Raw genomic sequence first — 53,287 nt, 5'->3', positions numbered from 1 at the left:
TGGCGTCGTGCACCGGGCCGCCCGGCATGCCGTACAGGTCCATGTCGTGCTTTATATAGGCGTTGAGAATATCCACCACCTGCCGGCTGGCGCGGTTGTTGACCGCGGCCAGCTGTTTCAGGCGCGCGTCGCTGGTGAGTAGCTTGTGGGTGACGTCGAGCGGCAGGTAGGTGAGCTTGACGCCGCTGGCCAGCACCACTGCGGCGGCGTGCGGGTCGGCGTAGAGGTTGAACTCGGCGGCCGGGGTGATATTGCCGCCGTTGAAGTGCGCGCCACCCATGACCACCACTTCTTTAATGCCATTGGCGATGTCCGGCTGCTGGATCAGCGCCAGAGCCAGATTGGTCTGTGGGCCGAGCATGGCGACGGTGATGCTGTGCGGCTCGGCCTTGGCCAGGGTGTCGACCAGGTACTGCACGGCGTTGCCTGGGGCCAGGGGTTGCTTGGGTTCGTGGACGGGGACGCCGGTGAGGCCTTCTTCGCCGTGTACTTCGGCGGCGTAGATCGGCGGGCGGACCAACGGGCGGCCGGCACCGGCGTACACCGGGATGTCTTCGCGGCCGGCCCATTCGCGGGCCAGGCGGGCGTTGCGCGAGGTCTTGTCGAGCCGCACGTTGCCGGCGACGGTGGTGATGGCGCGGATGTTCAGTTCGTTGGGCGAGGCCATGGCCAGGAACAGCGCCACCAGGTCATCGGCGCCGGGGTCGGTGTCGATGATCAGCTCGCGCGGGGCGGCCTGGAGGGTGGCGGCGCTGAGGGTGGACATGAGGATGACTCCTTGCAGCAGACGTTTGAGCATCGGGGCACTCCTGTGCCTTGGGTGGAGGATTCGGGGGCCGCTTTGCGGCCCTTTCGCGACACAAGGCCGCTCCCACAGGGGGATCGCGCATGGCTCGGAGACGGCGCCGGACCTGTAGGAGCGGCCTTGTGTCGCGATCGAGGGCGCAGCCCTCGCCTACGGTCTTCAGTCAGAAGGTAACGCCCGCGATCAGCGCGATATTGCTGTAGGGCTTGCACTCCCCCGTACGCACGATCACTTTCGCCCGCCCGCTCAGCGCTTTGAATTCGTTGTGCGGCATGCGCTCGCGCCCACCCAGCAAGCCCTGGCCAAACAAGGCCTCGACCTCGGCCAATCCCGGCGGCGCGACCTGGAATATCTCTTCAGCCAGCACATGCCGCTCGACCTGCATCTCGCTGACCACCACCCGCAGCACACTGGCAAAATCAGGCAGCCCCGGCGTCACCGCCAGATCGATCAGCTCGACACCAGCCGGCACCGGCAAACCGGCATCGCCAATCACCAGGATGTCGCCATGCCCTAGCCCGGCAATCGTGCGCGACAGGGCAATATTCAGCAGCGCGGTCTTCTTCACGGCTGCACCTCCGCCAGATAAGGAATCGAAGGCTGCGCCCCGGCACGGGTCACCGACAACGCCGCCGCCCGCTGGCCAAAGGCGATGGCCTCGCCCTCCCCCATCCCACGCGACAATGCCGCAGCAAAGCCACCAATGAACGTGTCACCTGCTGCGGTAGTGTCCAGCGCTTTGACCTGCGGCGCCGGGAAGTGCTGGCTGCCTTGCGCGGTAACGAACAACGCGCCCTGCGCACCCAAGGTCACGATCACCTTGCCCGCCCCAAGCGCGAGCAACCGTTCGGCAGCGCGCTCTGCACTGGCCTTATCAGTCACCGGCAGCCCGGTCAGCGCCTCGGCCTCGCTTTCATTAGGCGCGAGGTAGTCGATATGCGCAAACCACTCCGCCGGCAGCGGCCCCGTGGCCGGCGCCGGGTTGAGAATCACGGTCTTGCCCAGCTCACGGGCACGGGCCAAAGTCCAGGCCACCGTCGGCAGCGGCACTTCCAGTTGGCAGATGACGATGTCGGCCGCTTGCAGCAACGCATCGAAGCGCTCCACCGACTCAGGCGTCAGCAAGCCGTTGCCACCCGGGATAATCACGATGGCGTTCTGACTGGCCGCATCCACCACGATCAGCGCCACGCCACTGGACACCCCGTCACACACACTCACCGCCTGGCAATCGATACCCTCGACGTGCAACGCCTGACGCAGCTGCTGGCCATAGGCGTCATCGCCGACGTTACCGATCATCGCCACGCTACCGCCCAACCGCGCCACCGCGACCGCCTGGTTGGCGCCCTTGCCGCCCGGTACGGTGAAAAAGCTGTCGCCGGCCAGCGTCTCGCCGCCGCGCGGCAGGCGCTCGGCGCGGGCGACGAGATCCATGTTGAGGCTGCCGACCACTACTACCTTGGCATGCATGGGAGTTCCTTAACGGTAATCATTGAACAGATCAGGGCGCGGCCCGGTGGATTCACGCATGACGATGCGCGGTGCGACGATGCGTTGCTCGGCCTGGGTCGCCTCCTGGCGCGGCTTGGCGATGCGCGACAGCAGCAGCTCGGCAGCGCTTTCACCCAGTTCGCGGATCGACTGGCCGACCGTGGTCAGCGGCGGGTACACGTAGCGGCTCAGCTCGATGTCGTCGAAGCCGATCACCGACAGCTCGCCCGGCACGCTGATATTGCGCTCCGCAGCGGCGCGCAGAACGCCAAAGCCGATCATGTCATTGCCGGCAAAAATCGCCGTCGGCCGTGGGCCGTCGAGCAGGCGCACCGCCGCGGCGTGGCCGCCAGGGCTGGTGAAGTCGCAGTGCAGCACGCGGTTGTCGGCAACCTGCGCGCCGGCCTCGGCCAGCGCGCGGCGATAGCCCGCCAGGCGCAGCTGGGTGACGCCGGTCTCGGCCGGGCCGCCGATGTAGGCGATGTCGCGATGGCCGAGTTCGAGCAGGTGCTGGGTGGCTAGGTAAGCCCCCTGCTCGTGATCGATGCGCACGATGTCGGCGTTCACACCCTCGAGCGCGCGGTCGACGATGACCATCGGCGTGCGCACGCAGGCCAGGCTTTGCAGCAGGTCGCTGTCCTCGCCCACCGACGCGACCACCAGGCCGTCGATGCGTTTTTCGAGCAGCACACGCAGGTAGCTGCGCTGCTTTTGCGGGTTATCGTCGGAGTTGCAGAGGATCACGCAATAGCCGTTGCGCTCGCAGCTGTCCTCGATGCCCCGCGCCAGTTCGGCGAAGTACGGGTTGACGCTGTTGGGCACCAGCAGGCCAATGGTGGCGGTGCTGCGCGCCTTGAGCGAGCGGGCGACGGCGCTGGGCACGTAGTCGAGCTCGACGATCGCGGCCTCGACCTTGAGCCGCACCTGCTCGCTGACCGGGCGGGTCTTGTTCAGTACATGCGACACCGTGGTGTAGGAAATACCCGCGAGTGCCGCGACATCTTTGATGGTTGCCATAGCTTCAGTTCCGCCGGCTTGCGCGTCGGCTGCGGTAAGTGTCGAGCACCACGGCGATGACGATGACCGCCCCGGTGATGATGCGTTTGGTCGGTTCCGACGCGCCGATCTGCGCCAGGCCTGCAGCCAGCACGGAGATGATCAGCACGCCAAAGAAGGTACTGATGACCGAGCCGCGCCCGCCCATCAGGCTGGTGCCGCCGATCACCACGGCGGCGATCACCTGCAGCTCCAGGCCGGCGCCGGCATTGGGGTCGGCCGCCTCCAGGCGGGAAATCTGGAACAGCGCGGCCAGCCCGGCGAGCAGGCCCATCAGGGTGAACACCAGGATCTTGTACGGGCGCGGGTCGATGCCAGCGAGGCGCACGGCCTCTTCATTGGTGCCGATGCCGATCAGATACCGGCCGAACACCGTGCGGGTCAGCACCAGCTGGGCGACGATGATCACCAGCAAGGCAATGATGAAGGCCGGCGAAATGCCAAAGGCGATCGGGTTGGAGAACCAGGCAAAGGCGTCGCCAATATAGGCGGTGCGCGAGTCGGTGAACTGGTAGGCCAGGCCGCGGGCCATCTCCAGCACGCCGAGCGAGACGATGAACGACGGGATGCGCCAGGCCACCGTGATGCTGCCGGTGATACTGCCCGCCAGCGCGGCCACGGCCATGCCGAGCAAGGCGGCCGGCACCACGCTCCAGCCCCAGCCGAGAATCGCCACGCTGACCGCCGAGGCCGCCAAGGCCAGCACCGAGCCGACCGACAGGTCGATGCCACCGATGATCAGGATGAAGGTCATGCCGACCGCCAGCACCATCAGGTCGGGGATCTGGTTGGCCAGGGTGCTGAAGGTCGCGTAGGAGAGGAAGTGGCTGCTGAGGAACGAGAACAGCACGATCATCGCCAGCAACGCGCCGGCCAGGCCCAGGTAGGTGCCGAGGCCAAGGTAGCTGCCGCTGCGGCGCGCGGGAGTGGCGCCGGGGGTTTCTAGGGGGGTGGTCTTCATGCATCCATCCTGGGAGCTGCGTCATGCAGCAAGGCGTCACGTTTCTGGTAACCGGCAAAGGCGGCGGCAAGCAGCTGGTCCTGGCTCCAGGCGTCTCGGTCGAAGGTCTCGATCAGGCGGCCGGCGGACAGCACGGCGATGCGGTCGCAGATCAGCATCAGCTCGCGCAGGTCACTCGACACCACCACTAACGCCTTGCCCTGGCGCGCCAGCTCGGCGAGCAGGCCATAGATGTCGAACTTGGCGCCGACGTCGATGCCGCGGGTGGGCTCGTCGAACAGCAGCACCTTGCAGTCGCGCTCCAGCCAGCGGCCAATCACCACCTTCTGCTGGTTGCCACCCGACAGCTCGCCGACCGCCTGGGCGGGGCTGGCACTGCGGATGCGCATGGCGTTGATCTGGCGCTCGGCCAAGGCGTTTTCGGCCGCAGCATCGAGCACCCCGGCGCGCGAAACGGCGCCCAGATTGCCCAGGGCGATATTGGCGCTGATCGACTGCGTCAGCAGCAGGCCTTCGCCCTTGCGGTCTTCGGTGATCAGGGCGATGCCGGCGCGCACGGCGGCCTTGGGCGAGTCGATGGTCACCGGCACGGGCGGCTGGCCGAGGGCGACACTGCCGCTGTCGGCGCGGTCGGCGCCGTAGATCAGCCGCAGCAGCTCGGTGCGGCCGGCGCCGATCAGGCCGGAGATACCAAAGATCTCCCCTGCCCTGACCTCGAACGACACCTCGCGCACCTTGTCACCGCGGCTGAGTTTGTCGACCTTGAGCAGCGGCGCGCCGATTGCGCGACGGCCAAGGTCGATGTGCTCGCCCAGCTCCCGACCAACCATCAGGTTGACCAGCTCGGCACTGCTGTAACGCTGGATCGGCTCGGCGCAGACCAGCTTGCCATCGCGCAGCACGGCAATCCGCTGGGCCACGCGCTGCAGCTCTTCGAGGCGATGGGAGATATACACGATGGCCACGCCGCGCTGGCGCAGCCGCTCGATCTGGGTGAACAGCAGCTCCACCTCGCGCGCGGTGAGCATCGCCGTCGGTTCGTCGAAGATCAGCACATTGCAGTCGCCGATCAGGTTGCGGGCGATCTCGACCATCTGTTGATGGCCGATACCCAGCTCGCCGACCGGGGTGTCCGGGTCGATCGCGTCGAGGCCGACCTGGGCCATCGCCGCCGTCGCCAGTTGGCGCAGGCGCTTCTGGCTGATCCAGCCAAAGCGGCTGGGCAGGTTATCGAGAAACAGGTTCTCGGCCACGGTCAGGGTCGGCAGCAGGTTCAGCTCCTGCATCACCATGCGCACGCCCAGGCGCTCGGCCTCGCTGCGGTTGCCTGGGTCGTACGGCTGGCCGCGGTAGGTCATCTGCCCGGTGGTGGGGGTTTCCAGGCCACTGATCAGCTTGGACAAGGTGCTTTTGCCGGCACCGTTCTCGCCGGTCAGGGCCAGCACTTCGCCGGCGTACAGGCTCAGGTCGACGTCACCCAGCACAGGCTGGGCGTAAGTCTTGCCCAGCCCGCTGACAGTGAGCACGGTGCTATTGGCCGATGCGGACATGGCCGGGTCTCCTGCTCAGGGTCAAGGCTGGGTGATCAGTTCGACCGGGGTCTGGATGACGTTGTCGGCATCGACCTCAGGCTTTTCGCCCTTGATCATCTGCAGCGCCGCCTGAATGCCGTACACCGCTTGCTTCTTGGCGTCCTGGTCGAGGCTGGCGAGCACGCGGCCATCCTTGAGCATCGGCTTGATGGCATTGATGTTGTCGTAACCCACCACTTGCACCTGGCCGGTCTTGCCGGCGGCGCGCACGGCAGACACCGCGCCGAGGGCCATGCTGTCGTTGCCGGCCAGCAGCGCCTTGAGCTCGGGGTATTCGTTGAGCATGGCGGCGGCTACGGCGTTGCCTTTGTCGATCTCCCAGTTGCCCGACTGCACCGAGACCACCTTTATCTGCGCGGCGTCCATGGCGTCTTTGAAGCCGGCGGTGCGCTGCTGGGCGTTGGTGGTGGTCGGCACGCCTTCGATGATGCCGACCTGGTCACCGGCCTTGAGCTTCTGCTTGACCAGGTAATCACCGACCAGGCGTGCGCCCTTGCGGTTGTCGGGGCCGACGAAGGGCACGCTGAGGTTCTTGCTCTTGAGCACGTCGGGGTCGAGGCGGTTGTCGATGTTGACCACGGTGATACCAGCGTCCATGGCCCGCTTGATCACCGGGACCAGGGCCTTGGAGTCGGCCGGGGCGATGACCAGGGCGTTGGCGCCAGTGGCGATCATCTGCTCGACGATGCGGATCTGGTTGCTGGTGTCGGACTCGTCCTTGATGCCGTTGGCGACCAGGTCGAAGTCATTGGGGTGGGCTTTCTGGTAGTCCTTGGCGCCGTCTTCCATGGTGCGGAAGAACTCATTGGCGAGCGACTTCATCACCAAGGCGACCTTGGGTTTGTCTTCGGAGTGAGCGGCGAGCGGCAGTGCGAGGGACAGGGTGGAGACGACAGCGAGGGTCAGAAGACGACCGGGGAACGGCAGTTTCATGGATTTACTCCGAATCTTGTGTTTTTTATCGGATAGCAAACGTTTGCGGTGACCTACTATGGAAACAAGACCCGGTTTTGTCAAATCCCTTGCGAGGTGATGCCACCCGGCCATGCCTGGGGCGATTATCCAGAAAAAATGTCGGAAAACCGAACATCTTTTCCTAGGCTTGTTCGGGAAGCCGAATAAAGCGTCGCGGCTGTGCTGCCAATCTTGGGGCGCCTTTACTCCCACAGCACCCAGATAAAGCCCCCCATCCCCCTGTAGGAGCGGGCTTGCCCGCGAATGGCCCCCACCCGCACAACCGAGTGCAGGCCAGGACTGGTACGAAACCTGCCTGTGCAGTTGAGCGACTTATAAAAATCTCACCAGGAAGATCGAGAGCACAATAATGATGAATACCGCACTGAAGTCCTTCGCCCCGGGCGCCCTCGCCCTGCTGCTGATCCTGCCTACCGCTGTCTCGGCCAAGGAAGCCGAACAGCAACAGAAACTGGCCAACGTGGTCATCCTCGCCACCGGTGGCACCATCGCCGGCGCCGGTGCCAGCGCTGCCAACAGCGCCACTTACCAGGCCGCTAAGGTTGGCGTCGACAAACTCATCGCCGGCGTGCCGGAGCTGGCCCAGCTGGCCAATGTGCGCGGCGAGCAGGTGATGCAGATCGCCTCCGAGAGCATCTCCAACGAAGACCTGCTCAAGCTCGGCAAGCGCGTCGCCGAGCTGGCCGAGAGCAACGACGTCGATGGCATCGTGATCACCCACGGCACCGACACCCTCGAAGAAACCGCCTACTTCCTCAACCTGGTCGAGAAGACCGACAAGCCGATCGTCGTGGTCGGTTCGATGCGCCCGGGCACCGCGATGTCTGCCGACGGCATGCTCAACCTGTACAACGCGGTGGCCGTGGCCAGCGACAAGCAGTCACGCGGCAAGGGCGTGCTGGTGACCATGAACGACGAGATCCAGTCGGGCCGCGACGTCAGCAAGTCGGTCAACATCAAGACCGAAGCCTTCAAGAGCGCCTGGGGCCCGATGGGCATGGTCGTCGAAGGCAAATCCTACTGGTTCCGCCTGCCGGCCAAGCGCCACACCAGCAACTCCGAGTTCGACATCAAGCAGATCAGCAGCCTGCCGCAAGTGGACATCGCCTATGGCTATGGCAACGTGACCGACACGGCGTACAAGGCGCTGGCCCAGAACGGCGCCAAGGCGCTGATCCATGCCGGCACCGGCAATGGCTCGGTGTCGTCGCGGGTGGTCCCGGCGCTGCAGGAGCTGCGCAAGAACGGCGTGCAGATCATTCGTTCTTCCCACGTCAACCAGGGTGGCTTCGTGCTGCGCAATGCCGAGCAGCCGGATGACAAGAACGACTGGGTCGTGGCGCATGACCTGAACCCGCAGAAGGCACGCATCCTGGCCATGGTTGCGATGACCAAGACCCAGGACAGCAAAGAGCTGCAGCGGATCTTCTGGGAATATTGATTGGTTGTAGGGCCGGGGCGGGTGCGTTGCATGCACCGGCCCTTTTCACGGGGCAAGCCAGTTAAAAATGGATCATCTGATTTGGGGCTGCTTTGCAGCCCTTCGCGGGTAAACCCGCTCCCACAGGGATGGCGCTGTACTGAGATTTGCGCGCCCCCCTGTAGGAGCGGGTTTACCCGCGAAGGGCCGCAAAGCGGCCCCGGCACCCTAACTGACTGGCATTAAACCTTGCTGCCCACGCCCCCCTGCCAACACGCTCTCTGTTTTTCGACTGACTTGCAGTTGCGAAATGCCCTACATTGAAATACTGTATGCGCATACAGCAAAAACAAGGAGAAGCCCCATGGCCGGTACCTCTCAAGCCGCCCCCAGCCCTTACCAGCAACTGGGCGAGCGCATTCAGAAAATCATCAACAACCCGCTTGCCCAGCGCAGCCGCGCCGCACTGATCTTCCGCCTCGAGCACGAGTCGCCAGACGACTGGGCCACCCTGCTCGAAGAGATCGCCGAAAACGACAATGTCACCCTCGCCTACCGCGACGACGGTGGCGTGCAGATCTTCTGGACGGTACCGAAGGAAGATTGACCCCAACTCCGTATTAGTCCAACTTCAGGCGCCGCAGAACTTAGTTTGAAAGTGCCTGTCCCAAGCGCTGCCATCGCCGCAGCGCCATGGCCGTTAGTACCTCCCTCCCGCTTCTGAAAATGCTCACCTCATGAAAAAATTGTTGTCTGCAGTAGTGCTCGCCTTTTCATTTATTCACCCCGCACTCGCCAACCCTCCCGCCACGTTTACCGAAGCCAAGGTAGTCGCCAAACAAAAGATCTATCTCGACCAGGCCAACAGCGCCATGGGCGATCTGTATTGCGGCTGCAAGTGGACCTGGGTCGGCAAGTCGGGCGGCCGCATCGACCCCGCCTCCTGTGGCTACGAGACCCGTAAACAGCAGAGCCGCGCTGAACGCACCGAGTGGGAACATATCGTCCCGGCCTGGACATTCGGCCATCAGCGTCAGTGCTGGCAGAACGGCGGACGTGAACATTGTGCCGATGACGATCCGGTGTTCAAGGCCATGGAAGCCGACCTGTTCAACCTTTACCCGGCCGTGGGTGAAGTGAATGGCGACCGTAGCAACTTCAACTATGGCATGGCCTCTGGCGTCAGCCCGCAGTATGGCCAGTGCAAGACGCGCGTGGACTTCAACCAACGCGCCGCTGAACCGCGTGATGAAGTTAAAGGCCTGGTGGCGCGCACCACGTTCTACATGTTCGATCGTTATCAGCTGAGCATGTCTCGCCAACAACAACAGTTGCTGATGGCCTGGGACAAACAGCACCCGGTGAGCAAGTGGGAAAAGGAACGTGACCGTCGGATCGCCGCAGTGATGGGCCACTCCAACCCGTTCGTCACCGGCGAGCGCAGCTGGACCCCAGGCTACAAGCCAGTGGGTGACGGCGTAGTGAGCGCACTGCCAGGCAAAGCCGCACGGCCCGCCGCTCAACCCTCGTTGGCGAGCGCCAGCAGCGGCGGCGGTGAGGGCGTGATCGTCGGCAACCAGAACAGCCACCTCTATCACCTGCCAAGCGGCTGCCCTGGCTACAGCCAGGTGTCGGCGAAAAATCGGGTGGCGTTTACCTCCGAGCCTGAAGCCCAGGCGGCGGGATACAAAAAGGCCGGCAACTGCCGGTAACGGGCTGTAGACGCCTCAGGCCAGCGCTTGCAGGTAGGCGCTGGCTTGCTGGTAACGGCTCAGCCGGGCCAAGTCGGCCGGGCCGGGACTGGGGATTCGTGTGAGATCGCTGTTGTCGGCCAGGTCGGCCAGTTTGACCTCGCGCGCCAACGGGTCATCACCCAGACGCACGACGAAGGCTTCGTAGCTTTCGCCGTCGCGTCGGCTGAGCGACAGCAGCGCGGCGAGGATCTTCAGCGGGAAGCCTTCGCGCGCCAGATCGGCAACGGTCAGTGGGGTGTCCTCGAGCACGTCGTGGAGCACCGCGACAATCCGTTGTTCTGGGGTGCACACCCGCATCATCACCCGCAAGGGGTGAAGGATATACGCCGACCCACCCTTGTCGTACTGCCCTTCATGTGCCCTGGCGGCCACCACGATGGCCCGTTCCAGTGTAGACATGAGGCTCTCCCTGCTCTGCGCCGTCCTGAACAAGCATAGCTGGCACGGGGGTTTCGGGACAGCCTGGCGGTTTCAGATAGCGATCAGCGCTGCACGCCGTGCTGGATCACCACCGAGTCGGTCCCCTGGCGCGCCATGACGTCCGCCTTGCGTGCTTCGGCCTCGGCCTTGGTCGGGAACGGGCCCATCAGCACCACCGGCTTGCCATCGCGGTACTCGACCGACGACGGAATGCCCTTCTCGATCAAACGCGCGGTCATGTCGCTCAAGGCGCCCATGTTCGGCCCCTGCACCACTTCGACATCCCACCCCTCAGGCGCCGGCTGGTCGGCCACGGCTTCGGCGCGACGCTGCAGGTCGGCACCGCCACACACCTCACGGATGCGCAGGTCGTTGCCGCTGTCGTCGATGATGATGTCGTACTGGCCGTCGTGCTTGATCGCCACGTAGCTGCGGTAGGCCTCGAACACGCCAGCGTCGTCCTTGCCGCGGAACTGGCCGCAGATCGAGCCCTGGTTATCGAAACGCACGTTGGCGAACTTGGCGGTCTTGGGATTGCTCAGGTGCTCGGCCACGCGCTTGTGCACGCCGTCGACCTCGTTGTTACATCCCGCCAGGGCCAGCACCGCCATTACCACCGCCAGTTTGCGCACGCGTGTATCTCCAATTTCGAAGGGGCGCAGTCTAACATGGCGACTAGCGGGCGCCGATGGGCAGGCTGCCGCAGGGTGTTTCCGCGCCGGAACGGCAAATGCAAAAAGGGCGATCCTTGCGGATCGCCCTTCTTAGGTTTGGTAGGCACAATTGGACTCGAACCAACGACCCCCACCATGTCAAGGTGGTGCTCTAACCAACTGAGCTATGTGCCTGTCGTGTGGGGCGCATATTACGAGTGAATCAGCATGCTGTAAAGCTTTTTTTCGAGAAAAATCAAAAACTTTGCGCAGCTCTCTATAGAAGCAGACTCGCCTGGCGTGACGCTGCGCAAGCGCCGCAAATTAAACCGCCAGAATGCAAGAAGGGCGATCCTTGCGGATCGCCCTTCTCAGGTTTGGTAGGCACAATTGGACTCGAACCAACGACCCCCACCATGTCAAGGTGGTGCTCTAACCAACTGAGCTATGTGCCTGTCGTGTGGGGCGCATTCTACCCAATCCAGAAACAGTGTCAACTCTTTTTTTCACGCTAACCCACTGAATCTTAAAAATATTTGCTCAGAGCCCGGACGCGATGCCTGGTAAAGGATTTTCACCATACGACTAGCGGGTGTTTATTATTATTGATAGCATCGGTACATTCGTTAAAAATATAACACACGAGGTTTCTCGAGCATGGCCAATACCCCCTACCCCCAGTCCTACTACGCCGCCTCGGCTAACCCGGTGCCGCCACGTCCGGCGCTGCAGGGTGAGGTGGAAACCGACATCTGTGTGATTGGCGCCGGCTATACCGGCCTGTCCAGCGCACTGTTCCTGCTGGAAAACGGCTTCAAGGTGACCATCGTCGAAGCCGCCAAGGTCGGCTTTGGCGCCTCGGGCCGCAACGGCGGCCAGATCGTCAACAGCTATAGCCGCGACATCGATATCATCGAACGCACCGTCGGCCCGCGCGAAGCGCAACTGCTGGGCGAGATGGCCTTCGAAGGCGGCCGCATCATCCGCGAGCGCGTGGCCAAGTACAACATCCAGTGCGACCTTAAAGACGGTGGCGTGTTCGCTGCCCTGACGCCTAAACAGATGGGCCACCTGGAGTCGCAGAAGCGCCTGTGGGAACGCTACGGCCACACCCAGCTGGAGCTGATGGACCAGAAGCGCATCCGCGAAGTGGTTGCCTGCGACAGCTACCTGGGCGGCATGCTGGACATGAGCGGTGGCCACATCCACCCGCTCAACCTGGCCCTGGGCGAAGCCGCTGCGGTCGAGTCGCTGGGTGGCGTCATCTATGAGCAGACCCCAGCGGTGCGCATCGAGCGCGGCGCCAACCCGGTGGTGCACACCCCGCAAGGTAAAGTGCGCGCCAAGTACATCATCGTGGCCGGTAACGCCTACCTGGGTAACCTGGTGCCGGAGCTGGCCTCCAAGTCGATGCCGTGCGGCACCCAGGTGATCACCACCGAGCCGCTGAGCGACGAGCTGGCACGCACCCTGCTGCCGCAGGACTACTGCGTCGAAGACTGCAACTACCTGCTCGACTACTACCGCCTGACCGGCGACAAGCGCCTGATCTTCGGTGGCGGCGTGGTCTACGGCGCGCGCGACCCGGCGAACATCGAGGCGATCATCCGGCCGAAGATGCTCAAGGCGTTCCCGCAGCTCAAGGACGTGAAGATCGACTTCGCCTGGACCGGCAACTTCCTGCTGACCCTGTCGCGCCTGCCGCAGGTTGGCCGTATCGGCGACAACATCTATTACTCGCAGGGCTGCTCGGGCCACGGCGTGACCTACACCCACCTGGCCGGCAAGGTGCTGGCCGAGGCACTGCGTGGCCAGGCCGAGCGCTTCGATGCGTTTGCCGGGCTGCCGCACTACCCGTTCCCGGGTGGCCAGATGCTGCGTGTGCCGTTCAGCGCCATGGGCGCCTGGTACTACAGCCTGCGCGATCGTCTGGGCTTCTGATAGACCTGTAGCGGGCAACGCGGCCCCATCGCGGGCAAGCCCGCTCCTACATTGTGTAGGAGCGGGCTTGCCCGCGATGGGGCCGACGGATTTATTGCCCGAGGCTGTTGACCGACTGCCGCGCGGCCATCTCCTGGCCTGCGCGGGCCAGGTCATCAGCGGCCTTGAGCCAGCGCTGCCGGTCCACCTGGGCCGGCAGTTGCCGCGGTTGCTGGACCAGCACCGCCCAACTCCCCTGCGCCTTCCACGCATCCTCGAAGCTGTCGAACGCCATCAGTTGGCGCCGATGCATGCCCGAACGCAGCAGCACCCGCTGCTTGTAGCTGTCGTAACCGACCAATACGGCGTAGCGCGGCTCGCTCCACCAGGCCGAGCCTTCCTGATACCGCAGCAACACCGGATTGCCCGCCGCCACCTGCGCGAGCAAGGCGTCCAGGCGCTTGTCCAGCGGGTACACGAGCATGCCGTAGTCGCGCGCAACCGCCGGCATCGAGGTTTCCAGCGCGTCGGCGCCCTCGGGCAGTTTCAGCGGTTTGTCGAGCAGGCCTGGGGTGATGCGGATGCCTTGCTGCGACAGGAGCGCGGCCAGGGCCATGGCGCCACTGTGGTTGGCGTTGCCCCGGAAGAACGGCACGCTGCTGATCTCGACCCGCTGCGGCAGGCCTTTGGCGACCGGCGGCGGGCCGCTGGCACAACCGGCCAGGCTGGCCGCCGCCAGGCACGCCAGCAACACGCGCCGCGGGGGGTTGAGCAACGACTTGAAGGGAGCTTGGAGCATGGACACTCGCTTGTCTGGACGCCCGGCAGGCAGCGCCCGGCAATGGACACTGATCATAGGGCCGACGCGCGCAGGGGTATAGCCCGAGGCGCGCTTGTAACGAATCGGACCAAGGCTTAGACCTAAGGTCAATGGAACGTCACAGGCGGCAGGCTAGACTAAAGCAGTGTCTGGAAGGCGAGCCTGGGGCAAGCCGGAGAGAAGGAGGCACACATGAGCCTGACAATGGCGATTCTTATGTTGGTGGGGATGTGGCTCAGCGTCGCAGCCGCCATGCTCTGGGGGGTAATGCGCATCGTGCGCAGGCATTCGCAGCATCACCTGCCGCCGCAGGTCCAGCCTAAACCAGCGCCCGTGCGGCGCATCCGCCGGCACGCTGGGGCGCATTGATCGGTGAATCCGGGGGCAGCTGCGCTGCCCTTTCGCGACACAAGGCCGCTCCCACATGAAACCGCGCGCACTCTGAATGTGCGCGGTTTCATGTGGGAGCGGCCTTGTGTCGCGAATGGGGCGCGAAGCGCCCCCGCTTTTACGTCAACCCTGCGCTGCCTCACGCTTCAAGCGCGCCCGGCGGGCAAAGATGTTGAGCATCTCGATCGCTGTCGAGAAGGCCATCGCGGCATACACATAACCCTTCGGTACATGCGCCCCGAACCCTTCGGCGATCAGCGTCATGCCGATCATGATCAGGAAGCCCAGCGCCAGCATCACCACGGTCGGGTTGTCGTTGATGAAGTTGGCCAGCGGGTCGGCCGCCACCATCATCACGATCACGGCAGCCACTACGGCGATGATCATGATCGGCAGGTGCTCGGTCATGCCCACGGCGGTGATGATGCTGTCGACCGAGAAGACGATGTCCAGCAGCAGGATCTGGAAGATCGCCGCGGCAAAGCCCAGGGTGACCGTGGTCGAGACCTTGGCTTCTTCCTTGGCACCGTGCGGGTCGACGCTTTCGTGGATCTCCTTGGTCGCCTTCCACAACAGGAACAGGCCACCGGCGATCAGGATCATGTCCTTCCAGGAGAAGGCATTACCCAGGATCTCGATCACCGGATCGGTCAGCTGGACGATCCAGGCCACGGTGCTGAGCAGCGCCAGGCGCATGATCAAGGCCATGCTGATACCGATCTTGCGGGCCTTGGAGCGGAATTCCACCGGCAGCTTGTTGGTCAGGATCGAGATGAAGATCAGGTTGTCGATACCCAGCACGATTTCCATCGCCACCAGGGTGGCCAGGGCAATCCAGGCGGTCGGGCTTGCGGCGAGTTCCAGCAGATATTCCATGAATCAATCCTGTTTCGGGTCTTGGGGGTCAGATGTCCTGGGTCTTGTCTTCGCCATCGGCCGGCTTCGACGATTTCTCGCCGTCGCCGCCAATGGCCTCGTTCAAGGCTTGCTGGGCCGCATCGTTGGTCTTGTCGATCGCCTGCTTGGCGGTTTCGGCCGCCTGGTCGAGCATCTGCTGGGCGGATTTCTCGGCCTGGTCGCAACCGGCCAGGGTGAACAGGGCCAAAGCCAGCACCAACGGGGTGCCAATGGATTTCAGTTGTAGCATGGGTTCCTCACTTGTCATGTCCGCTCGGCGCGCACGGCGCCTGATGGGGAGCATTCTAGTGAAGCTGAAACATCCGGAAAATTCGTTTTTTTAGCGGTTATACTTCGGTTTTTACGAATCCGGATGATCGCCTCATGCTCAACTACCGGCAGTTGCATTACTTTTGGGTGGTCGCCCGGACCGGCAGCATCGTGCGCGCCAGCGAGCAATTGAACCTCACCCCACAGACCATCAGCGGGCAGATCAGCCTGTTCGAGCAGACCTACGGGCTGGAGTTGTTCCAGCGGGTCGGGCGGCAACTCGAGCTGACCGAGACCGGCCGCCAGACCCTGGTCTACGCCGAGCAGATGTTCCAGATCGGCAGCGAGCTCGAGGCGATGCTGCGCGCCGGGCCGCAGGAGCAGATCCTGTTTCGCGTCGGCGTGGCCGATGTGGTGCCCAAGTCCATCGTCTATCGCCTGCTGGCGCCGACCATGGAGCTCGACGGCGTGCTGCGCATCAACTGCCGGGAGGACAAGTTCGAGCGTTTGCTCGCGGACCTGGCCATCCAGCGCCTGGACCTGGTGATCTCCGACAGCCCGATGCCCAGCCACCTGGACATCAAGGGCTACAGCCAGAAGCTGGGCGAGTGCGGGCTGAGCTTCTTTGCCACCCCGGCCCTGGCCGAGCGCCATGGCCAGCCGTTTCCCGGCTGCCTGGATGACGCGCCGCTGCTGATCCCCGGGCAGGAGACCGTGGTGCGCAGCCGGCTGTTGCGCTGGTTGTCGGAGCAGCAGGTGCAGCCGCGGATCATTGGCGAGTTCGATGACAGCGCATTGATGCAGGCGTTTGGGCAGTCGGGGAGCGGCATCTTCGTGGCGCCGAGCGTGATTGCCGAGGAGGTGTGCCGGCAGTACGGGGTGGTGCTGATCGGGCAGACCGAGGCGGTCAACGAGTCGTTTTATGCGATTTCGGTGGAGCGCAAGGTCAAGCATCCAGGGATCGTGGCGATCACCGAGGGGGCGCGGCGCGAGTTGTTTCATTGGTGATCAGGCCCGGACAGGCTGATGAAGGTCTATGTTAAAGTCGCGCCCGTCCAAGTCCCTGAGATTGTGCTGCACATGTCCCCTGTCCTCCATCTGCTCAACCGCACCAGCCTGGTGACCCAGATCGTCATCGGCCTGGTCGCCGGCATCGCCCTGGCCCTCCTCGCTCCGGCCGTCGCCCGCGATGTGGCGTTTCTCGGCAAGGTCTTCGTCAGCGCCCTGAAGGCGGTGGCCCCGGTACTGGTGTTCGTGCTGGTCATGGCCTCGATCGCCAACCACCGTCAAGGCCAGCAAACCCATATCCGGCCGATCCTCTGGCTGTACATCCTCGGCACCTTCGCCGCGGCGGTGGTGGCCGTGGTCGCCAGCATGCTGTTCCCCTCGCACCTGGTGCTCAACGCCAGCGACGCCGCCCTGAGCGCCCCGGGCGGGATCACCGAGGTGCTGCAGAACCTGCTGCTCAGCGCCGTCGACAACCCGGTGGCGGCACTGATCAACGCCAACTTCATCGGTGTGCTGACCTGGTCGATCGGCCTCGGCATCGCCCTGCGCCACGCCAGCGAAGGCACCCGGACGATGGTCGAGGACCTGTCCAACGCGGTCACGCAGATCGTGCGCGTGGTCATCCGCTTCGCCCCGCTGGGGATCTTCGGCCTGGTGGCTTCGACCCTGGCGCAATCGGGCCTGGACGCCCTCTTCGGCTACCTGCACCTGCTCGCGGTGCTGATCGGCTGCATGCTGTTCGTGGCGCTGGTGATGAACCCGCTGATCGTGTTCTGGCAGATCCGCCGCAACCCTTACCCGCTGGTCCTGCTGTGCCTGCGCGAAAGCGGCATCACGGCGTTCTTCACGCGCAGCTCGGCGGCCAACATCCCGGTCAACCTGGCGCTGTCGGAAAAGCTCGGGCTGCATGAAGACACCTACTCGGTGTCGATCCCGCTGGGTGCGACGATCAATATGGCCGGCGCGGCGATCACCATCACCGTGCTGACCCTGGCGGCGGTGCACACCTTGGGTATCGCGATCGATCTGCCGACCGCCGTGCTGCTCAGCGTGGTCGCCGCCGTCTGCGCCTGTGGCGCCTCCGGGGTGGCGGGCGGCTCGCTGTTGCTGATCCCGCTGGCGTGCAGCCTGTTCGGCATCCCCAGCGAAATCGCCATGCAGGTGGTGGCGGTCGGCTTCATCATTGGCGTGTTGCAGGACTCTGCAGAGACCGCGCTCAACTCCTCGACCGACGTGATCTTCACCGCGGCGGCGTGCGAGGCTCAGGAGCGGCGTACCGCCTGAGCCTTCGCCCGCTGGGCAGGTGTTCTGGCAATTGCTTATGTGCGCCGGTTTACCTAGGCTAGAGGCCTTTCCTCGCAACGAGACAGGGCCATGTCAGAACACGAAAACGCCAGTGAAGGCCGCTTCAACAGCACCGAGATTCGCATCCTCGGTGCGTTGATCGAAAAGCAGGCCACCAGCCCTGAAAGCTACCCGCTGACCCTCAACGCGCTGGTCCTGGCCTGCAACCAGAAGACCAGCCGCGAGCCGGTGATGAACCTCTCCCCCGGCCAGGTCGGCCAGGCCTTGCGTGCGCTCGAAGGGCAAGGGCTGACCCGCCTGCAGATGGGCAGCCGCGCCGACCGCTGGGAGCAGCGCGCCGACAAGGCCCTGGAACTGGTACCGGCGCAGCTGGTGCTGATGGGGCTGATGTTCTTGCGCGGGCCACAGACCATCAACGAGCTGCTCACGCGCAGCAACCGCCTGCATGAGTTCGAGGATGGCGACCAGGTCCAGCATCAACTGGAGCGGCTGATCTCGCGTGAACTGGCCGTGCACCTGCCACGCCAGGCCGGGCAGCGCGAAGACCGCTATACACATGCCTTGGGCGATCCGGCGGAAATCGAAACGATCCTGGCGGCGCGTCAGCAAGGCGCCAGTGAGCGCAGCAGCGCCGGCAATGTGTCGGAAGACCGCATCGAAGCGCTCGAAGCGCGGATCGCAGCACTGGAAGAGCGCCTGGCGCTGCTCGAAGGCTGAGTCAGTTTTTCTCGGCTTCGGGGAAGTGGCGGCAGCTTTTGCGTTCGGCCAGCTCCTGGTCACTGGGGCGCTGGTCGACGAACACGGTGTGGCCGTCGGCGTAGATTTCCAGGTAGCCCCAGTGCAGGTCCTGCTCCTGCTGCCCGGGCTGGGGTGGCACTAACCACCAGGGTTCGCGGCTGATCAAGGTCATGGCTCAGTTCCGGAGTGAGTCTGTTGTCACTATAGACAGCTCAGCCTGGAGCCATTGCAGGGCTCGGGGTGGTGCGTTGCCGGTACCGGCCTCATCGCGGGCAAGCCCGCGCCTACAAAAGGTTGCGCCTTGTAGGAGCGGGCTTGCCCGCGATGAGGCCCGCGCAACCCCCGCAACAAGCCACAGAACGAAAAACGCCGCCCTGTCAGGCGGCGTTTTTATGTCCAGCGATCAGCCTCAAGCCGGCGCGGAGCTGCGGATCAGGTGATCGAAGGCCGACAGCGAAGCCTTGGCCCCCTCGCCCACCGCGATCACGATCTGCTTGTATGGCACCGTCGTCACGTCACCCGCGGCAAACACCCCAGGGATGTTGGTCTGGCCCTTGGCGTCGACAATGATCTCGCCACGCGGCGACAGCTCTACGGTGCCCTTCAACCAGTCGGTATTGGGCAGCAGGCCGATCTGCACGAAGATCCCTTCCAGCGCCAGGTCATGCAGCTCATCGGTGCCGCGGTCCTTGTAGCGCAGGCCGTTGACCTTCTCGCCATCACCGAGCACTTCAGTGGTCAGCGCGCTGGTGATCACTTTGACGTTCGGCAAGCTGTGCAGCTTGCGCTGCAGCACGGCATCGGCGCGCAGCTGGCTGTCGAACTCGATCAGGGTCACCTGGGCGACGATACCGGCCAGGTCGATGGCCGCTTCCACGCCGGAGTTACCGCCGCCGATCACCGCCACGCGCTTGCCCTTGAACAGCGGGCCATCGCAGTGCGGGCAGTAGGCCACGCCACGTGCACGGTACTGCTGCTCACCCGGCACGTTCATTTCGCGCCAGCGCGCGCCAGTGGCGAGGATCACCGTCTTGGCCTTGAGCGAGGCGCCGCCGGCCAGGCGTACTTCATGCAGGCCGCCCTCGGTGGCGGGGATCAACGCTTCGCCACGCTGCAGGTTCATGATGTCGACGTCGTACTGCTTGACGTGCTCTTCCAGCGCCGAGGCCAGTTTCGGGCCTTCGGTCTCCTGCACCGAGATGAAGTTCTCGATGGCCATGGTGTCGAGCACCTGGCCGCCGAAACGCTCGGCAGCGACACCGGTACGGATGCCTTTGCGTGCGGCATAGATGGCCGCTGCAGCGCCCGCCGGGCCACCGCCGAGCACCAGCACATCGAAGGCGGGCTTGGCCTTGATCTTCTCGGCCTGACGAGCGCCCGAGTTGGTGTCGATCTTGCCGAGGATCTCTTCCAGGCCCATGCGGCCCTGGCCGAACACTTCGCCGTTGAGGTAGATGCTCGGCACCGCCATTACCTTGCGCGCCTCGACTTCGGCCTGGAACAGCGCGCCGTCGATGGCGACATGGCGCACGTTAGGGTTGAGCACGGCCATCAGGTTCAGCGCCTGGACCACGTCCGGGCAGTTCTGGCACGACAGCGAGTAGTAGGTTTCAAAGGTGAATTCGCCCTCAAGCGCCTGGATCTGCTCGATCACTTCGGCACTCGCCCTGGACGGGTGGCCGCCGACTTGCAGCAGCGCCAGTACCAGCGAGGTGAATTCGTGGCCCAGGGGGATGCCGGCAAAGCGCAGGCTGATGTCGGCTCCAGGGCGGTTGAGCGAGAACGACGGGCGACGGGCGTCAGTACCGTCCTTGCTCAGGGTGATCAGGTCCGACAGGCCGGCGATTTCCACCAGCAGGTCGTGCAATTCGCGGGACTTCGCGCCGTCGTCAAGGGAGGCAACGATCTCGATCGGCTGGGTGACCCGCTCCAGGTAGGTTTTCAGTTGCGATTTAAGCGTGGCGTCCAACATACGGGCGATTCCTTTTTTCAATCTTCAGGTACAAAAACGCCCAGGCAACAGTGCCCGGGCGTTTGGCGGGGCGGCTTCAGCTGTGGCGGCTGCTCACCGCCCGCGACTGGCGCACGGTCTTAGATCTTGCCGACCAGGTCCAGCGAAGGGGCCAGGGTGGCCTCGCCTTCTTGCCACTTGGCCGGGCAGACTTCACCTGGGTGGGCAGCGACGTACTGGGCAGCCTTGACCTTGCGCAGCAGCTCGCTGGCGTCACGGCCTACACCACCGTCGTTGAGTTCGACGATCTTGATCTGGCCTTCCGGGTTGATCACGAAGGTACCGCGATCGGCCAGGCCGGCGGCTTCGATCAGCACGTCGAAGTTGCGCGAGATGACGTGGGTCGGGTCACCGATCAGCGGGTACTTGATCTTGCCGATGGTTTCCGAGGTGTCGTGCCAGGCTTTGTGGGTGAAGTGGGTGTCGGTCGACACGCCGTAGATCTCGACGCCCAGCTTCTGGAACTCAGCGTAGTTGTCGGCCAGGTCGCCCAGTTCGGTTGGGCAGACGAAGGTGAAGTCGGCTGGGTAGAAGAACACGACAGACCACTTGCCTTGCAGATCGGCTTCGCTGACCTGAACGAATTCGCCGTTGTGGAAGGCAGTAGCGTTGAACGGTTTGACTTGGCTGTTGATGATCGGCATGAGATGCGCTCCTTCATGGGGTTTGAAATTTCGTTGACGGAGAGAATCCTAACCAATGATCCCGGTGATGGCTCATTGGCAAAGCTCATGCTGGTGATTGGTTTTGGCTATAACTGAGGTTCATTAATAGAAGGGATTGAGCTGAGCAAAGGATTGCGGGGGTGTCAGGGAGGGACAATCGCGGGCAAGCCCGCTCCTACAAGTATCGCGGTGACCTTGTAGGAGCGGGCTTGCCCGCGAAGAACGCGACGCGGGGACCCTGTGTGCGGGCTTGCCCGCGAAAAAGGCAACGCGGGCCCTTGTAGGAGCGGGCTTGCCCGCGAAGCAGGCGACGCGGGACCCTGTGGGAGCGGGTTTACCCGCGAAGCAGACGACGCGGTATCAGCGGGTAACGGTACGCATGGTGACGAACTCTTCCGCAGCCGTCGGGTGCACGCCAATGGTCTCGTCGAACTGCTGCTTGGTCGCCCCCGCCTTGAGCGCAACGCCCAGGCCCTGGATGATCTCGCCGGCATCCGGCCCGACCATGTGGCAACCCAGGACCTTGTCGGTCTCGGCATCCACCACCAGCTTCATCAGGGTCTTCTCCTGAATATCGGTCAAGGTCAGCTTCATCGCGCGGAAGCGGCTTTCGAACACCTGCACCTTGTGCCCCGCCTCCAGCGCCTGCTCTTCGGTCAACCCCACCGTACCGATCGGCGGCTGGCTGAACACCGCCGTGGGGATGTTCTGGTAGTCCACCGGGCGATACTGCTCAGGCTTGAACAGCCGCCGCGCCACCGCCATGCCTTCGGCCAGCGCCACCGGGGTGAGCTGCACGCGGCCGATCACATCGCCAATGGCCAGGATCGACGGCTCGGTGGTCTGGTACTGCTCATCGACGCGCACGAAGCCACGCGGGTCGAGCTCGACGCCGGTGTTCTCCAGGCCGAGGTTGTCCAGCATCGGCCGGCGGCCGGTGGCATAGAACACGCAGTCGGTGATCAGCTCACGACCGTCCTTGAGGGTGGCCTTGAGGCTGCCGTCTTCGAGCTGATCGATACGCTGGATGTCGCTGTTGAACTGCAGGTCGAGGCCGCGTTTTTCCAGCTCTTCCTTGAGGTGCGTGCGCACCGCGCCGTCGAACCCCCGCAGGAACAGGTCACCGCGGTAGAGCAAGGTGGTCGCGCTGCCCAGGCCCTGGAAGATGCCGGCGAATTCGACGGCGATGTAGCCACCGCCCACCACCAGCACGCGACGCGGCAGTTCCTTGAGGTAGAACGCCTCGTTGGAGGTGATCGCCAGCTCCTTGCCCGGGATGTCCGGCACCTGCGGCCAGCCACCCACGGCAACGAGGATGTGCTTGGCGCTGTAACGCTGGCCTTCGACTTCCACTTCGTTGGCGCCGGTCAGGCGCGCGTGGCCTTGCAGCAGGGTGACGCCGCTGTTGACCAGCAGGTTGCGATAGATGCCGTTGAGGCGTTCGATCTCGCGGTTCTTGTTGGCGATCAGCGTGCCCCAGTCGAAATGCCCTTCTTCGAGGGTCCAACCAAAGCCTGCGGCCTGCTCGAGCTCATCGGCGACATGCGCGCCGTAGACCAGCAGTTTTTTCGGCACACAGCCGACGTTGACGCAGGTACCGCCCAGGTAGCGGCTTTCGGCCACGGCGACCTTAGCGCCAAAGCCCGCCGCGAAACGCGCGGCACGCACACCGCCGGAACCGGCGCCAATCACGAACAGATCAAAATCGTAGGCCACAATCCAGACTCCACAAAAAAAGCCACCCGAGGGTGGCTCTTTTTCTGTCTAGCTGCAAGCGTCACGCTGCATCACGCGGCGCTGAGGCTCGATCGGCCGTGGCTCAGTAAGCCTTGCCGGTCTTGTAGAAGTTCTCGAAGCAGAAGTTGGTCGCCTCGATGTAGCCTTCGGCGCCGCCGCAGTCGAAACGCTGACCCTTGAACTTGTAGGCGATCACGCAGCCGTTTTGCGCCTGCTTCATCAGGGCGTCGGTGATCTGGATCTCGCCGCCTTTGCCTGGCTCGGTTTCTTCGATCAGCTTGAAGATGTCCGGGGTCAGGATGTAGCGGCCGATGATCGCCAGGTTGGACGGCGCGTCTTCCGGTGCTGGCTTCTCGACCATGCTGTTGACCCGGTAGATGTCGTCGCGAATCATCTCGCCGGAAATCACACCGTACTTGTTGGTTTCCTGCGGGTCGACTTCCTGGATGGCAACGATCGAGCAGCGGAACTGGTTGTACAGCTTGACCATCTGCTGCAGCACGCCGTCACCTTCGAGGTTGACGCACAGGTCGTCGGCCAGCACGACCGCGAACGGCTCGTCGCCGATCAGCGGGCGACCGGTGAGGATGGCGTGGCCCAGGCCTTTCATTTCGGTCTGGCGGGTGTAGGAGAACGAGCACTCGTTCAGCAGACGACGGATGCCGACCAGGTATTTTTCCTTGTCGGTGCCCTTGATCTGGTTTTCCAGCTCATAGCTGATGTCGAAATGGTCTTCCAGGGCGCGCTTGCCGCGGCCGGTGACGATGGAGATCTCGCTCAGGCCAGCCTCCAGTGCTTCTTCAACGCCATACTGGATCAGTGGCTTGTTGACCACCGGCAGCATTTCCTTGGGCATGGCTTTGGTAGCGGGCAGGAAGCGGGTGCCGTAACCGGCTGCCGGGAACAAGCATTTCTTGATCATATACGTCCTTAACAAGGGCTTTGCGTACGAATTTCGGCGCAGTCTAATCAGGCGGCACGCACCTTACAATGCCCCGCCTGCGGGCGACCGACGCCATGATAGAGATAACCCAGTGTAGTTAGTTCCGATGAATCGTAAATATTGCGCCCGTCGAACACTACCGGCATGCGCATAAGCCCCCGTATTTTCAGGAAATCCGGCTGGCGAAAGTGCTTCCATTCAGTCACCAGGACCAGCGCATCGGCGCCTTCGACGCAGGCGTAAGGGTCTTCGCTGAGCAGCAGTTGGCCGCTGGCCAGCGCCTCGGGGTAGCGCACCGCAACACCGTCGAGGGCGGCCGGGTCGCACGCCTGGACGCGCGCCCCGGCGGCCAGCAAGGCCTCCAGCAGCACCAGCGCCGGCGCCTCGCGCAGGTCGTCGGTGCCCGGCTTGAACGCCAGCCCCCAGATCGCCACCGTGCGGCCACGCACAACGCCACCAAAGTGCTGCTCGAGCGCGGCGAACAACAGCGTCTTCTGCACCTCGTTGCGCGCCTGCACCGCCTGCAGGATGGCCGGCTGGTAGCCCTGCTGCTCGGCGGTGTGGATTAGCGCCCGAACGTCCTTGGGGAAGCACGAGCCGCCATAGCCACAGCCGGCGTAGATGAAGTGGCTGCCGATGCGGCGATCGCTGCCGATGCCGCGGCGCACCTGCTCGATGTCGACCTCCAGGTGCGCGCACAGCCCGGCCAGTTCGTTGATGAAGGAGATGCGCGTCGCAAGAAAGGCATTGGCCGCGTACTTGCTGAATTCCGCCGCGCGCGGGGCCATCAGCAGGATCCGCTCGTGGTTGCGCACAAACGGCGCATAGAGCCGCTGCAGGCAATGCCGGGCCTGCTCGCTGTGGCTGCCGATGATGATCCGGTCGGGGCGCATGAAGTCGTCGACGGCGCTGCCCTCCTTGAGAAACTCAGGGTTGCTCGCCACCTCCACGGTGAAGCCTGCGCCGCGTGCGCGAAGGCCTTGGGCGATGTGCCGGGCGACCTGCTCGGCGGTGCCGACCGGCACGGTCGACTTGTTCACCACCAGGCTGGGGCGAAGCAGGTGCTGGCCGAGGCTGTCGGCGACGGCCAGGACTTGCTGCAGGTCGGCCGAGCCGTCTTCGTGGCTCGGCGTGCCGACGGCGATGAACACCACCTCGGCGCCGGCCAGGGCGCTGTCCCATTGATCGGTGAAGCTCAGCCTGCCGCTGTGCAGGCCCGCCTGGAGCAAGGGCTGCAGGCCGGGCTCGTAGATCGGGCAATGGCCTTGGCGCAGTTGCGCCAGGCGCGCCTGATCACGCTCGAGGCAGACCACCGGGTTGCCCATTTCGGCAAGACAGGCTGCAGTCACCAGCCCTACATAGCCTGCTCCGATCACACACAGTTGCATGGCCGCGCTCCTTGATGAAGGTCGCGACCATTGCACCTCGTGGAGGGTTGCAGGGCAGTGACATGATTACGTCAGGGGTGTGACAGTGACACCCCCTCGCCTGCTACATCCCCTGCCCGATCACGACCCCATCCACCGTCTGCCCATACAGATTGACCCCATCGTTGGCATGAAACTTCACCCGGGTCTTCTCCACCGAGCCTTCGACCAGTCGCGGGTCCTGCGGCCGCTCGTGGCGGTTGACCCAGGCAGCGACATCCCACGCCTGCTGGTCAGTCAAACTGCCAGGCCGGCCCAGCGGCATGTTGTACTTGATGAACGACGCCGCGGTGTTGATGCGGTGCATCCCCGCGCCCCAGTTGTACGAGTCCTTGCCCCACAGCGGCGGCATCACGTACTCGCCGGCCACCTGCTGGCCCTCGCCCTGATCGCCATGGCAGATCGCGCAGTGCTCGCGGTACACCTGCTGGCCACGGGCGAAGTCATAGCCACCCTTGGGCTGCGGCACCTCGGGGTAGCCGCGCCCGGGCGTCTCAACGCCGATGGGCGCCTGGGTCGACAGCCAGTAGGCGTACACGCTCAATGCCGTCATCTGCGGGCTGTCGGCCGCCGGTGGCGTGCCGTTCATGCTGAACTGGAAGCAGCCCTGGATGCGCTCGGCAAAGGTGTTGACCTTGTCGTTTTTCTTGCGGTACGCCGGATACATCGGGTACGCCCCCCACAGCGGCGCGGAGAACGCCAGGCGCCCCTGGTCGAGGTGGCAGTTGCTGCAGTTGAGGCCGTTGCCGACCGCCTCGGGCATCAAGCGCCGGGTATCGACGAACAGCGCATGCCCTTCGCGGACCATTTTGCCGAAGGCATTGTCCGGCAACTGGTCTTCAGCCGGCGGGGTGAACTGCGGGGCGGCCTGCATGGCAGGGACCTTGAGCTGGGACTGGTCTTCCATGGCAATCGGCGCCGCCTGGGCGGGGTTCAGGGCCAACACGGCGAGGGTTGCAATCAGCGACTTCATGGCGTGACCTCCTGGCTCAGCGGATGAGCGAAGAACGCGGCGATCGCCGTGACCTCGGCCTCGGTCATGGCCTTGGCCACGCCGGCCATCATCTGGCTGGGGTCGTTGCTGCGGCTGCCGTCGCGCCAGGCGTTGAGCTGCGCCACCAGGTAGCCCGCCGGTTGCCCGGCCAAGGGCGGAAAGTGCTCACCGACGCCACTGCCGCCAGGGCCATGACACTGCACACAGCCGGGGATCTGTCGGCTCCAGTCGCCGTACAGGGCCAACCGCGCCACCGGGTCGGTAGCGATCTGCTGGCGACGCAGGTCGGGGGCGGGGTCACTCGGCAGCTCGGCCAGATAGGCACTGACCGCCTCGGCTTCCTCGGGGGTCAAGGCCTTGGCCAACGGCTCCATCACCGGCTGCTTGCGGCTGCCGCTGCGAAAGTCGTTCAACTGCTTGTTCAGGTAGCCAGCCGACAGCCCGGCCAGGCGCGGAAACCCTGCCGCGGCAAGGCCTTTGCCATCGGCGCCATGACAGGCCAGGCAGGCCATGGCAGCGGGGTTCTGCCCGCCCTGGGTGAAGATGGCCTGGCCATCGGCGGCCTGCGCGGCAGGCCAGGGCAGCATCAGCGCGGCGCTGATGGCGATACGACTCAACGGATTCATCACGGGACGCTCCATTTTCTTGTTATAAGCTTAGGCTTAAACGGTATAAGCCTACAGATAGTAGGCCTATCCTCCGGCAGGTCAACGCCTGCCGGGCAAGAAGATGGCAATTCGCCCTGTTAGTCGCCCATTAACTGAGCTGGATCAAGACCGCGAGATGCATTTGGTCGTCGCTGTGCGCACATCGCCCAGGCGCAGCGGGAAGTTGTTCAGTCGCTCGCGCAGCTTGATGCTGCTGCCACTGCCGCGCTTGTCGATGTCCAGCAACGCGGCCGGGCCGGTACCGGCGGTCAGCTTCTGCGGGACGATCAGGCGCAGGCCGTCGCCGCGCTTCTCTTCGGTCAGGGCATCACGGCTCTGCGCCAGCTCAGCCTTGATGCAATCGGCATATTCGCGCGGGGTCTTGCCAGACATCACGTCCATGGTTTCTCGCGATTGCTCCAGTTCCGAAACACTGACGCAGCCGCCCAAGGTCAAGCTCAACGCCGCCACCACCCACTTCATTCGGAATACCTCTGCCTTAAAGAATCTATATGACCACAGCGAGGCAGGTTTGCTCCCTGCATTGGCGGATTTATCCCTGCCTCGGCTGTGCGGGGCGGGAGTGTACCGTTACATCGTGATATCTTTCCCGTTTGCAGAATCAAACCTTGCGGAGCATCACATGAAATACGTACACCAGCGCGAGCACCTCAACGAGGACGACATCGTCGTGATCGAGTGTTCCCAGCGCTGCAACATCCGCCTGATGAACGACGCCAACTTCCGCAGCTTCAAGAACGGTGGTCGTCATACCTACCACGGCGGCGCCTTCGATCAGTTCCCGGCGAAGATCACCGTGCCGAGCACCGGCTTCTGGAACATCACCCTGGACACGGTCACGCCGCGGCCGATCTCGGTGACGCGCAAGCCGACCTTCACCCACAAGATCAAGATCATCCGTCGCTCCTCGTCGCAACTGAGATAAGCCGCCATGACCCAGAACATCAAATACGTCATCAAGTACAAACTCGACGGCGAGCGCCGCTGGGACTTCGCGGTCATGCCGGACAACTCCGAAGGCCAGGCCCTGGAAGCCTTGCGCAAGATCCACGGCGATGACGCCGCCAAGATCAGCGACATCCAGGTCAGCAAAGCCCTGTAATGATCTAGCCCCGCCGCCCGCCCAAGGAGTCCGCATGAGCACCTGGCCAGACCGTCGCCTTCTCGACCTGTTGGGCATCGAGGTGCCCATTCTCCAGGCACCCATGGCCGGCGCCAGCGGCGCAGCCATGGCCATCGCGGTGGGCAACGCCGGCGGGCTCGCCGCCCTGCCCTGCGCGATGCTCAACAGCGAGCAGCTGCGCAGCGAGATCGAGGTGTTTCGCGCGGGCTGCGCGGGGCCGCTGAACCTCAACTTCTTCTGCCACGTGCCGCCTGCCGCGGATGAACCGCGCGCCGCGCGCTGGAAGCAGGCGCTCAAGCCGTACTACGACGAGCTGGGCGCCGACTTCGAGGCGCCCACGCCGGTGTCCAATCGCGCGCCGTTCGATGAGCAGAGCTGCCAACTGATCGAGCAACTGCGCCCGGAGGTGGTCAGCTTCCACTTCGGCCTGCCGCCCGCCGACCTGCTGCAACGGGTCAAGGCGGCGGGCGCCAAGGTGCTGTCGAGCGCGACCACGGTGGAAGAAGCGCTGTGGCTGCAGGCCCACGGCTGTGACGCGATCATCGCCATGGGCTATGAGGCCGGCGGCCATCGCGGGATGTTCCTCAGCGACGACCTCACCAGCCAGATCGGCACCTTTGCCCTGGTGCCGCAGATCGTCGATGCGGTGCGGTTGCCGGTGATTGCGGCGGGCGGCATTGCCGACCACCGCGGCCTGGTCGCCGCGCTGGCACTGGGGGCGTCGGCGGTGCAGATCGGCACGGCGTACCTGTTCAGCCCGGAGGCCAAGGTGTCTGCGGCGCACCGTCACGCGTTGGAGACCGCTTCGGCGAGCGATACCGCGCTGACCAACCTGTTTACCGGGCGGCCGGCGCGCGGCATCAACAACCGCCTGATGCGCGAGCTGGGGCCGATGAGCACGCTGGCGCCACGCTTTCCGCTGGCGGGCGGCGCGCTGATGCCGTTGCGCGCGATCAGCGAGCCGCAGGGCAGCAGCGCCTTCAGCAACCTGTGGTCAGGCCAGGCGCTGCGCCTGGGGCGGCGGATGCCAGCCGGTGAGTTGACCCGCGAGATCGCGCAGAAGGCCCTGGCAGTGGTCGGGCGCTGAAGTCTCGCCTGAATGGGGCCGCTTTGCGGCCCTTCGCGGGTGAACCCGCTCCCACAGGCTGGACTGGCACCCTTCTGTAGATCGCCGGGATACCGGTGGGAGCGGGTTTACCCGCGAAGGGCTGCACCGCAGCCCCACTCTGATGGAATAACAGCCCTTCCCGACCAACGGGTTATCGCTATATAGTCATCCACATAACGATAACCTGCCTCCCAAGGAGCTGCTTTCATGCGTCTACGCCTGCCCCACCTGGCCGCCACCGCACTCGCCACCCTGATCACCTGCAACAGCGCCTGGGCCGATGAAGTCCAGGTGGCCGTCGCCGCCAACTTCACCGCCCCGATCCAGGCCCTGGCCAAGGACTTCGAGAAAGACACCGGCCACACCCTGGTCGCCGCCTTTGGCGCCACCGGCCAGTTCTACGCGCAGATCAAGAACGGCGCCCCCTTCGAGGTGTTCCTGGCCGCCGACGACAGCACCCCGGCCAAACTGGAAAGCGAAGGCGATACCGTCAAGGGCTCGCGCTTCACCTACGCGATCGGCACCCTGGCGCTGTGGTCGGCCAAGCCTGGCTACGTCGACGACCAAGGCGCTGTATTGAAAAAGAATGACTTCCAGCACCTGTCCATCGCCAACCCCAAAGCCGCGCCTTACGGTTTGGCCGCGACCCAGGTGCTGGACAAACTGAAACTGACCGACGCCACCAAAGGCAAGATCGTCGAAGGCCAGAACATCACCCAGGCGTTCCAGTTCGTCTCCACCGGCAATGCCGAGCTGGGCTTCGTCGCCCTGTCGCAGATCTACAAGGACGGCAAGATCGACAACGGCTCGGCGTGGATCGTCCCGTCGAACCTGCACGACCCGATCAAGCAGGACGCGGTGATCCTCAACAAGGGCAAGGACAACCCGGCCGCCAAGGCGCTGGTCGAGTACCTCAAAGGGCCGAAGGCCGCTGCGCTGATCAAGTCTTACGGCTATGAAATCTGATGCCGCTCGACGCCAGTGACCTGGGGGCGATCTGGCTGACCGTGCAACTGGCCAGCCTGACCACCCTGATCCTGCTGGTGGTGGGCACGCCCATCGCCTGGTGGCTGGCGCGCACGCGCTCGTGGCTGCGTGGGCCGGTCGGCGCGGTGGTGGCACTGCCGCTGGTGCTGCCACCGACGGTGATCGGCTTTTACCTGCTGATCGCCCTCGGCCCGCACGGCTGGCTCGGCCAGGCGACCCAGGCGCTGGGCCTGGGCACCGTGGTGTTCAGTTTTACCGGGCTGGTGATCGGCTCGGTGGTGTATTCCATGCCGTTCGTGGTGCAGCCGCTGCAAAATGCCTTCAGCGCCATCGGCCAACGGCCGCTCGAGGTCGCCGCGACCTTGCGCGCCAGCCCCTGGGACACCTTCGTGCATGTGGTGCTACCGCTGGCCCGGCCGGGCTTCATCACCGCCAGCATCCTCGGCTTCGCCCACACCGTGGGTGAGTTCGGCGTGGTGCTGATGATCGGTGGCAATATCCCGGACAAGACCCGTGTCGTCTCGGTGCAGATCTTCGATCACGTCGAGTCCATGGCCTATTCGCAAGCACACTGGCTGGCCGGCGCCATGCTGGTGTTTTCCTTCCTGGTGTTGCTCCTGCTCTACGCAGGCCGCCGCGGCAAGGCGGGCTGGAGCTGAGATGAGTGCATCGATAGTGGCGCGACTGCGCCTTGGCCGCGACGATTTCACCCTGGATGTCGACCTGCGCCTGCCAGGCCGCGGGATCAGCGCGCTGTTTGGCCACTCCGGCTCCGGCAAGACCTCCTGCCTGCGCTGCCTGGCCGGGCTGGAGCGCGCTGCCAGTGCCTATATCGAAGTCAACGGCGAGGTCTGGGAAGACACCTCGCGCGGGTACTTCATGGCGCCGCACAAACGCCCCGTGGGGTACGTGTTCCAGGAGGCCAGCCTGTTCCCGCACCTGTCGGTACGCGGCAACCTGGAGTTCGGCTGGCGGCGGATCGCCGCCAGCGAGCGCAAGGTCAGCCTCGAGCAGGCCTGCACGCTGCTGGGCATCGGCCACCTGCTCGAGCGCCGCCCCGCCACCCTGTCGGGCGGTGAAGCGCAGCGGGTCGGCATCGCCCGCGCGCTGCTCAGCAGCCCGCGCCTGCTGCTGATGGACGAGCCGCTGGCGGCCCTCGATGGCCCGCGCAAGCGCGAGATCCTGCCTTACCTGGAGCGCCTGCACGACGAGCTGGACATCCCCCTGGTCTACGTCAGCCATGCCCAGGATGAGGTGGCGCGCCTGGCCGACCACCTGGTCCTGCTCGAGCAAGGCAAGGCCATGGCCAGCGGGCCGATCGGCGAGACCCTGGCCCGCCTCGACCTGTCGCTGGCCCAGGGCGACGACGCCGGCGTGGTGCTCGAGGGCGTCGTGGTCGGGCATGACCCGCACTATCAACTGTTCGACCTGCGCCTGCCGGGCAGTGACGGCCTGTTGCTGCGCATCGCCCATCCGTCGCTGGTGGTCGGCAGCAGCCACCGGCTCAAGGTGCAGGCCCGCGATGTCAGCCTGGCGCTGGGCATCGACAGCGCCTCGAGCATCCTCAACCGGCTGCCGGTGCGCGTGCGGGAATACCGCGAGGCGGACAACCCCGCGCATCTGCTGGTCAGCCTGGACGCCGCCGGCGCCGCGCTGCTCGCGCGCATCACCCGCTACTCGGCAGACCAGCTCGGCCTGCGCCCCGGGCAGATGCTCTGGGCGCAGATCAAATCGGTAGCGCTTTTGCTCTGAGCATCAGCCGCCTCGCCGTTGTCCATTGAGCAGGTACTTGCTCAATGGATGCCCGCCATGCTCGATTGCCCCCTGCCGCGCACCCTGCACTATGTCGACGACAGCCAGCCCGGCCTGAGCCGGCGCCGCTGGCGAGACCGTTTCATCTACCTGGATGCCGACGGCAACCGGGTACGCGACAGCGACACCTTGGCGCGGATCGCCGCACTGGTGATCCCGCCCGCCTACACCGACGTGTGGATCTGCGCCGACCCGCAAGGCCACCTGCAAGCCACCGGCCGCGATGCGCGCGGGCGCAAGCAGTATCGCTACCATGCCGAGTGGCGCGAGCTGCGTGACGGTCACAAGTACGGGCGGATGCTGGCCTTCGCCCAGGTACTGCCCAAGCTGCGCAAGCAGGTGGACCTGCACCTGGCCAGGCCCGGGCTGGACCGGGAAAAGGTCATGGCGCTGGTGGTCAGCCTGCTCGACAGCACGTTGATCCGCATCGGTAACCGGCAGTACCTGCGCGACAACAAATCCTATGGGCTGACCACCCTCAATACCCGCCACGTCAAAGTCGAAGGCAGCACCATCCGCTTCCAGTTTCGCGGTAAACGCGGCGTCGAGCACAACGTCACCCTGCGTGATCGACGCCTGGCGGCCTTGGTCAAGCGCTGCATGGAGCTGCCTGGGCAAGCGCTGTTCCAGTACCTGGACGCCGACGGCGAGCGGCACAGCATCGGCTCCAGCGAGATCAACCTGTTTCTCCAGCAACTGACCGGCGCCGACTTCACCGCCAAGGACTACCGCACCTGGGCCGGCAGCAGCCTGGCGCTGAGCCTGCTGCGCCCGCTGGCCTGGGAGCCGGACAGCGAAGCCAAGCGCCAGGTCGCCGAGACCGTGCGCCAGGTCGCTGCACGCCTGGGCAACACGCCGGCCGTGTGCCGGCGCTGCTATATCCACCCTGCGGTGCTCGAACAGTTCCACCTCGGGCAACTCGGCGGCTTGCCGCGCGCCCGCACGCGCAAAGGCCTGGAGCCCGAAGAAGTGGCCTTGCTGCACTTCTTGCAGGCACTCCAGGCAATCAATTGATCCAGGCTATGCCGGCCATCAAGCAGAGAAATTTCCCATCTGAGCGTAAGCCCCCTATCCTTGCCACCGAGCACCTCCGCCGATCACGCCAAAGCGGCTTGATCAGGCACCTGCAACTAGAGACAAGTAACAGATTTTGTCTTCGGGGGAATTACTCTCCGCCGAAAGCGTCTTTAATGAGAAGGAAGAGGGACACGCTCCCGCCGTTGCGGTAAACAGACCGCACGGTTTTCAACACCACCAAGGAGAACTACATGCTGATACTCACCCGCAAGGTTGGCGAAAGCATCGTCATCAACGATGACATCAAAGTCACCATTCTGGGCGTCAAGGGGATGCAAGTGAGGATCGGTATCGATGCACCTAAAGATGTCCAGGTGCACCGTGAAGAGATTTTCAAACGTATCCAGGCTGGCAACCCGGCACCGGAGAAGCCGCACGACGATCAATATTGATCTGCATCGCTCGAGGCCGCACGGATGCGCTTGACCGATCGGCCCGCCGATGCGGGATTTTGCCTGGCCTTCAGCTGCCCAGCAGTTCCCGCACCTTGGCGATCAACTCAGTGGGGTTGAAGGGTTTTTCAAACACCGCCACAAACAACTCCGGGCTCGCCTGGCTGGCCTGCGCGCCACTCATGAGAATCACCGGCAAGTCCGCCAACTGCAGTTCATCTCGCATTGCCCGCACCAGCTCCTCGCCATTCTTGCGCGGCATCATGAAGTCGGTGATCACCAGGTCCACGCGCTTTTCCTTCAAGGCTTCCAGCGCCTTGATCCCGTCCCCGGCCTTTTCTACCTGAAAGCCCTCGTCCTCCAGCGCATACGCGAGGATTTCGACGATCAGGTATTCGTCATCGACGATCAGAACGGTGTAGGTACTCATCGCGTCATTCCGTCACCCGCCCTCCTGAGGCATCGGCGTACCCGAGAGCACCCCGCAGGCCCCCTCGAAGGCCTTGCGCAGGGTAATCCCCTGAGGGCCCAGGCACAGTTCGTGGAGCGCCGGGTCGTGATCGCTGTCGCGCACCTTGAGAATCGACAGCATGCGCCGCAGCTGTGCGTCCATTTCGACGAAGCGCGTCAGCATCAGGTTGTCGACGATGCTCGACAGGTCCGGCGCGGGCGCGCTGATCTCCGAGCCGAACAGATCGCGCATCTCCCAGGTCATCAGAACGCTCACGTCGCGTGCGCGCAACTCGCCCAGCAAGGCGCGGAAAAAACCATTGACCCGCCAGTTGTCGACGGCCAGCCGGCTGAACGCGCCGAGGCTGTCGATCACCACGCGCTTGGCCCCCATCGCCTCGACCTGCGCCAGCAAGCGCGCACCGAGCTGGTCCAGCAAGCCTTCGGTGGTCGGCTGCCAGCACAGCCGCAGTGCGCCTGAGCGCTCCATTGCCGGGAAGTCGTAGCCGAACGCGGCAGCCTTCAGGCGCAGGCGCTCCGGTGACTCGTAAAAACCAAAATGCAGCCCTGGCGCGGCCGGCGTCGAGGCCGCCAGAAAGCCCAGGCCGAGGGACGTCTTGCCGACCCCCGAGGGGCCCATCACCAGGCTGGTGGAGCCGGAGGTCACACCGCCGCGCAGCAACTCGTCCAGCGCTGGGGTGCCGGTGCTGATCCGGCTCAAGGTCGCCGAGCCCGGCTGGCTGGGGTGGCTGTACAACGACTCCAGGCGCGGGTAGACCTGCAAGCCGGCGTTGTCGATCAAGCATTCGTGCAGGCCCGACAACGCCGCGCTGCCGCGCGTCTTGCGCAACTGGATATGGCGCATGGCGCGGCTGCCCACCAGGGTTTCGCCCAGCTCGATCACGCCATCGACCATGGTGTGCTCGGGGCTGCCTTCCTGCAGGCGGGCGCTGGTCAGCAGCAACACGGTGCAGCCGGCAAAGGCGGCATGGCCTTGCAGCTCGGCAACGAATTTTTTCGTGTCCAGGGTGGTTTCGGCGCGCACCCTGGCATTGAGCAGGCCGTCGACGATCAGCAGGGTCGCCTGTTGCCGGGAGATCTCCTGGCGCAACAGCCGGACCACCGCGTCCAGCCCCTCCTGCTCAAGCGTGTCGAAGGCGCTGACGAACTGGATCTGATCGCCGACCAGGGCCGGGTCGAAAAACGCCAGGGTCGACAGGTACTGGAACAAGCGCTCGTGCGACTCACTGAGCAAGGTCGCCACCAGCACCCGTCCGCCATCAGCCACATGACCCCACGCCAGCTGATTGGCGAGGATGGTCTTGCCGGCACCGGGCGGCCCCTGGACGATGTAGGAGGCGCCGCTCACCAAGCCGCCCTGGAGCAAGGCATCAAGGCCTTCGATCCCGGTGCTCAGTCGTTCGAGTGCTTCTACCATGGTGTGCACCTGTTGGATGTCGCGTTAGCGCGTGTCGTGCGTGACCGGCAGGTAAAGGCTCATACAGGTGCCCTCGCCCAACTGGCTGGCCACACTGATAGCACCATTGCTTTGCTTGGCGAAGCCATAGACCTGGCTCAAGCCGAGACCGGTGCCCTTGCCGAAGGCCTTGGTGGTGAAAAACGGCTCGAAGATCCGCGGCAGCACCTGCGGATCGATGCCCTGACCGGTGTCATGCACAATGAAGCGCACGAAATGCCCGTGCAGGCCGTCCACCTCGCCCGCCAGCTCGACGCTGTCCACCTCGAGGCGGATGCAGCCCTCGCCTTCGATGGCATCACGGGCGTTGAACAGCAGGTTGAGCAAGACCATCTGCAGTTGCCCGGCATCCGCCTCGATCATCGGCAGGTCGGCCTGCTGGCGCTCGATCAGCTGGATCGCGTCGGGCAGCGCGTGGGCGAGCAGGCCGCGGGTCGACTCGACCAGCTCGGTGGGGGTGACCCGGGTCACGCTCAATTGACGGTGACGGGCGAAACTGAGCAACTGCTGGGTCAGCTGGGTGCCGCGCTGGCCCGCGTCGAGGATGTGCTCGAGCAAGCGTTGCACGCGTGCCGGATCCTGGCTGCCAATGGCTAGCCGAGCAGAACTGAGGATGATCGTCAGCAGGTTGTTGAAGTCGTGCGCCAGGCCACCGGTGAGCTGCCCCAGGGCCTCGAGTTTCTGCGCCTGGAACAGCTGGGCGCGCACGGCATCGAGCTGCAACGCCGACTCGCGCCGGTCGGTGATATCCCGGGTGACCTTGGCCAGGCCTATGATCACGCCGTGCTCATCGCGGATCACATCCAGTGCAGCCAGCGCCCAGAACTGCGTGCCATCCTTGCGTACGCGCCAGCCCTCATCCTGCGCCACGCCCTGCTCCAGGGCCTGACGCAGGAGCAGCTCGGGGCGCCCTTCGGCGCAATCAGGGGCGGTGAAGAACAACGAAAAGTGGCGGCCGATGATCTCATCGGCGCGGTAACCTTTGATACGTTCGGCACCGGCATTCCAGGACACCACGTGGCCGGCCGGGTCGAGCATGTAGATGGCATAGTCGACAACCGATTGAACGAGCTGTTCATAGCGGGTGGCGGGCATCTCGGACTGGTCCAGGCGGTCGGTTGAAACCATGCAAGCTCCACGGGCACCGCAAGGGGAAGAGGGATTGAGCGTAGCCATGAGTCTACTCGCCCTTTCGCCGCGAAGCGAAGTGTCAGCCGCAGTGCTCGATCAGCACCAGGCACAGCCTGTGCGGCATAGCCACCTCGGTCAGCCACTGGCACACGCGCTCCCGAACCCTGTACGCACACCCCCGACAGTGTCTAAATCGTTGATTTACGCAATATTTTCGTGTCTAATCGGCGACTTCACATCGTGCTGCCCCGATGGTGAAATTGGTAGACACATCGCACTTAAAATGCGCCGCCGCAAGGTGTGCCGGTTCGAGTCCGGCTCGGGGCACCATCAAGACACCCGCTTTTCCTTCGCCACACCCGGCCATCAGCGCCACATTTCCCTGACCCGTCTTTTGCATCTCGCATCTCGCAAGCAAGGCTTTTTCGTGCCCGACAGCAAAGCATGGGGCAACTGCTAGAGTGGAACATGTCTCGGCCCACTGGAACGCCGCCATGCGCTACTCCCTGTTCGACGGTCAACGCGATGCGATCATCCTGCTTGCGCGAATCCTGCTGATGCTCCTCTTCGTCATCTCCGGCTGGAGTAAATTGACCGGCTTCGAGGGCACGGTGGCCTACCTCGGCTCACTGGGCGCACCGGCCCCGACCCTGGCAGCGGCGATTGCGGTGATCATGGAGTTCTTTGTCGCCATCGTGCTGATCCTGGGCTTTTATACCCGGCCACTGGCGTTTCTGTTCGCGCTGTTCGTGCTCGGCACGGCGTTGATCGGCCACCCGTACTGGAACATGGTCGACCCAGAGCGCAGTGCCAACATGACCCAGTTCTTCAAGAACCTGAGCATCATAGGCGGCCTGCTGCTACTGGCCGTGACCGGCGCGGGGCGTTTTTCGCTGGATCGTCGCTAAGGGCTGCAGGGGTTGCGGGCATTGTCGCTGCGATGCCCGCAGCGACGCTCAATCGTCGACGTCGTTGCCAGGCAGGGTGCTCGTCGTCATCGAAGTCATCGAGGGTGTCCTCGTCCTCCTCGACATCATCCATCAGGCCTTGGGCGTCTGCCTCAGGGTCGTGGTCTTCGTAGAGGAATTCGTGATCGAGCAGGTGATCGTGTTCCGGTTCGGGAAGGTCGTCTTCGTCGTGCATGCCGGGCTCCTGAAATAAGGACGCCTGTATAGGCGGATCGCCGGCATTGGTCAATCGCCGGCGTGGGCTCAACGGTCTACTGACAGGCTCTTCACGATTTTCTGACAACTCGGCAGGCACACTGACCCTGCTTCGTACGTTCTTTCAACCCGCCCTTCGTTGGCGGGTTTTCTTTTTCTGGGCGCTGAACGCCGAGCCTCCAGGGCCTCATCGCGCACTGCGGGTGTTACGCCCGATCATGAACGCGACCAGAATTACCAGCGGCGACCCGATCACCTGGACCCAGGCACTGACGCTCGCATTCGACAGATCGGGAGCAGACACATCCCAGATGACCGCCACCAGTGCGCTCAACACCCCCAACAGCAGCACAACCGCAAGCCCTACCACATTGACTACCTTGACCCTCATTACCGCAACTGCCTCGTGCCTTGATGATAAAACGACATCATTTTGCCATATTCACAGGCACGCAGCGACCGCGTAATGGATATCAGCCAGCACAGTAGGCGGAACGAGGGGGCGCTCAGGGGTAGTCAATACGACGCAGATCAGCGACCGCGCGCTCGACCCTGACGGTGAAGCTACCGGTAAACTGCTTGCGCAGTTCCTTGGGCATGACAAAGGCGAAATGGATCAGCCAGGACCCATCTCCGAGGCGAAAGGTATCACCGCGATAGCGCTCGACTTGCGCCTCGTCGATACCGATCTGCAGGGCTACTTCGCTATTGCTAGGTTCGTTGTCCATGGGGCTCTCCCTGCGGCATTGCAGCGGAACATAAACAACGGCCCAGGAGCGCGGCACACAGTAGCGTGGCGCGCTCGAAGGCATCAGGGCGGGCACGTGCCGATCAAGCCTTGGTGGCGGCCTGGGCCTTGGTCCAGTGAACCTTGGGAGCCGCTGGATTGAAGCCGCTCACGCCTCTGGGGACTTCTTTGATCGTGCCGCCTTTGTTGAGGAACTGCTCGACTTGCTCATTCAATCGCTGTTGGGCCTGATTGGCCGGAGAATGGGACATGCTGACACCTCACTGATGAGCCACCCAGAGAGAGGACTCGCCCGCCACTATACACTGCTGGGGGCAATCACGGGTTTAAATGCCAAATAAAGGCTGATCGGCTCATGTTTTTGCACGATATCGGCAAAATGACAGCGGATTGTGCGGGGCCATTTTCGCCCCTCTGGCTAATCCTCCTCGATCAGCTCGCACACGCCGTTGGCACCGCCTTTGCCGGTGTAGGAGACGCTCGGCGAACCGTCAGGGCTGACCGTCAGCGAGACCGTGACGCCGCTGCCCTTGGCCTCGAAATAGTTATCGTTGAAGGTCTTCAGCTTGGCCTCCTTGCCGTTGATATAAATCGGCCCGCCTTCATCGGCGTGCACGTCTATATCGCCCGGGCAGGTGGCGTTGACCAGCGGGATCGCGGCACTGGCGATGCCCGCAGTGGATACCAGCAATGCGCCCAGCAGAAATTGCTTCATGGCTACCTCCCAAATCGGCCGACTGCCGAAATTTCAGCAATAGCCCATTTGAGGGCGACGCGCCAATCAGCCAGACAGCGATCTGGGAAGTGGGAGGGTAAGATACGAAAAGCCCAGCTCGGGGCTGGGCTTGAGAAGTGATGATGCAAGAATACTTACTTCGCGGCGCTGAGCTCGCCTGACTTCGCTGACCGGATAACATCTTTCTGTTCGTCAATGGCCGCTTGAGCTGCGATTTGATAGACCGCTCGCCGCTGCTGGACGGACCCTAGACGGAAAAACTCAGACATCGTCGAAGATCCGTGAGGTCTGCTCGACGCGGCTGTTACCTTTTCGCCTTTCATCAGGATACTCCGTTCAAAATACGTTCAAGCTCATGGTGATCATAGGGCTGGCGGACAAATGCGTCAATTTCATCAGCGGTGAGGTCTATGCCTATATCGCCATTTTGCCCATCATAATCCTTGATGATCACATCGACCTGCACCCGCCCTTCAAATTCGCGCTTGAGCGCAGAGACAGATACTTTCGACGCATAGAATTGCCGTACAAATTCTTCGCAAGGTATGTGCCGCCCATCCTTTCGCTCCCTCGCCAGAACGAAGTCCCACGCAAGCTCGGGCCTCTGGTAGACATAAATGATATGAGCTGACCTGTTCTCTTTATCAAGCGCTCGGGTGATATTTCGTCGCGCCACTCCCAGATTGGCCAGCGTGCCATCCAGCAAAAACGACTGCCGCTGCTGATAGACGAGATCAAGGGTCCTCTCCACAATCGTCGTGACGCCGCGCTGGAAAAGGCTAGAGTTTCGCCCGGTATATTCAGGGAAGAAGTCCCTGAAATCATCCGGATCTATACGCAAAGCGTTCGCCCCGCCGGCCTGCATCATGGCGATGAAGGCCCGAGAGACCTCAGTCTTGCCTGCGCCGGGCGACCCTGCCATGAAAACAGAGACAGGGTACTCATCGCCGGGATACTTCTCCAGACACGCCAGCCCCCTGGCTATACGCGTCCGGTTCTGCTTGGCAAACGCCAACGCTCACTCTGAAATCTCATGTTCTTGCTGCGTCATGATGCCCCTCCAATGGGAAGAACCTAGCACCCTTCGCTCGCCCGGGTATCAAGCGCTAACATTATGAAAATGTTTTATCACCCTGCAGGTGAGATCTGAGTCCTTTCTGAAAAGGCCTTATGCAGAAACGATAGGCTTTTCCGACCCACAAAGAAAAACCCCGCAGACGTTAATCTGCGGGGCTTTCGAATATGGAGGCCGAGGTCGGAATCGAACCGGCGTAGACGGATTTGCAATCCGGAGCATAACCACTTTGCTACTCGGCCTCAATGTTGGATCTAGCGGCTTTCGCTTTGCTATCTCCTTGAAACTTCAGGGCTTTTTCAAGCTTGCTGCGCTTCAATGGACGCCATTATGTCTGCATTCGTTTAACCTTGCAACCCCTGAACTGAAAAAATCTTCAAGGGCTTCAAGGTGTTAGCGCAGGCGGCCGAGTTTGCTCCACAAACCCACCAGGGTGTTCTCGACCGTGCCGCTCGCCGCCATGCCAATACGCTCCTGCAGGCTTTTGCGCTCGGCAAAATGCAGGTGGTACAGGTTGGCCTCGCGGGCGCGGTCACTGAGGTACTCGTCACTGGTGCGCAGCTCGTCGACCAGCTTGCGGTTCAGCGCGGCGACGCCCAGCCAGACTTCACCGGTGGCGACTTCATCGATGTGCAACTGCGGGCGGTAGCGGCCGACGAAGTCCTTGAACAGCTGATGGGTGATGTCGAGGTCTTCCTGGAACTTCTCCCGGCCCTTCTCGGTGTTCTCGCCAAACACGGTGAGCGTGCGCTTGTACTCGCCGGCGGTGAGCACTTCAAAATCGATGTCGTGCTTTTTCAGCAGGCGGTTGATGTTGGGCAACTGGGCGACCACGCCGATCGAGCCCAGCACCGCGAACGGCGCGCTGACGATCTTCTCGCCAATGCAGGCCATCATGTAACCGCCGCTGGCGGCGACCTTGTCGATGCACACGGTGAGCGGGATCCCCGCCTCGCGGATACGCGCCAGCTGGGACGCGGCCAGGCCATAGCTGTGCACCAGCCCGCCACCGCTCTCCAGGCGCAGCACGACTTCGTCTAGCGGGGTGGCGAGGGTCAGCAGTGCGGTGATCTCGTTGCGCAGGCTCTCGGTCGCCGAGGCTTTGATATCGCCATCGAAATCGAGCACGAAGACGCGGCTCTTTTCTTCGGCCTTGCTCTTCTTCAGCTGTTTATCGGCTTTCGCCTGCTGCTTGCGCAGGGCCTTGAGCTGCCCCTTGTCGAACAGCCCGGCCTCGAGTCGCTCGCGCAGCTCTTTGTAGAAATCGTTGAGGCGGGTGACCTGCAACTGCCCGCCGGGCTTGCGCCGACCTTTGCCGCGCAAGCCGGCAATAGCCGAAAGAACCACCAGGATGGCAATCACCAGGGTGGCGGTTTTGGCGAGAAAGCTTGCGTATTCAGCAAGAAACTCCACGTTGACTCCTTGATAGACCCGCGCCTTCACGGCGCATGAACAGTGCAAGCATACCGGTGCGCCCAGGCCGCTACCAGCCGGCGAAAACGCTGGCAACACAGTTCAAACAAGCTTTTCAAACGCTTGTATGTTTTTTCGTTGACAGCCTGTCTGCCGCATCCTAACCTCGGAGCAACTTCAACCAGGCGGGACACTCGCGTGGGCAGCATCTACCTGATCCGACATGGCCAAGCCTCATTTGGTGCCGACGACTATGACGTGCTGTCGCCAATCGGTGTGCGCCAGAGCCAGGCACTCGGTGAGCACCTGGCCCGCCTCGGCCTGCGCCTGGACCGCTGCGTGGCCGGCGACCTGCGCCGCCAGCAGGACACCGCGCAGCTGACCCTGCAGGCCATGAGCGCCAACGGTTGCCAGGTGCCTGCGGTCGAGACTGACCCGGCCTTCAACGAGTTCGACGCCGACGGGGTGATCCGCAGCGTGCTGCCGGCCCTGCTGCCCGACGAACCCGAGGCGCTGCACGTGCTGCGTAACGCCACGCAGAACCGCAGCGAGTTTCAGCGCCTGTTTGCCCTGATGGTGCAGCGCTGGCACGACGGCGAGCACGTCGACGATGGCCTGGAAAGCTGGGCGGCGTTCACCGCGCGCATGGCCGCGGGCCTGCAACGGGTGCTCGAGCGTGCCGAGAGCGGCCACAACATCGCTATTTTCACCTCCGGCGGCAGCATCGCCGCCCTGCTCCACCGGGTGACCGGAATCACCCCCAGCCAGGCGTTTGCACTGAACTGGCAGATTATCAACACGTCGCTCAGCCAACTGAAGTTTCGCGGCAGCGACGTGGCACTGGCTTCCTTCAACTGCCAAGCCCACGTGCAGCTGTTGAAGGCGCCGGAGCTCATCACCTATAGATGAGCCCGGCCTGTTGTGTCCCTGCGGACGCGAATATTACTTAACAAGGATTACGCCATGAGCGATGTAGCTAAAGCCGTCGAAGCGATGAAAGCAAAGTTCAATCCCGCCGCTGCCGCCGGCCTGGACCTGGTGTTCGGCTTTGATATCACCGACGAAGGCAAGAAGTACGCCTTGATCATCAAGGACGGCACCTGCGACATCCAGGAAGGCGAGAACGAAGACGCCAACTGCACCCTGGTGCTGGACAGCGAAACCCTGAAGGGCATCGTCAGCGGCGAGACCGATGGCATGCAGGCGTTCATGGGCGGCAAGCTGCGCGTCGAAGGCGACATGATGCTGTCGATGAAGCTCAGCGAGCTGTTCCCGTCCTGAGTGGCCGGAATCACCGCTGACCCAAAAACCGAGGCCTGAAGGGGCTTCGGTTTTTTTTTGCCTGCCTGTAACCCCGGCGCCAGGGCCGGTCGATCAGGCGCAGTGATCGCCCTGCAACACCCGCAGCTATATGACGATTGGCACGCTTGTACCAACACAGAAGGCCCATTAGATTAACCAATAATCCTCGCCATCGAGAATAAGGACAACGCATGACGCTCACCGATCAGTCCACCCAGGTACGCCCCGGCGAAGAACTCGATGCAGCCGTCATCGATCGCTACCTCAAGGCGCATATTCCAGGGCTCGAAGGGACGCCGGCGATCAGCCAGTTCCCGGGGGGTGCGTCCAATCTCACGTACCTGGTCGGCTACGCCAACCGCGAGTTCGTCCTGCGTCGGCCACCCTTTGGCGACAAGGCCAAGTCCGCGCATGACATGGGCCGCGAGTTTCGCATCCTCAATCAGCTCAACAGCGGCTTCCCCTACTGCCCCAAGGCGTATGTGCACTGCACCGACGCCTCGCTGATCGGCGGCGAGTTCTACGTGATGGACCGGGTCAAGGGGATCATCCTGCGCGCTGATCTGCCGGCCGAACTCGGCCTGGACGCCAGCCGCACCGAGGCCTTGTGCAAGAGCTTCATCGATCGCCTGGTCGAGCTCCACCAGGTCGACTACAGCGCCTGCGGCCTGGCCGACCTGGGCAAGCCGGAAGGCTACGTGCAGCGACAGATCGAAGGCTGGACCCAACGCTACGAACACGCCCTGACCGACGATGCGCCGCGCTGGCAGCAGGTGATCGCCTGGCTGCGCGAGAAGATGCCCGCCGATCACCCGCGGCCGGGCATCGTGCACAACGACTACCGCTTCGACAACGTCATCCTCGACGCCGCCAACCCGATGCAGATCATCGGCGTGCTGGACTGGGAGATGACCACCCTCGGCGACCCGCTGATGGACCTGGGCAACAGCCTGGCCTACTGGATCGAAGCCGACGACCCGGCGCCGGTGCAACTGATGCGCCGCCAGCCCAGCAACGCGCCGGGCATGCTCAGCCGCCGCCAGTTCGTCGACTATTACGCCCAGCGTGCGGGCATCGTCATCGACAACTTCGACTTCTATTATTGCTACGGCCTGTTTCGCCTGGCCGGCATCGTGCAGCAGATCTACTACCGTTTTTACCACGGCCAGACCCAGGACAAGCGCTTTGGCCAATTCATCCAGATGAACCGCTTGCTTGAACAGATGGCCCTGCAAGTGATCGGCAAGTCCGCACTCTGACGACACACAACAAGGAAAACAGCATGTCCAAGACGCACCTGTTCGACCTCGACGGCAAGATCGCCTTCGTCTCCGGCGCCAGCCGCGGCATCGGCGAAGCGATCGCCCACCTGCTGGCCCAGCAAGGCGCCCATGTGATCGTTTCCAGCCGCAAGCTCGAGGGCTGCCAGCACGTTGCCGAGGCGATCATTGCGGCGGGCGGCAAGGCCACGGCGGTGGCCTGCCACATTGGCGAGATGGAGCAGATCCAGCAGGTCTTCGCCGGCATCCGCGAACAGTTCGGCCGCCTCGACATCCTGGTCAACAACGCCGCCACCAACCCGCAGTTCTGCAATGTCCTGGACACCGACCCAGGCGCCTTCCAGAAGACCGTCGACGTCAATATCCGCGGTTACTTCTTCATGTCGGTGGAGGCCGGCAAGCTGATGCGCGAGCACGGCGCCGGCAGCATCATCAACGTGGCGTCGATCAATGGCGTGTCGCCGGGGGTGTTCCAGGGTATCTATTCGGTGACCAAGGCGGCGGTGATCAACATGACCAAGGTCTTCGCCAAGGAGTGCGCGCAGTTCGGCATCCGCTGCAACGCCCTGCTGCCGGGCCTGACCGACACCAAGTTCGCCTCGGCGCTGGTCAAGAACGATGCGATTCTCAACGCCGCCCTGCAGCAGATCCCGCTCAAGCGCGTGGCGGCGCCGAGCGAGATGGCCGGCGCGGTGCTGTACCTGGCCAGCGAAGCGTCCAGCTATACCACCGGCACGGCGCTCAACGTCGACGGGGGTTATCTGTCCTGATCAGCTGCGGGCGTTACAGGCAGGTCGCCGCAGCCGCCCGACGGCGCAGTGCCGGGGTGTCGCTGCGCTGCGCGTAATAGTCGACACGGGTACCGCCCGCCTCAGGATACACATCGGCAAACGACTCGGCCTCGCGGGTATAGACGGTGAACCCGCCCTGCTTGCGCGGCTGCAGGTACCCGCTGGCGTCGTCACCGAACACCGCCTCTTCCTGCCAGCTGAACTGGATGCACTGGGCAACCAGCTCAGGCGCCTTGTGCGAGGCCAGCTGCGCCGTCGGTGCGCCACCGCGCGCCGTGTCCATGGTCGATGACGCACAACCGATCAGCATCAGTGCTGCGGCCATCGGCAGAATTGCTCGCATGTTCGATCCTCGGGGCAAAAAAAGAACGCGACTCTAGCACTGCGCACCATTGCGAGTGAATTGTCGCGCGCAGCATGTTGTCGCAAGAAAGGCATGCATTGCCATTAGGAGACTGCGCATGAAACTGCGTCCATTGCTGTCCGCCCTGCTGTTCACCGCCACCCTGCCCTGCCTGCCGCTGGTAGCCAGCGCAGCACAGAGCACTGAAGAGAGCGTCACCGCGCCAGAAACCCATAACCGCGAGCTGAAGGTCGGCGACAAAGCCCCCGACCAGTACAAGCGTGACGACGCCAGCGTGGTCGACTGGAAAGCCAACGGCCTGCCCGCGCCCGAAAAAGAAAGCCACTGGGTGCGCATGGGCGACCACTATGTGCTGGTGCAGATCACCAACGGCGTGGTCCTGGCGATCCAGCCCGCCAACTGATCTAGGCAGCCGCTGCCGCGGCCATGTGCACCGCGTTGCGCCCGCCGGCCTTGGCCTGGTAGAGCGCAGCGTCGGCCTGGCCGAGCAGGCTCGCGGCGCTGTCGTCCAGGCCCGGCACCCCGCACCACAGGCCCACGCTGAAACGCAGTTCGATGTCCGCACCGGCGAAGCGCGCCGGCGTTTGCGCGATGGCCTCGCGCAGGCCCTGTAACGCCGTCATGGCACCGTCACGACCGGTGTGCGGCAACAACAGCAGAAACTCCTCGCCACCGTAGCGCCCAAGGCTGTCGACCTGGCGCAGGCGCTGCTGCAATTGCCGCACGCAATGGCAGAGCACCTCGTCGCCGGCCAGATGGCCGTGCAGGTCATTGATGCGCTTGAAGTGGTCGATGTCGATCATGGCCACGGCCAGGCTGGCCTGCTCGACCCGCGCCCGCTGCAACTCGACGGCGAAGCGCTCGAGGATCGCCCGTCGGTTGTAGGTGCCGGTCAGCACATCGCGCAGGGCCATGTGCTGCAAGCGCGACTCGCTGCGCTCCTTGGCCATCAATACCAGGCCGATGGCGTACATCATCACCGTCGCTGTGCCGATCGCCACCGACACGGTCTGCTTCAGGCTGCTGGTGTCGTAGCGCATGTCCGCCGCCTGGCCGAGCACCACGGCCACCACCCGCATGCCCAGCCCGACCAGGCTGATCAGCGCGCCGATCACCAGCAGCAGGTGCGCCCGGCCGGCGCGCTCGACGTGCCGGCGTGCCCAATACAGCAGCAGCGAGCACTGCAGCATCAGCACCAGGGTGGCCAGCAGCATGCGCGGCTCGAGCGTGTCGAGCAGCAGCATCAAGCCCACCAGCAGGGCTGCCGGGATGATGAAGATGGCGCGCCACGGCACAGGCTGTTCGCGGACCCGGAACAGGCTCGCCGAATAGAACGCAAGGGCCAGTGACAGCAGGCTGTTGCCCAGGGCGTAGCTGATCCACAGCGGCGCATGGGCGTACAGCGTGTAGCAGACATACGCCAGGGCGTGCGCCAGCAGCCCGCAGCCGGTCAGCAGCAGGTTGTCGCGGCGGTTGAACTGGCCGACCAGCAACAGGCAAAACGCCAGGATGGTCGCGACCAGGGCAACGGCGGCGAACAATGTGGGGGTATGGGCGATCATGGTCCTTCACCGTGTGGCAGGTGGCCGTCTTGGCTGCGGCCTGGCGACAAGTCTAGGGCGCGCCGAGCGCGCCAGCCATGACCGAGCGAGACAGAACAGCAGCCGCCAGGCACGCGCGGTTGCGCCGAGGCGAGAAAAATTTTCCCGCTGGAGAAACCAATTCGATCGAATCCGGTCTCAGTAGTTACCCCGTAAACCTATGCGGATCAAGGACCTATATCGTGATGACCCGCCTTGCAAGCCTCCCTCTGATTGCCGCCATGCTGCTCGCTGCCGGCTGCCACAGCCATCACTACCATGACGATGATGGTGGCTACCGCGACCGGGGCCACAGCCACGGCCACAAGCACCGTGGTGACCGCGACGACAATGGTCGCCGCGACCGTGACCGCGACTACCGCTGAAGCGTCTTTGCACCCCTGATCTGCCGCTCGATGTGCGGCACCTTACTTTGATGATTCCTTCGAGGTTCATGAACATGCGTCTGACTCTGCCTTCCCTTGCTCTGGGCCTGTTGCTCTGCCAAGGGGCTTTTGCCGGTGACGGCACCGCAGCCATCGGCGGCGGCCTGGGTGGTGTACTGGGCAACGTTGTCGGCCAGCAGATGGGCGGCAGCACCGGTGCCGCGATCGGCGCCGGCCTGGGTGGCGCAGCCGGCAGTGCGGTCGGCGCACGCAAAGGCAACCGCACTGAGGCGGCCATTGGCGGCGGCCTGGGTTCGGCCGGTGGCTCGTTGCTGGGCGGCAAGCTCGGCGGCTCGACCGGTTCGACCGTCGGTGCCGGCCTGGGCGGCGCGGCCGGGGGTGCCATCGGCAACCACCTGGGCGACGGCGGCAGCAGCAAGAAGCACAAGCGTCATCGCCGTCACTGATCGCCGAGGCACTGTCGCCGGGGCTGCCATGCAGCGCCGGCGATAAAACACTGCAGCACATCAACACCTGCTTCACCCGCGGATGGCACACTGACTGCTACTGTCTAATCGTGCCCCCTTGAGTGAAGGATCACCCCCTCCCCATGACCCCCGAGCTGCTCACGGTCCTTGGCCTGCTGGCCGTCGTCGTCGTCCTGTTCGTCATCAACCGCCCACGCATGGACGTGGTCGCCCTGTTGGTGATCGTGCTCCTGCCGCTCTCCGGCATCCTTACCGTAGACCAAGCCCTCGCTGGCTTCAGCGACCCCAACGTGATCCTGATCGCCGCACTTTTCGTGATCGGCGAAGGCCTGGTGCGCACGGGCATCGCCTACCGCATCGGCGAATGGATGAGCGCCCGCGCCGGCAACAGCGAGGCACGCCTGCTGGTGCTGCTGATGGTGTCGGTGGCGGGCCTGGGTTCGGTGATGAGCTCCACCGGCGTGGTGGCCATCTTCATCCCGGTGGTGCTGAGCATCGCCGCCCGCCTGCGCCTGTCGCCCAGCCGACTGATGATGCCGTTGAGCTTCGCCGGGCTGATCAGCGGCATGCTCAGCCTGGTGGCGACGCCGCCCAACGTGGTGGTGCACAGCGAACTGGTGCGCCATGGCGAGCAGGGTTTCAGCTTTTTCAGCTTTACCCCGTTCGGCCTCGTGGTGCTGGTGCTCGGCGTCGGCTACATGCTGCTGACCCGCCACTGGCTCAATGGCGAAGTGCGCAAGGACGGCCGCGTGGAAACCCGCCGCACCCTGCTCGACCTGGTGCTGGACTACAAGCTCAGCGGCCGCGAACGGCGCCTGCGGATTCGCCCGCACTCGCCGCTGATCGGTCACAGCCTGGGCGAACTCGAGCTGCGCACCCGGCATGGCGCCAACGTGATCGGCATCGAGCGCCAGCACAGGTTCACCACCCGGGTGATCAGCGCCGACTCCGCCACCGTCCTGCACCAGGGCGACGTGCTGCTGCTCGACCTGTTCGCCAACCGCGACGACCTGCGCAGCCTGTGCCAGAGCATGCTGCTGGAGCCGCTGCACTTCAAGGCCGCCTACTTCATCGACCAGTCGCAGGAAATAGGCATGGCCGAAGTCTCACTGCCGCCCGGCTCGCAACTGATCGGCAAGAGCATCCTCGAGCTGACCTTTCGCAGCCGCTACGGTCTCAACGTGGTCGGCCTGCGCCGCGAGCAGGCGGCGATCGAAACGCAACTGGTGGAAGAAAAACTGCGCCTGGGCGATACCCTGCTGGTGGTCGGCCCGTGGAAGGCCGTGCGCCAGCTACAGAGCCAACCGAAGGATTTTCTGGTGCTCAGCCTGCCCGCCGAGATCGACCAGGTGGCGCCGGCCCGCGCCCGCGCGCCGTATGCCCTGCTCAGCCTGGCGGTGATGGTCGGGCTGATGGTCAGCGGCCTGGTGCCCAACGTGATTGCCGCGCTGATCGGCTGCCTGCTGATGGGCGCGGGGCGCTGCATCGACATGAACAGCGCCTACCGCGCCATCCATTGGCAAAGTTTGGTGCTGATCGTCGGTATGCTGCCGTTTGCCCTGGCCTTGCAGCAGACCGGTGGCATCGACCTGGCGGTCGGCGGCCTGGTCAGCCTGCTCGGCGACGCCGGGCCGAGCGCGATCCTCGCCTGCCTGTTCGCGGTCACGGCGGTGATCGGCCTGTTCATCTCCAACACCGCCACCGCCGTCTTGATGGCGCCGGTGGCGATCAGCACCGCGACTCAGCTGGGCATGTCACCCTACCCGTTCGCCATGACCGTGGCCCTCGCGGCCTCGGCGGCGTTCATGACGCCGGTGTCTTCACCGGTCAATACGCTGGTGCTGGGCCCGGGGCAGTACCGCTTCGGCGACTTCGTCAAAGTCGGTGTGCCGTTCACCCTGCTGGTGATGCTGGTCACCGTGGTGATGGTGCCGTGGATTTTCCCACTGTGACCCGGCGCACGAGGATCTGCGCCCAAATGGCAGTATCCGCGAGGATCGTGCGGCCATAATATCCAATTGACATCAAGGAGGCTGGGGAAACACACTGGTACAAATATGTCCCAGGTGCCCGCAGTCGTTGTCCTGGATTCCGTCTCCGCTTGCCGGTAGAGCTCATGGTGTTTCCAGCACACGCCCGCCTGTTGCCTCAGCTCGCCTTGTTTGGCCTGACCCTGGCCTTGACCCTCGGCGGCATCCTCGCCCGCCCCATCGAATCGCTGTCGTTATTCTGGCCGGTCAACGCCGTGCTGGCGGGCGTGCTGCTGCGCTATCCGCGCCTGGCCACCCCGCTGGGCTTTGCCGGGGTGTGGCTGGCCATGGTCGGCGCCGACCTGGCGTGCGGCAGCCACTGGCAGCCCGCCCTGTGGTTCAACCTGTGCAACCTCGGCGTCATCGTCACGGTCTGGCTGCTGCTCTCGCGCCTGCCGCGCGCGCACCGGCGCATGCGCACGCCCCACGGCCTGCTGTGCGTGTTCGGCGCCTGCGCGGCCGGGGCGGTGGTGGCGGCCAGCATGGCCTGCGTGATGGCCGCCCCGTGGTTCCAGCAGTCGATGCGCGCGACCTGGCTGGCCTGGTTCAGCGAACAGTTCTCGACCAGCGTGCTGATCCTCCCGGCGCTGCTTACCGCGCCCACCCGCGGCGCGCTGCTGCGCGGTGGCGGCGAGGCCATCCGCCTGGCCCCGCTGCTGGTGCTGCTGGTGTCGCTGACGGTGAGTATCGCTTTTGGCGGGCCGGGCGCGATCACCTTCCCGATCGCCGCCCTGCTGTGGTGTGCCTGGGCCTACTCGCCGTTCCTGGTCTCGCTGCTGGCGCTCACCGCGGGCAGCACGCTGATCGTCGCCGTGGCGCAGAACCTCATGCACTTCAGCGTGCCGCAGAGCGTGCTCGGGGTGTCGACGTTGATGTCGGCGCGCCTGGGCATCGCCATGCTGGTGCTCGGCCCGCTGCTGGTGGCCTGCGTGACCCACGCCAACCGCGGCCTGCTGACGCGCCTCGAGCGCCAGGCGACCCTCGACCACCTCACCGGCGCCCTGACCCGCAGCGCCTTCAGCCGCCGTGCCACGGCCCTGCTCGACAGCCGCCAGGCGCATGCGCAGGCCATGCCGCTGACCCTGATGATGCTCGACATCGACCACTTCAAGTCGATCAACGACCGTCATGGCCACGGCGTCGGCGACCAGGTGCTGCGCGCCTTCGCCCGCGCCGTGCAAGAGCACCTGCAGGAAGGTGAGCTGTTTGCCCGCCTGGGCGGCGAAGAGTTCGTGGTGATCATTCCGGGGCTGGCACCCGAGCGCGCCAAGTTCACCGCCGAGCGCCTGCGCCGGGCGGTGCAGGAGCTGCACGTCACGCATGCCGACCCGCGCCTGCAGATCACCGTCAGCATCGGCCTCGACGGTTGCGCCGCCGATGCCTCGGCACCGAGCCTGGACGTGCTCCTGGCGCGCGCCGACAAGGCCCTGTATCGGGCCAAGGCCCAGGGCCGCAATCGGGTCGAGCAGGCCGAACAGCAGCGCCAGGTGGTCTGACGCTGCCGCTCGGCAGGCCCCCGCGACGGCGAGGGGATCACCCTCCAGCGCTGGCGGCGGAACCGCTGTTCATTTTCTGCTCAATTTAACAGAGGCCGCCAACGGCCTAACTTACAGCGATTTATCCACAGACCTACCCACGTTTTCTGTGGACAGAATTCCCATGGCAAAGAACGACTTATCGCACACGCAAGAACGCCGCACGGGCCTGCTTGCCCCGCGCGATCCATTGACTGACTGACGCTGTTTTGACCGCAATAACGAGGCCGTGGGCGGTGCCCAGCGGGGATCAGGCCCGTCTGCTGAAGGGACGGGCCGGGAGGTGTCGAACGCTATGGATCAAGGCGGAGGGATCGTGCCGAGCAGGCCAATCATGATAGTCAGCAGCAGAAAACCACCCAGGAACAGAGCAAGCTTGCCCATTGGAACCTCTACAGTGTGATGACGGAATGGCGCCGCTGGCTGGCGCGCAAAGCAAGCGCAGCACAGCGTGCCCAGCGCAGACCGTATGGCAAGGCTGGGCGTGTAGGCCATTTTCGGCTTTGGGCTGATACGGTAACAGATGCAGGTTAGAGGAAAAAAAGCGGATCAGATGAGCAGACGCAGCTTCTCGCACGGTAACCAGCCCAACTCGCCGTTCGCCTGGCGACGGCACCACATCCAACCATTGAGCGGGCGCAGCCCTTCGACGCCCTGGCCCGGGTCGACATCCAGCTCATGCGCCGAATACTGCTCGAGCGCCCTGCCCAAGGCGACGCCCACGCGCTCGATCAGCTGGCCGGGCACCCAGCCTGGCGCCTGGCCCACACAGGTGCACAGGTACCAGTCCTGCCAGGCCTCTTCGCCCTCATAGCGCTGGCCGATCTCCAGCAGGTCACCCTTGGCAAAACAGATGGGCCGCGGGTATTCACTGCGGTGCCCCTCGATCACGACATACTTCACACGCCTCTCCCTGGCTGCGCAAAACCGCTGATGCTAGCAGGCCATGCGACATAACCTGCCGCAGCCGACTTCAGAGCGTCATGAGCATTTCGTGCCAGGCCATGCCGCCATGATCTGAGGCCGAAGGCCGCACATAGCCATAGCCGAACTTTTCGTACAAGCCGACATGGCGGTCCTTGCACATCAGGTGAATGGTGGCCTTGCCGCGCTCGCGCATCTGCGCGACGAAGCGCGCCATCAGCAGGCCGGCATAGCCACGCCCCTGGAACGCCGGGTCGACCACCACCGACATGATCACCACATTGGCCGCCAGCGGATCATGCCCCAGCAACTCCTTGAAGGCCTCGTCGGACATCACCACCTGCTCGGCGCAGCCGCTGTTGATGAAGCCGACCACCTGGCCGTCGACTTCGAGGATCAGAAAGCCCTCGGGGTAGAGCGCGATGCGCGTGGCGATCTTCTCGCGGGTGGCAGCCTCGTCGCCTTCATAGGCCGTGGTTTCGATCTGGAAGCAACGGTCCACGTCCTGCGAAGTGGGCTGGCGAAAGGTCGGAGTGCTCATCAATCTGTCCGTCGTGCAATAAAGCGCCACATGCTAGCGCAACTGTCGGCCAACGGGTTGATTGCCAGCCGCCGCCGCGCCAGAATCCGCCTGGCACACCCCTTCTTGACGCGGGCCGAGCCTGCAGGAAATCTACTCGATGAGCGTTCCCAAGCGACGCACCGCGCCCGCCGTCATCAACCACCTGGTCGCCTTTGAAGCCGCTGCGCGCCTGGGCAGCTTTCGCGCCGCCTCCGATGAGCTGCACGTCACCCCAGGGGCCGTGGCGCAGCAGGTCCGCACCCTCGAAGACAAGCTCGGCCTGGCCTTGTTCGAGCGCCTGCCGCGCGGTCTCAAGCCCAACCGCCATGGCAGCGACTACCTCGAGCGGGTGCGCCTGGCCTTGCACATCATCGAGGACGCCAGCAGCGAACTGCTCGACCGCGACGCACCCGGCGACCCACACCAGGTG

General features: G+C 64.1%; 62 protein-coding genes and 4 tRNA genes (2 of these 66 running past the window's edge). 29 read left to right on the top strand and 37 right to left on the bottom strand.

Features of this window, described 5'->3' with window-relative positions:
* The 7 genes from CCOS865_RS10945 to CCOS865_RS10915 all read right to left on the bottom strand — a co-directional run.
* Positions 1-799, bottom strand: the 5' portion of a protein-coding gene (locus CCOS865_RS10945) for a nucleoside hydrolase (protein ID WP_119140605.1). It extends 209 nt beyond the left edge of the window; the window shows 799 of its 1,008 coding nt (coding positions 1-799); the start codon lies at positions 797-799; its stop codon lies beyond the left edge, outside the window.
* A gap of 169 nt (positions 800-968) precedes the next feature.
* The gene (rbsD, locus tag CCOS865_RS10940) at positions 969-1,373 is read right to left on the bottom strand and encodes a D-ribose pyranase (RefSeq protein WP_119140603.1); all 405 of its coding nucleotides are present in this window, start codon (positions 1,371-1,373) and stop codon (positions 969-971) included.
* Positions 1,370-2,278: a ribokinase gene (gene rbsK, locus CCOS865_RS10935; protein ID WP_119140601.1), complete on the bottom strand. Its 909-nt coding sequence runs from the start codon at positions 2,276-2,278 to the stop codon at positions 1,370-1,372. Before rbsK ends, rbsD begins: the two co-directional genes overlap by 4 nt.
* A 9-nt stretch (positions 2,279-2,287) precedes the next feature.
* Entirely contained in the window at positions 2,288-3,316 is a 1,029-nt protein-coding gene (locus CCOS865_RS10930; protein WP_119140599.1) for a LacI family DNA-binding transcriptional regulator, read from the bottom strand.
* Between the two features lie 4 nt (positions 3,317-3,320).
* Positions 3,321-4,316: an ABC transporter permease gene (locus CCOS865_RS10925; protein ID WP_119140597.1), complete on the bottom strand. Its 996-nt coding sequence runs from the start codon at positions 4,314-4,316 to the stop codon at positions 3,321-3,323.
* Entirely contained in the window at positions 4,313-5,866 is a 1,554-nt protein-coding gene (locus CCOS865_RS10920; RefSeq protein ID WP_119140595.1) for a sugar ABC transporter ATP-binding protein, read from the bottom strand. The genes CCOS865_RS10925 and CCOS865_RS10920 overlap by 4 nt, the downstream gene beginning before the upstream one ends.
* 21 nt (positions 5,867-5,887) lie before the next feature.
* On the bottom strand, positions 5,888-6,841 hold the full coding sequence (locus CCOS865_RS10915; protein ID WP_119140593.1) for a sugar ABC transporter substrate-binding protein: 954 nt from the start codon (positions 6,839-6,841) through the stop codon (positions 5,888-5,890).
* A 394-nt stretch (positions 6,842-7,235) separates the two neighbouring features.
* Here CCOS865_RS10915 and CCOS865_RS10910 point away from each other — a divergent pair, with 394 nt between their 5' ends.
* From CCOS865_RS10910 to CCOS865_RS10900, 3 genes are all read left to right on the top strand, one after another.
* A complete protein-coding gene (locus CCOS865_RS10910; protein ID WP_119140992.1) occupies positions 7,236-8,324 on the top strand; it encodes an asparaginase in 1,089 nt (362 codons plus the stop codon).
* Positions 8,325-8,667: 343 nt separating this feature from the next.
* Positions 8,668-8,910, top strand: coding sequence for a DUF1654 domain-containing protein (locus CCOS865_RS10905; RefSeq protein WP_119140591.1), 243 nt, complete (start codon positions 8,668-8,670; stop codon positions 8,908-8,910).
* A gap of 130 nt (positions 8,911-9,040) precedes the next feature.
* Positions 9,041-10,015 (top strand): endonuclease, encoded by a 975-nt coding sequence (locus CCOS865_RS10900; protein WP_119140589.1) that lies wholly within the window; start codon positions 9,041-9,043, stop codon positions 10,013-10,015.
* 15 nt (positions 10,016-10,030) lie between these two features.
* Here the strand turns inward: CCOS865_RS10900 and CCOS865_RS10895 are convergent, their stop codons facing one another.
* From CCOS865_RS10895 to CCOS865_RS10880, 4 genes are all read right to left on the bottom strand, one after another.
* Positions 10,031-10,456: a GTP pyrophosphokinase gene (locus CCOS865_RS10895; RefSeq protein ID WP_119140586.1), complete on the bottom strand. Its 426-nt coding sequence runs from the start codon at positions 10,454-10,456 to the stop codon at positions 10,031-10,033.
* Positions 10,457-10,539: 83 nt separating this feature from the next.
* Entirely contained in the window at positions 10,540-11,109 is a 570-nt protein-coding gene (locus tag CCOS865_RS10890; protein WP_119140584.1) for an SPOR domain-containing protein, read from the bottom strand.
* A 139-nt stretch (positions 11,110-11,248) separates the two neighbouring features.
* Positions 11,249-11,325: transfer RNA gene (locus CCOS865_RS10885), tRNA-Val, on the bottom strand.
* A 183-nt stretch (positions 11,326-11,508) separates the two neighbouring features.
* Positions 11,509-11,585: transfer RNA gene (locus CCOS865_RS10880), tRNA-Val, on the bottom strand.
* Between the two features lie 202 nt (positions 11,586-11,787).
* Here CCOS865_RS10880 and CCOS865_RS10875 point away from each other — a divergent pair.
* Complete coding sequence (locus CCOS865_RS10875; RefSeq protein ID WP_119140582.1) at positions 11,788-13,071, top strand: NAD(P)/FAD-dependent oxidoreductase; 1,284 nt, start codon at positions 11,788-11,790, stop codon at positions 13,069-13,071.
* Positions 13,072-13,162: 91 nt separating this feature from the next.
* On the opposite strand, the gene CCOS865_RS10870 is transcribed toward CCOS865_RS10875, so the two are convergent.
* Complete coding sequence (locus CCOS865_RS10870; protein WP_119140580.1) at positions 13,163-13,906, bottom strand: peptidase C39 family protein; 744 nt, start codon at positions 13,904-13,906, stop codon at positions 13,163-13,165.
* 156 nt (positions 13,907-14,062) lie between these two features.
* Between CCOS865_RS10870 and CCOS865_RS28195 the strand changes: the two genes are divergently transcribed.
* Positions 14,063-14,239, top strand: coding sequence for a hypothetical protein (locus CCOS865_RS28195; RefSeq protein ID WP_167469043.1), 177 nt, complete (start codon positions 14,063-14,065; stop codon positions 14,237-14,239).
* Positions 14,240-14,383: 144 nt separating this feature from the next.
* On the opposite strand, the gene CCOS865_RS10865 is transcribed toward CCOS865_RS28195, so the two are convergent.
* Together CCOS865_RS10865 and CCOS865_RS10860 are read right to left on the bottom strand one after the other, a co-directional pair.
* On the bottom strand, positions 14,384-15,136 hold the full coding sequence (locus tag CCOS865_RS10865; RefSeq protein WP_119140578.1) for a TerC family protein: 753 nt from the start codon (positions 15,134-15,136) through the stop codon (positions 14,384-14,386).
* Positions 15,137-15,164: 28 nt separating this feature from the next.
* Entirely contained in the window at positions 15,165-15,407 is a 243-nt protein-coding gene (locus CCOS865_RS10860) for a hypothetical protein (protein WP_119140576.1), read from the bottom strand.
* Positions 15,408-15,541: 134 nt separating this feature from the next.
* Between CCOS865_RS10860 and nhaR the strand changes: the two genes are divergently transcribed.
* The 3 genes from nhaR to CCOS865_RS10845 all read left to right on the top strand — a co-directional run bounded on the left by nhaR (position 15,542) and on the right by CCOS865_RS10845 (position 18,457).
* A complete protein-coding gene (gene nhaR, locus CCOS865_RS10855) occupies positions 15,542-16,435 on the top strand; it encodes a transcriptional activator NhaR (protein WP_119140575.1) in 894 nt (297 codons plus the stop codon).
* Positions 16,436-16,507: 72 nt separating this feature from the next.
* The gene (gene sstT / locus CCOS865_RS10850) at positions 16,508-17,719 is read left to right on the top strand and encodes a serine/threonine transporter SstT (RefSeq protein WP_119140990.1); all 1,212 of its coding nucleotides are present in this window, start codon (positions 16,508-16,510) and stop codon (positions 17,717-17,719) included.
* 90 nt (positions 17,720-17,809) lie between these two features.
* Positions 17,810-18,457 carry a YceH family protein gene (locus tag CCOS865_RS10845; RefSeq protein ID WP_119140573.1) on the top strand — a complete coding sequence of 216 codons (648 nt, stop codon included), beginning with the start codon at positions 17,810-17,812 and terminating at the stop codon, positions 18,455-18,457.
* 1 nt (position 18,458) lies between these two features.
* On the opposite strand, the gene CCOS865_RS10840 is transcribed toward CCOS865_RS10845, so the two are convergent.
* From CCOS865_RS10840 to CCOS865_RS10800, 9 genes are all read right to left on the bottom strand, one after another.
* The gene (locus CCOS865_RS10840) at positions 18,459-18,650 is read right to left on the bottom strand and encodes a hypothetical protein (protein WP_119140572.1); all 192 of its coding nucleotides are present in this window, start codon (positions 18,648-18,650) and stop codon (positions 18,459-18,461) included.
* 237 nt (positions 18,651-18,887) lie between these two features.
* Positions 18,888-20,450 carry an alkyl hydroperoxide reductase subunit F gene (ahpF, locus tag CCOS865_RS10835; protein ID WP_119140570.1) on the bottom strand — a complete coding sequence of 521 codons (1,563 nt, stop codon included), beginning with the start codon at positions 20,448-20,450 and terminating at the stop codon, positions 18,888-18,890.
* Positions 20,451-20,569: 119 nt separating this feature from the next.
* Positions 20,570-21,133 carry an alkyl hydroperoxide reductase subunit C gene (ahpC, locus tag CCOS865_RS10830; protein WP_119140568.1) on the bottom strand — a complete coding sequence of 188 codons (564 nt, stop codon included), beginning with the start codon at positions 21,131-21,133 and terminating at the stop codon, positions 20,570-20,572.
* Positions 21,134-21,514: 381 nt separating this feature from the next.
* Positions 21,515-22,870: a glutathione-disulfide reductase gene (gene gorA, locus CCOS865_RS10825; protein WP_119140567.1), complete on the bottom strand. Its 1,356-nt coding sequence runs from the start codon at positions 22,868-22,870 to the stop codon at positions 21,515-21,517.
* Between the two features lie 103 nt (positions 22,871-22,973).
* A complete protein-coding gene (gene galU / locus CCOS865_RS10820; RefSeq protein ID WP_119140565.1) occupies positions 22,974-23,813 on the bottom strand; it encodes a UTP--glucose-1-phosphate uridylyltransferase GalU in 840 nt (279 codons plus the stop codon).
* Between the two features lie 47 nt (positions 23,814-23,860).
* Positions 23,861-25,222: a UDP-glucose dehydrogenase family protein gene (locus CCOS865_RS10815; RefSeq protein WP_119140564.1), complete on the bottom strand. Its 1,362-nt coding sequence runs from the start codon at positions 25,220-25,222 to the stop codon at positions 23,861-23,863.
* Between the two features lie 103 nt (positions 25,223-25,325).
* Positions 25,326-26,234 (bottom strand): c-type cytochrome, encoded by a 909-nt coding sequence (locus tag CCOS865_RS10810; protein ID WP_119140562.1) that lies wholly within the window; start codon positions 26,232-26,234, stop codon positions 25,326-25,328.
* Positions 26,231-26,881, bottom strand: a complete 651-nt coding sequence (locus tag CCOS865_RS10805; protein ID WP_119140560.1) for a c-type cytochrome — start codon at positions 26,879-26,881, stop codon at positions 26,231-26,233. Before CCOS865_RS10805 ends, CCOS865_RS10810 begins: the two co-directional genes overlap by 4 nt.
* Before the next feature lie 144 nt (positions 26,882-27,025).
* Positions 27,026-27,385 carry a hypothetical protein gene (locus CCOS865_RS10800; RefSeq protein ID WP_119140558.1) on the bottom strand — a complete coding sequence of 120 codons (360 nt, stop codon included), beginning with the start codon at positions 27,383-27,385 and terminating at the stop codon, positions 27,026-27,028.
* A gap of 160 nt (positions 27,386-27,545) precedes the next feature.
* On the opposite strand from CCOS865_RS10800, the gene CCOS865_RS10795 reads away from it, so the two are divergent.
* The 8 genes from CCOS865_RS10795 (at position 27,546) to csrA (ending at position 33,422) form a co-directional block, all read left to right on the top strand.
* A complete protein-coding gene (locus CCOS865_RS10795; RefSeq protein WP_119140556.1) occupies positions 27,546-27,848 on the top strand; it encodes a DUF1883 domain-containing protein in 303 nt (100 codons plus the stop codon).
* 6 nt (positions 27,849-27,854) lie between these two features.
* Positions 27,855-28,025, top strand: coding sequence for a hypothetical protein (locus tag CCOS865_RS28190; RefSeq protein WP_167469042.1), 171 nt, complete (start codon positions 27,855-27,857; stop codon positions 28,023-28,025).
* Between the two features lie 34 nt (positions 28,026-28,059).
* On the top strand, positions 28,060-29,133 hold the full coding sequence (locus tag CCOS865_RS10790) for an NAD(P)H-dependent flavin oxidoreductase (protein WP_119140554.1): 1,074 nt from the start codon (positions 28,060-28,062) through the stop codon (positions 29,131-29,133).
* 228 nt (positions 29,134-29,361) lie between these two features.
* The gene (gene modA, locus CCOS865_RS10785; protein WP_119140552.1) at positions 29,362-30,120 is read left to right on the top strand and encodes a molybdate ABC transporter substrate-binding protein; all 759 of its coding nucleotides are present in this window, start codon (positions 29,362-29,364) and stop codon (positions 30,118-30,120) included.
* Positions 30,120-30,800 (top strand): molybdate ABC transporter permease subunit, encoded by a 681-nt coding sequence (gene modB, locus CCOS865_RS10780; protein ID WP_119140550.1) that lies wholly within the window; start codon positions 30,120-30,122, stop codon positions 30,798-30,800. Before modA ends, modB begins: the two co-directional genes overlap by 1 nt.
* Position 30,801: 1 nt before the next feature.
* On the top strand, positions 30,802-31,893 hold the full coding sequence (gene modC / locus CCOS865_RS10775; protein ID WP_119140548.1) for a molybdenum ABC transporter ATP-binding protein: 1,092 nt from the start codon (positions 30,802-30,804) through the stop codon (positions 31,891-31,893).
* Positions 31,894-31,950: 57 nt separating this feature from the next.
* Complete coding sequence (locus tag CCOS865_RS10770) at positions 31,951-32,967, top strand: DNA topoisomerase IB (RefSeq protein WP_119140546.1); 1,017 nt, start codon at positions 31,951-31,953, stop codon at positions 32,965-32,967.
* A gap of 254 nt (positions 32,968-33,221) precedes the next feature.
* Entirely contained in the window at positions 33,222-33,422 is a 201-nt protein-coding gene (gene csrA, locus CCOS865_RS10765; protein WP_119140544.1) for a carbon storage regulator CsrA, read from the top strand.
* 70 nt (positions 33,423-33,492) lie between these two features.
* On the opposite strand, the gene CCOS865_RS10760 is transcribed toward csrA, so the two are convergent.
* Genes CCOS865_RS10760 through CCOS865_RS10750 form a run of 3 tightly spaced genes read right to left on the bottom strand, consistent with a single transcriptional unit; the run spans position 33,493 to position 36,477 of the window.
* The gene (locus tag CCOS865_RS10760; RefSeq protein ID WP_119140542.1) at positions 33,493-33,852 is read right to left on the bottom strand and encodes a response regulator; all 360 of its coding nucleotides are present in this window, start codon (positions 33,850-33,852) and stop codon (positions 33,493-33,495) included.
* 12 nt (positions 33,853-33,864) lie between these two features.
* The gene (locus CCOS865_RS10755; RefSeq protein ID WP_119140540.1) at positions 33,865-35,310 is read right to left on the bottom strand and encodes an ATPase domain-containing protein; all 1,446 of its coding nucleotides are present in this window, start codon (positions 35,308-35,310) and stop codon (positions 33,865-33,867) included.
* 24 nt (positions 35,311-35,334) lie between these two features.
* The gene (locus tag CCOS865_RS10750) at positions 35,335-36,477 is read right to left on the bottom strand and encodes a two-component system sensor histidine kinase NtrB (RefSeq protein ID WP_119140538.1); all 1,143 of its coding nucleotides are present in this window, start codon (positions 36,475-36,477) and stop codon (positions 35,335-35,337) included.
* Positions 36,478-36,725: 248 nt separating this feature from the next.
* Between CCOS865_RS10750 and CCOS865_RS10745 the strand changes: the two genes are divergently transcribed.
* From CCOS865_RS10745 to CCOS865_RS28730, 3 genes are all read left to right on the top strand, one after another.
* Positions 36,726-36,810, top strand: a tRNA-Leu gene (locus tag CCOS865_RS10745).
* Between the two features lie 164 nt (positions 36,811-36,974).
* Complete coding sequence (locus CCOS865_RS10740) at positions 36,975-37,388, top strand: DoxX family protein (RefSeq protein WP_119140537.1); 414 nt, start codon at positions 36,975-36,977, stop codon at positions 37,386-37,388.
* A gap of 76 nt (positions 37,389-37,464) precedes the next feature.
* On the top strand, positions 37,465-37,641 hold the full coding sequence (locus tag CCOS865_RS28730; protein WP_208644515.1) for a hypothetical protein: 177 nt from the start codon (positions 37,465-37,467) through the stop codon (positions 37,639-37,641).
* Positions 37,642-37,830: 189 nt separating this feature from the next.
* Here the strand turns inward: CCOS865_RS28730 and CCOS865_RS10730 are convergent, their stop codons facing one another.
* The 7 genes from CCOS865_RS10730 to sohB all read right to left on the bottom strand — a co-directional run bounded on the left by CCOS865_RS10730 (position 37,831) and on the right by sohB (position 41,615).
* Positions 37,831-38,034 carry a hypothetical protein gene (locus CCOS865_RS10730; protein ID WP_119140535.1) on the bottom strand — a complete coding sequence of 68 codons (204 nt, stop codon included), beginning with the start codon at positions 38,032-38,034 and terminating at the stop codon, positions 37,831-37,833.
* Positions 38,035-38,149: 115 nt separating this feature from the next.
* Complete coding sequence (locus CCOS865_RS10725) at positions 38,150-38,371, bottom strand: hypothetical protein (protein WP_119140533.1); 222 nt, start codon at positions 38,369-38,371, stop codon at positions 38,150-38,152.
* 103 nt (positions 38,372-38,474) lie between these two features.
* On the bottom strand, positions 38,475-38,642 hold the full coding sequence (locus tag CCOS865_RS28185; RefSeq protein WP_167469041.1) for a hypothetical protein: 168 nt from the start codon (positions 38,640-38,642) through the stop codon (positions 38,475-38,477).
* Between the two features lie 167 nt (positions 38,643-38,809).
* Positions 38,810-39,106 (bottom strand): hypothetical protein, encoded by a 297-nt coding sequence (locus CCOS865_RS10720; RefSeq protein ID WP_119140531.1) that lies wholly within the window; start codon positions 39,104-39,106, stop codon positions 38,810-38,812.
* 343 nt (positions 39,107-39,449) lie between these two features.
* Positions 39,450-40,142 (bottom strand): zeta toxin family protein, encoded by a 693-nt coding sequence (locus CCOS865_RS10710; protein ID WP_244216082.1) that lies wholly within the window; start codon positions 40,140-40,142, stop codon positions 39,450-39,452.
* Between the two features lie 228 nt (positions 40,143-40,370).
* Positions 40,371-40,444 (bottom strand) — tRNA-Cys (locus CCOS865_RS10705).
* 151 nt (positions 40,445-40,595) lie between these two features.
* Entirely contained in the window at positions 40,596-41,615 is a 1,020-nt protein-coding gene (gene sohB / locus CCOS865_RS10700) for a protease SohB (protein ID WP_119140527.1), read from the bottom strand.
* A gap of 198 nt (positions 41,616-41,813) precedes the next feature.
* On the opposite strand from sohB, the gene CCOS865_RS10695 reads away from it, so the two are divergent.
* The 4 genes from CCOS865_RS10695 to CCOS865_RS10680 all read left to right on the top strand — a co-directional run bounded on the left by CCOS865_RS10695 (position 41,814) and on the right by CCOS865_RS10680 (position 44,967).
* Positions 41,814-42,524, top strand: coding sequence for a histidine phosphatase family protein (locus CCOS865_RS10695; RefSeq protein WP_119140525.1), 711 nt, complete (start codon positions 41,814-41,816; stop codon positions 42,522-42,524).
* Positions 42,525-42,578: 54 nt separating this feature from the next.
* On the top strand, positions 42,579-42,896 hold the full coding sequence (locus CCOS865_RS10690; RefSeq protein ID WP_119140523.1) for an SCP2 sterol-binding domain-containing protein: 318 nt from the start codon (positions 42,579-42,581) through the stop codon (positions 42,894-42,896).
* A gap of 212 nt (positions 42,897-43,108) precedes the next feature.
* Entirely contained in the window at positions 43,109-44,176 is a 1,068-nt protein-coding gene (locus CCOS865_RS10685; protein ID WP_119140521.1) for a phosphotransferase family protein, read from the top strand.
* Positions 44,177-44,199: 23 nt separating this feature from the next.
* The gene (locus CCOS865_RS10680) at positions 44,200-44,967 is read left to right on the top strand and encodes an SDR family oxidoreductase (protein ID WP_119140519.1); all 768 of its coding nucleotides are present in this window, start codon (positions 44,200-44,202) and stop codon (positions 44,965-44,967) included.
* 13 nt (positions 44,968-44,980) lie between these two features.
* Here CCOS865_RS10680 and CCOS865_RS10675 read toward each other — a convergent pair whose 3' ends face one another.
* Positions 44,981-45,331 (bottom strand): hypothetical protein, encoded by a 351-nt coding sequence (locus tag CCOS865_RS10675; RefSeq protein ID WP_119140518.1) that lies wholly within the window; start codon positions 45,329-45,331, stop codon positions 44,981-44,983.
* Between the two features lie 118 nt (positions 45,332-45,449).
* Between CCOS865_RS10675 and CCOS865_RS10670 the strand changes: the two genes are divergently transcribed.
* Positions 45,450-45,755: an RcnB family protein gene (locus CCOS865_RS10670; protein ID WP_119140516.1), complete on the top strand. Its 306-nt coding sequence runs from the start codon at positions 45,450-45,452 to the stop codon at positions 45,753-45,755.
* Between the two features lies 1 nt (position 45,756).
* Here CCOS865_RS10670 and CCOS865_RS10665 read toward each other — a convergent pair whose 3' ends face one another.
* Positions 45,757-46,914 carry a GGDEF domain-containing protein gene (locus CCOS865_RS10665; RefSeq protein ID WP_119140514.1) on the bottom strand — a complete coding sequence of 386 codons (1,158 nt, stop codon included), beginning with the start codon at positions 46,912-46,914 and terminating at the stop codon, positions 45,757-45,759.
* Positions 46,915-47,138: 224 nt separating this feature from the next.
* Between CCOS865_RS10665 and CCOS865_RS10660 the strand changes: the two genes are divergently transcribed.
* From CCOS865_RS10660 to CCOS865_RS10645, 4 genes are all read left to right on the top strand, one after another.
* Positions 47,139-47,318, top strand: coding sequence for a hypothetical protein (locus CCOS865_RS10660; RefSeq protein WP_119140512.1), 180 nt, complete (start codon positions 47,139-47,141; stop codon positions 47,316-47,318).
* Between the two features lie 74 nt (positions 47,319-47,392).
* Positions 47,393-47,785 (top strand): bacteriocin, encoded by a 393-nt coding sequence (locus CCOS865_RS10655; protein WP_119140988.1) that lies wholly within the window; start codon positions 47,393-47,395, stop codon positions 47,783-47,785.
* Positions 47,786-47,928: 143 nt separating this feature from the next.
* Positions 47,929-49,758, top strand: a complete 1,830-nt coding sequence (locus CCOS865_RS10650; protein ID WP_119140510.1) for an SLC13 family permease — start codon at positions 47,929-47,931, stop codon at positions 49,756-49,758.
* A gap of 149 nt (positions 49,759-49,907) precedes the next feature.
* Positions 49,908-51,332, top strand: coding sequence for a GGDEF domain-containing protein (locus CCOS865_RS10645; RefSeq protein ID WP_119140508.1), 1,425 nt, complete (start codon positions 49,908-49,910; stop codon positions 51,330-51,332).
* 588 nt (positions 51,333-51,920) lie between these two features.
* On the opposite strand, the gene CCOS865_RS10640 is transcribed toward CCOS865_RS10645, so the two are convergent.
* Positions 51,921-52,274, bottom strand: a complete 354-nt coding sequence (locus tag CCOS865_RS10640) for an SH3 domain-containing protein (protein ID WP_119140506.1) — start codon at positions 52,272-52,274, stop codon at positions 51,921-51,923.
* Positions 52,275-52,344: 70 nt separating this feature from the next.
* Positions 52,345-52,836, bottom strand: a complete 492-nt coding sequence (locus tag CCOS865_RS10635) for a GNAT family N-acetyltransferase (protein WP_119140504.1) — start codon at positions 52,834-52,836, stop codon at positions 52,345-52,347.
* A 139-nt stretch (positions 52,837-52,975) separates the two neighbouring features.
* Between CCOS865_RS10635 and CCOS865_RS10630 the strand changes: the two genes are divergently transcribed.
* Positions 52,976-53,287, top strand: partial view of a LysR substrate-binding domain-containing protein gene (locus tag CCOS865_RS10630; RefSeq protein ID WP_119140502.1) — the 5' end (the start) only. 600 nt of this gene lie beyond the right edge of the window; the window shows 312 of its 912 coding nt (coding positions 1-312); its start codon is at positions 52,976-52,978; its stop codon lies beyond the right edge, outside the window.

It is taken from the genome of Pseudomonas reidholzensis, assembly GCF_900536025.1.
Classification (GTDB): domain Bacteria; phylum Pseudomonadota; class Gammaproteobacteria; order Pseudomonadales; family Pseudomonadaceae; genus Aquipseudomonas; species Aquipseudomonas reidholzensis.
Note: the sequence above shows the minus strand (reverse complement) of the source record. Positions and strands in the feature narration are given on the sequence as shown.

Excerpts from the sequence above, each read along its gene's own strand:
- rbsK (WP_119140601.1), bottom strand. The coding sequence starts at position 2,278 with ATGCATGCCAAGGTAGTAGTGGTCGGCAGCCTCAACATGGATCTCGTC.
- CCOS865_RS10930 (WP_119140599.1), bottom strand. The coding sequence starts at position 3,316 with ATGGCAACCATCAAAGATGTCGCGGCACTCGCGGGTATTTCCTACACC.
- CCOS865_RS10925 (WP_119140597.1), bottom strand. The coding sequence starts at position 4,316 with ATGAAGACCACCCCCCTAGAAACCCCCGGCGCCACTCCCGCGCGCCGC.
- CCOS865_RS10920 (WP_119140595.1), bottom strand. The coding sequence starts at position 5,866 with ATGTCCGCATCGGCCAATAGCACCGTGCTCACTGTCAGCGGGCTGGGC.
- CCOS865_RS10915 (WP_119140593.1), bottom strand. The coding sequence starts at position 6,841 with ATGAAACTGCCGTTCCCCGGTCGTCTTCTGACCCTCGCTGTCGTCTCC.
- CCOS865_RS10910 (WP_119140992.1), top strand. The coding sequence starts at position 7,236 with ATGAATACCGCACTGAAGTCCTTCGCCCCGGGCGCCCTCGCCCTGCTG.
- CCOS865_RS10905 (WP_119140591.1), top strand. The coding sequence starts at position 8,668 with ATGGCCGGTACCTCTCAAGCCGCCCCCAGCCCTTACCAGCAACTGGGC.
- CCOS865_RS10900 (WP_119140589.1), top strand. The coding sequence starts at position 9,041 with ATGAAAAAATTGTTGTCTGCAGTAGTGCTCGCCTTTTCATTTATTCAC.
- CCOS865_RS10895 (WP_119140586.1), bottom strand. The coding sequence starts at position 10,456 with ATGTCTACACTGGAACGGGCCATCGTGGTGGCCGCCAGGGCACATGAA.
- CCOS865_RS10875 (WP_119140582.1), top strand. The coding sequence starts at position 11,788 with ATGGCCAATACCCCCTACCCCCAGTCCTACTACGCCGCCTCGGCTAAC.
- CCOS865_RS10870 (WP_119140580.1), bottom strand. The coding sequence starts at position 13,906 with ATGATCAGTGTCCATTGCCGGGCGCTGCCTGCCGGGCGTCCAGACAAG.
- CCOS865_RS28195 (WP_167469043.1), top strand. The coding sequence starts at position 14,063 with ATGAGCCTGACAATGGCGATTCTTATGTTGGTGGGGATGTGGCTCAGC.
- CCOS865_RS10865 (WP_119140578.1), bottom strand. The coding sequence starts at position 15,136 with ATGGAATATCTGCTGGAACTCGCCGCAAGCCCGACCGCCTGGATTGCC.
- CCOS865_RS10860 (WP_119140576.1), bottom strand. The coding sequence starts at position 15,407 with ATGCTACAACTGAAATCCATTGGCACCCCGTTGGTGCTGGCTTTGGCC.
- nhaR (WP_119140575.1), top strand. The coding sequence starts at position 15,542 with ATGCTCAACTACCGGCAGTTGCATTACTTTTGGGTGGTCGCCCGGACC.
- sstT (WP_119140990.1), top strand. The coding sequence starts at position 16,508 with ATGTCCCCTGTCCTCCATCTGCTCAACCGCACCAGCCTGGTGACCCAG.
- CCOS865_RS10845 (WP_119140573.1), top strand. The coding sequence starts at position 17,810 with ATGTCAGAACACGAAAACGCCAGTGAAGGCCGCTTCAACAGCACCGAG.
- CCOS865_RS10840 (WP_119140572.1), bottom strand. The coding sequence starts at position 18,650 with ATGACCTTGATCAGCCGCGAACCCTGGTGGTTAGTGCCACCCCAGCCC.
- ahpF (WP_119140570.1), bottom strand. The coding sequence starts at position 20,450 with ATGTTGGACGCCACGCTTAAATCGCAACTGAAAACCTACCTGGAGCGG.
- ahpC (WP_119140568.1), bottom strand. The coding sequence starts at position 21,133 with ATGCCGATCATCAACAGCCAAGTCAAACCGTTCAACGCTACTGCCTTC.
- galU (WP_119140565.1), bottom strand. The coding sequence starts at position 23,813 with ATGATCAAGAAATGCTTGTTCCCGGCAGCCGGTTACGGCACCCGCTTC.
- CCOS865_RS10815 (WP_119140564.1), bottom strand. The coding sequence starts at position 25,222 with ATGCAACTGTGTGTGATCGGAGCAGGCTATGTAGGGCTGGTGACTGCA.
- CCOS865_RS10810 (WP_119140562.1), bottom strand. The coding sequence starts at position 26,234 with ATGAAGTCGCTGATTGCAACCCTCGCCGTGTTGGCCCTGAACCCCGCC.
- CCOS865_RS10805 (WP_119140560.1), bottom strand. The coding sequence starts at position 26,881 with ATGAATCCGTTGAGTCGTATCGCCATCAGCGCCGCGCTGATGCTGCCC.
- CCOS865_RS10800 (WP_119140558.1), bottom strand. The coding sequence starts at position 27,385 with ATGAAGTGGGTGGTGGCGGCGTTGAGCTTGACCTTGGGCGGCTGCGTC.
- CCOS865_RS10795 (WP_119140556.1), top strand. The coding sequence starts at position 27,546 with ATGAAATACGTACACCAGCGCGAGCACCTCAACGAGGACGACATCGTC.
- CCOS865_RS28190 (WP_167469042.1), top strand. The coding sequence starts at position 27,855 with ATGACCCAGAACATCAAATACGTCATCAAGTACAAACTCGACGGCGAG.
- CCOS865_RS10790 (WP_119140554.1), top strand. The coding sequence starts at position 28,060 with ATGAGCACCTGGCCAGACCGTCGCCTTCTCGACCTGTTGGGCATCGAG.
- modA (WP_119140552.1), top strand. The coding sequence starts at position 29,362 with ATGCGTCTACGCCTGCCCCACCTGGCCGCCACCGCACTCGCCACCCTG.
- modB (WP_119140550.1), top strand. The coding sequence starts at position 30,120 with ATGCCGCTCGACGCCAGTGACCTGGGGGCGATCTGGCTGACCGTGCAA.
- modC (WP_119140548.1), top strand. The coding sequence starts at position 30,802 with ATGAGTGCATCGATAGTGGCGCGACTGCGCCTTGGCCGCGACGATTTC.
- CCOS865_RS10770 (WP_119140546.1), top strand. The coding sequence starts at position 31,951 with ATGCTCGATTGCCCCCTGCCGCGCACCCTGCACTATGTCGACGACAGC.
- csrA (WP_119140544.1), top strand. The coding sequence starts at position 33,222 with ATGCTGATACTCACCCGCAAGGTTGGCGAAAGCATCGTCATCAACGAT.
- CCOS865_RS10760 (WP_119140542.1), bottom strand. The coding sequence starts at position 33,852 with ATGAGTACCTACACCGTTCTGATCGTCGATGACGAATACCTGATCGTC.
- CCOS865_RS10755 (WP_119140540.1), bottom strand. The coding sequence starts at position 35,310 with ATGGTAGAAGCACTCGAACGACTGAGCACCGGGATCGAAGGCCTTGAT.
- CCOS865_RS10750 (WP_119140538.1), bottom strand. The coding sequence starts at position 36,477 with ATGGTTTCAACCGACCGCCTGGACCAGTCCGAGATGCCCGCCACCCGC.
- CCOS865_RS10740 (WP_119140537.1), top strand. The coding sequence starts at position 36,975 with ATGCGCTACTCCCTGTTCGACGGTCAACGCGATGCGATCATCCTGCTT.
- CCOS865_RS10730 (WP_119140535.1), bottom strand. The coding sequence starts at position 38,034 with ATGAGGGTCAAGGTAGTCAATGTGGTAGGGCTTGCGGTTGTGCTGCTG.
- CCOS865_RS10725 (WP_119140533.1), bottom strand. The coding sequence starts at position 38,371 with ATGGACAACGAACCTAGCAATAGCGAAGTAGCCCTGCAGATCGGTATC.
- CCOS865_RS28185 (WP_167469041.1), bottom strand. The coding sequence starts at position 38,642 with ATGTCCCATTCTCCGGCCAATCAGGCCCAACAGCGATTGAATGAGCAA.
- CCOS865_RS10720 (WP_119140531.1), bottom strand. The coding sequence starts at position 39,106 with ATGAAGCAATTTCTGCTGGGCGCATTGCTGGTATCCACTGCGGGCATC.
- CCOS865_RS10690 (WP_119140523.1), top strand. The coding sequence starts at position 42,579 with ATGAGCGATGTAGCTAAAGCCGTCGAAGCGATGAAAGCAAAGTTCAAT.
- CCOS865_RS10685 (WP_119140521.1), top strand. The coding sequence starts at position 43,109 with ATGACGCTCACCGATCAGTCCACCCAGGTACGCCCCGGCGAAGAACTC.
- CCOS865_RS10680 (WP_119140519.1), top strand. The coding sequence starts at position 44,200 with ATGTCCAAGACGCACCTGTTCGACCTCGACGGCAAGATCGCCTTCGTC.
- CCOS865_RS10675 (WP_119140518.1), bottom strand. The coding sequence starts at position 45,331 with ATGCGAGCAATTCTGCCGATGGCCGCAGCACTGATGCTGATCGGTTGT.
- CCOS865_RS10670 (WP_119140516.1), top strand. The coding sequence starts at position 45,450 with ATGAAACTGCGTCCATTGCTGTCCGCCCTGCTGTTCACCGCCACCCTG.
- CCOS865_RS10665 (WP_119140514.1), bottom strand. The coding sequence starts at position 46,914 with ATGATCGCCCATACCCCCACATTGTTCGCCGCCGTTGCCCTGGTCGCG.
- CCOS865_RS10660 (WP_119140512.1), top strand. The coding sequence starts at position 47,139 with ATGACCCGCCTTGCAAGCCTCCCTCTGATTGCCGCCATGCTGCTCGCT.
- CCOS865_RS10655 (WP_119140988.1), top strand. The coding sequence starts at position 47,393 with ATGCGTCTGACTCTGCCTTCCCTTGCTCTGGGCCTGTTGCTCTGCCAA.
- CCOS865_RS10650 (WP_119140510.1), top strand. The coding sequence starts at position 47,929 with ATGACCCCCGAGCTGCTCACGGTCCTTGGCCTGCTGGCCGTCGTCGTC.
- CCOS865_RS10635 (WP_119140504.1), bottom strand. The coding sequence starts at position 52,836 with ATGAGCACTCCGACCTTTCGCCAGCCCACTTCGCAGGACGTGGACCGT.